A 56,258-nucleotide genomic window follows, 5' to 3' on the forward strand; every position below is an offset into this window, starting at 1 on the left:
GCATTTCGCCTTCTTTAAGCCTTTTCACCTAAGCCAAGTGTGAGGGAGGAATGAAACTTCCGTCATGCTGGCAATGTGCTTTTTTTCTGAGCAACAGGTAGGTGCAGCATCACCCGTAACCCCGGATGACCATTCGCCAGCTCCATAGTGCCGCCGTGCAGGTGCACAACAGCCTGAACCAAAGACAGGCCCAAGCCTGCCCCCGGCGTATTACGAGCAGCCTCAGCCCGAAAAAAGCGTTCCGAGGCCCGCATCATATCCTGCTCCTCCATTCCTGGTCCCTGATCGGCCACCGAAATCGCAACGCTGTCATTCTGCATGGCGGCGGACAGGGTGATGGTTGAGTTGGCCGGAGCAAACTTGATCGCATTATCCAGCAAGTTGGCGACCGCCTGCTGTAAAAGATGCGGATCGCCGTTTACGGGACCAATCTGGCCTAGCTTCAGGTCCAGCATCAGACCAGCCTCCTCCATGGAGGCCTCATAAAGCTCGGTCAGACCTTCGAGAAGAGGGCCGATGTCCAACACCGTGAAGGCAGCACGCCGCGCGCCCGCCTCAAGCTGGGCAATTCGGAGCAATGCCTCGAAAATGAAGGTCACGCGATCCAGATCCAGCACAGCGCGGTCAATCGCCGCGCGGAGTTCGTCTTCAGACGTCGCAGTCAGGCTCGCATCTTCCAGCCGGGCACGGGCACGGGTGATGGGAGTGCGCAGATCATGCGCAATGGCATTCGACACCTGTCGCACACCGTCCATAAGACGATTGATACGCTCCAGCATGGTGTTGACCGTCTGCGCCACAAGATCGGTTTCATTCCCCGTCAGAGGAATACGACGGCTCAGGTCACCCTGCGCCACGGCGGAGGTTGTGCGGGCAATCGAATGGACCACCTGTCGGAAAATCCGGCGGATGGCCAATGTTCCGCCTGCCGCCAGCAGAGACACCATGACCCACGCCCAGATGAGCGTATCGGTCAGAACATGCCGGACAACCTGACGCCCCCGAACGTCCCGGCCAACAATCAGGCGGAACCCTTCTGAAAGCGGGTAAGCATGCATTTTGGCCTGTGTGCGAAAGCCATCCCGCCGGATGGAGAGTTCGTAAAACTCGTCCATCTGCGTGATGACGACCGGCCATCCGGGGAGGTTACCGGCATATTTCCGGCCGTCCGGGCCGACCAGAAGATAGAGTTCGTCATCCTCGACGTTCTGATCCAGCCGATCCTGAATAGCGAGGGCCAGAGCAGCAGGGCCACCATGAACCCAGCGTTGGGCCAGATCATGCGCGTCAACCTGAACGGCGGCCTCGACCTGCCGATCAAGCTGGCCAGTCGTGTTCCACCAGATGAAAGACAGGAACACACCGGCCGAGATGATAAACACCAGCCCGTAAGCGAGCGCAAAGTTCAGCCCAGCAGACCGGATCGGCCAGCGTAAACGCTTTCCCAGCCGCTTGAGCCCACGCCAAATGTTCACGGATCAGTCCGCGCGCAGGATGTAGCCGGCGTTCCGGATCGTATGAATGAGGGGAGTCGCAAACGGCTTGTCCACCTTCTGGCGAAGGCGGGACACATGCACGTCGATCACATTCGTCTGTGGGTCGAAGTGATAATCCCACACGCGCTCCAGCAGCATGGTACGGGTCACGACCTGTCCCGCATGGCGGATCAGGAATTCCAGCAGACGAAATTCGCGGGGTTGAAGATCAATCTTTTCATTGCCACGCTTCACCGTCCGGGACAGCAGATCCATTTCCAGATCACCGACCGTCAGACGCGTCTGGGGAGCAGATTCCGGGCGCCCACGCCGACCAAGAGCTTCCACGCGAGCCAGCAGTTCGGAGAACGCGAACGGCTTCGTCATGTAATCGTCGCCGCCAGCCTTCAGGCCGGCAACACGTTCATCGACATCCGCGAGAGCCGAGAGAAGCAGAACAGGCGTGGCGTTCTGCTGGCCGCGCAGCGTTTCCAGAATACGCAGACCATCAATGCCGCCCGGCAACATGCGATCCAGGATGACAACGTCGTAATTCTCGCTAACCGCCAGAAACAGACCGTCCTTACCGTTATCCGCTTCATCAACGACATGCCCGGCCTCGCGCAACCCCTTGAGAACAAAGGCGCGGACTGTGGAATCGTCCTCGACAAGCAGGATACGCATGGATGTTACTCTCTTCTTTCCGGACAACTGAACGCAGCGTCAGACCTACAGAATACCGGCTTGTTTGCGTGGGTCAAAGTGAAGCGTTGTTCAGTTATCCGCATTCTTCGGGCGCGGGCCGATATGAACAGGAAGTGTCAGATCCTTATCTCCACGACGGACCCCAAAATTCAGCACCATGCCCGGCTTGGCAGCCGCTATGCTGCGCAGCAGCATTCGGGCGCTGATCACGGGCGTTCCATCCACCTGACGGACGATATCGCCACGGCGCAGGCCACTTTTCTGGGCTGGCCCACCGTTATCGACACCCGCGATGCCGACATCGGTATCACTGTCATCAAGCGTGATCCCAAGCCAGCCATGTTCGGCGTGACCCGTGGCTTCGATTTCCGCAACAATGGGCGCCACGATTTCGGACGGGATGCCGAAACCAATCCCCACCGAGCCACCCGCAGGCGTCACGATCGCCGCATTCACGGCCACGACCTGTCCACGCATATTGAAAGCTGGCCCCCCGGAATTGCCCGGATTGATCGGCGCATCGAGCTGGATGAAATCATCCAGGGAACCAATCCCGAGATCACGCCCGACGGCTGAAACGATACCAGCCGTAACGGAAGATCCGAAACCGAACGGATTACCCGCTACGAGAATCCAGTCTCCGATATCCGTCTGTCGGCTGTCACCCCACGTGACGTGCGGAAGAGGCTCAGGGCTATCGACCTTGATGACGGCAATATCCGTCAGCGGGTCAGCCCCCAGAAGCCGGGCTGGCATTTCGTGGCCATTGGAGAGGGACACGACCACCTTGTCAGCGCCGCCAACAACGTGACGGTTCGTGACAATGATGCCGGTCGCATCCACAATAAAGCCAGACCCCGCGCCAACCATTTCATCCTGCTGGCGCTTCATGCGATCATGATAACGCTTTTCCAGCGGTGTTCCCTTGATTTGCGGGGGAACGTGGTCGTGGCCGTCAGGGCTGTTCTGGGTAATAGCAATATTGACGACAGCCGGAATGACCTGTCGGACGAGCGGCGCAAAACTCAGGGGGCCGTATTTGACCAGAAGTGGTGGAAGAGCGGGCGCTGCTGCGGGGACCGGGGGCTGCGTCGGGATACCGTGTGCATCCGTGCTTTCACCGGCCAAAGAACCGCCAGAAACAACGGGTGGCAGCGATTTGGCCACGGGCGGCTGAACCGTTGCAGAAGAGACCTGTGATGAGGGTGAAGAAGTCCGTGAGCTGCTGTCATGCGCGCGCCATGCGAGCATGACCCCCACTGTCACGACAGTCGCTGTCCCTGCCCCGATTACTGCGGCCTGAAGAGAGCGATTCATAGGAAACAGGTCACGAACATCGTCATATTTCAGCTGCTAACACAAAATAGCCGAAGCTCCTAAAAGAAGCGCTACACGGGCGTTTTTTGAACGTCCAAGCATTGCGTCTATATGCTACATAATAAAATTTTTGGAAATCAAACAATTCTATGATTTCTATTTTTCGACTTTTTAAACTCACCTATCTTTCAGGCAGTTCTTCTCCTCCCTGAAAGATAATCCAATGTTCGCTTCCCTTCTTCCCCGTGATGCCCTCCTCCTTGCTGGCCGCCTTCTGATGGCCATCCTGTTCCTTGTCATGGGATGGGGAAAGCTGACCGACTTTCAGGCTGCAGTAGGCTATATGGTGCAGACAGGTGCGCCCGTACCGACCCTTTCTGCCGCTCTGGCCATCATCGTCGAACTGGGTGCCGGACTAGCGTTGGTGACCGGTTTTCTGATTGAGCCCGTGGCCATCATTCTCGCCCTGTATACGATTATTACAGGGCTGATCGGCCATCATTTCTGGACCATGTCTGGAATGCTCCGCTACGACATGATGATCCATTTCTACAAGAACATCAGCATTGCCGGTGGCCTTTTCATCCTTGCCTCTGCCGGAGCTGGGCGCTTCGCCCTTCGACTACGCTGAGCGCTTGCGGCAGACAGGTCATTCCCGGATAGTAACGGTCACTTCAATCCGCAAGGATCCGCCATGAGCCTGTCCCGCCGCTCTCTGCTCGCCCACTCTGCGGGATTAGCATCCCTTGCGGCCTTACCGATACAGGTTCAGGCACAGGCGCCCGGCCGCAAGATCATTCTGGATACCGATCCGGGTGTCGACAATGCCATGGCGCTTCTACTACTCCATGGCACGCCTGGTATTTCAATCGCCGGGATCACCACAGCGGCCGGCAATGGTCTGATCGAAACCACGACACGCAATGCGCTGTATCTGGCAGACAGGTTCGGCATAACCGCTCCTGTCGCAAAAGGTCAGGGAGCGTCTTTGGATGGCGTAATATCCTCACCGCCTGTCACCATTCATGGACGAAACGCACTGGGTGACATCCCTCTTCCCGCAACCCGGAAAAAGCTCGATCCCCGTCCCGCTCATGACCTGATTATCGACCTTGTGCGAGCCAACCCGCACGAGATCACGCTGGTTGCAACGGGACATATGACCAATCTGGCCCTCGCCCTGCGAAAAGCGCCGGAGATTGCCGGGCTGGTTCGGGAGGTCGTGCTAATGGGTGGAGCGTTCGGGTATCATAGCGCGCGCGGAAACGTCACACCCGCTGCGGAGGCTAATTTCCATGGTGATCCCCGTGCAGCAGACGAAATTTGTGCCGCAGGTTGGCCCCTGACGATCGTGGGGCTGGATGTCACGACGCAAACCATCATGACGGATGCGTATTTCGCCGATCTGCGCCAACATGGTAGCAAAGCCGGGCAGTTCCTGTGGGACATTACCCGCGTTTACATGACTTTCCATCACGGTCTCGGCCTGAACGGCATTTACGTCAATGACGCCTCCGCCGCTGCCTACGTCATCGCCCCCGAACTCTTCAAAACCCAGAAAGGAGCTGTCCGGATTGCAACGGAAAGCGTCGCTTTGGGAGAATCCATTCTGAAAGCTGATGGACGCGTCTATCCGCCGGGCGACTGGGATCATCGCCCTTCCGTTCAGGTATGTACGGACGTGAATGCGGAGGGCGTTCGGGCACTTTTCCGCAACGCCACCCTACGACTGGGCTAACGTTTTGGCCTGGGCTTGGGAGGCTCAGCGGTCGCCGGGTCTTCCGGCCAGTCATGCCTAGGGTAACGGCCTCGCATGTCCTTACGCATATCCAACCAGCTTCCTTTCCAGAAGCCTGCCAGATCGGCTGTAATCGCCTGCGGACGACCAGCAGGTGAGAGAAGCGCACATTGAAGCGCGACCTGACCGTCAGCCAGCACAGGCGTAGAGGCTGTTCCATAGAAAGCCTGCGCACGAGCAGAAACTGTTGGAATCGCACCCGTATAATCAATCTCGTGCGTGCTGGCTTTCAGCGTCAAACGTGGCGGTAATTTGCGATCCAACGCCGACAGATCAGCGTAATCCAGTTGCGCACGCAGGATGGACAGAAGATCCAGCGCCTTGACCTGCGTTAAACGGTCACACCCCGCCAGATAGGGTTCGAGCCATTCCAGATTTTGCGCCAGAGCTTCCAAAGACAGGTCCGGCAGATGAGGCGCATAGGCTGTCCGGGCATGAGCGACACGCGCCTGAAACTGTCGGGTCGCGTCGGACCAGTCGAGGGCTCGTGGCAGATCGGACTGGATCTGCTGGAGAAGGAGCGCCTGTGCTTCCTCCGGCGTTACTTCCGTATTGCGGTCTCGCAGAATCAGCGCGCCAAGACGAAGACGGCGCCGGGCGATGATGCGTCCGGAAGCACCATCCAGACTGGTCTCCACCTGTTCGGTGGTCCGGTCCAGCAGCATTTGGGGCAGGTTTTCCGCATCCAGAGGCGCGGCAAGAGTGATTTCCGTGGACGTCCGGGTATGAAAGGCCGCAGCAGCCAGCAGCTTTTCCCGTGCCAGACCATCATTAGCCGAGACGCGCGCACTTCCTCCGCCTGCAAGACGAAAGCGCCCCAATTCGCCAGCCGCCTGCGCCACCCGGTCTGGAAAACCGGCCGCCAGAAGTGGTCCGGCATGTGCAGGCATTGGGCTAAGAGGAAGATCCTTGCCACCCATCCGGCGCAGGAAGCGCTTGGCAGATTGGCGCATGTGAAACAGGCTGGCCCGGTCGGCACGAGGGTCATCGCGTTCGAAAAGAGCCAGACGCGTGCGAATATCCGCTCCTGCTGATGCGCCTGCGGACGTATTCGGTCTTGGACGAAGAGGATCGCGCTCTTCCAGAAGGGCTGCAAGACAAGCCGCTGTAACGCGTTCGGGAATGGTCTTTGCCGCACAGAGCATCGCGGCCAAACGCGGATGAGTTCCCAATCCCGCCATCCGTTTCCCGAGCGGTGTGATGTGCCCCGCTGCGTCGATGGCACCAAGGTCACGGAGCAATTCGCGGCCTCCTTTCAGAACCCCGGCAGGCGGCGCATCCAGTAGAGGCAGATCATCGAGAGACGTGCCCATGACGTCCTGCCAGGCGGCAGTCACAAGAGCAAAATCCGTCAGGTCTGCGACAAGAATTTCAGGCGCATCCTGTGGACGAAGCGCACGCTGCGTGGCTTCAGACCAGAGACGAATTGCGATACCGGGAGACTGTCGCCCAGCGCGCCCGGCCCGCTGGGTTGCTGTCGCACGGGAGATCTTCAGCGTTTCCAGCCGGGACAGACCCGTATTCGGGTCCAGACGGGGCGCCCGTCGAAGGCCACCATCCACGACAATCCTGACGCCTGAAACCGTCACGGATGTTTCTGCAATGGACGTTGCCAGCACGACACGACGGACGACGGACGGTGCAATCGCACGATCCTGATCTTCCATTGTCTGTTCACCATGAAGCGGGAAAACAGGCACGGACTCCCCAAGCAGTGCCTGCGTCCGGCGAATTTCACCAACACCTGGCAGGAAGGCGAGAATATCGCCATCTTCTTCCGACCATGCCTGTCGGATGGCTCGAGCACAGGCCTCCGGCAGATCTCGTGGATGCGGGATGTCACGGGTGTGTCGGACATCAATCGGGTACTGTCGCCCTTCACTCTCGATGAGAGGCGCATTCATAAGCGTTGTGAAAGCGCGACCGTCTGGCGTTGCAGACATCGCCAGAATACGTAAATCGGGCCGCAGTTCTCGCTGAAGATCCAGACAAAAAGCCAGCGCGGCATCCAGATCCAGCGACCGTTCATGAACTTCATCGAACAGGACAGCACCAACGCCATCAAGTGTCGGGTCTGCCAGAAGGCGGCGAACGAGCAGCCCTTCCGTCACGACTTCGATGCGCGTGCGACTGGAAACAGCAGAATCCGTACGGGTTCGAAAGCCAACGGTCTCGCCGGGACGCTCGCCAAGTGTGCTGGCCATCCGGGATGCGGCACCACGCACGGCAACACGGCGCGGTTCGACAAGAATGATTTTCTGCCCGGCAAGCCATGGCACATCGAGCAACGCCAATGGGGTCAAAGTCGTCTTACCGGCGCCCGGAGGAGCCACCAGAACAGCATTGGGCTGTTGTTCAAGTACGCCCAGAAGCTCTGGAAGAATAGCCGTGACCGGGAGGTCCGGAGAAAGAAACGCGCTCAGGACGGAACTCCCGTGGAAAACAGAGGAAAAGGCAGAAACCGGTTATTTCAACGCAAAGCCCATCCGGTTCAGAACGTCCTTCATGACGTGCCGTCCACTCAGCCCGCGATAGCTGTCCACGCGAGCCGCAACAGTCCCGGACCATGCACGGGATGGAAGACCCTGCTCCTGCTGGTAAGCGTCGGCCACGCGGTCATAGGCGGCGATGCCTTCTGGTTCCTGCGTCGCATCATACCGTTCCCGATGAACGACCACATCCTGACCGAGACGGGGCTTGTACCCGTTCTGATAGGCCGGATCGGGGCGACCAACACACAGGCCGACAACCGCAACGGTTTTGGGAGGAAGGTTGAGCAGCTTGGCAACATCTTCCGGGTGGTTCCGCAGACCGCCAATATAAACAGTGCCAAGGCCCATGGACTCAAAGGCCGTCACGGCATTCTGGGCGGCGATGCCGACATCCAGCGTGCTCATGAGGAAAACTTCCTCATAATCCAGCGCTTCGCTGCCCTTTCCAGCACGCTCTGCAATCCGCTCCAAACGGGCCAGATCGACGATCCAAGCCAGAAACAGAGGTGCGACTTCAATGTGCTTCTGGTTACCGCAGAGTTCGGCAAGCTTCGCGCGCGTCTCGGGATTTTCAACCGCGACAACAGACCAGACCTGAAGGTTGCTGGACGTTGCCGCCGAAGAGGCCGCCGCGATTCCGGCTTCCAGTGTTCCGGAAGGCAACGCATCCGGAAGATAGGCCCGAACCGAATGGTGCTTCAGAAGGGTTTCAAGAACCGGATTGTCCGGCAGGTCTTTCGGGGCGTCAGTGCGATAGCGGGTCTGCCACAGGGAAGAAATGCCGGACATGCGTGTTCCTCAGTCTTCGTAAGTGATGAGTGCGTTCAGCGGAACGTCCAGTTTGTCACGTCCCTTAAGACCTGCAAGTTCGATCAGCACGCTGGCGCCAACAACTTCTGCGCCAGCCTTGCGCAGCAGATCGATCGAGGCTGCAAGAGTGCCGCCCGTAGCCAGAAGATCATCGAGAACGACAATGCGCTGGCCTGGCTTGATGGCGTCTGCCTGAATGTGCAGTTCGTCTTCGCCGTATTCGAGACCGTATTTCAGGGAAATCGTCTTGCCCGGCAGCTTGCCCGGCTTGCGCAGCATGGTGAAACCACAACCAAGACGCTGTGCCAGCGGAGCAGCCGTCAGGAAGCCGCGGCTTTCGATTCCGGCCAGAAGATCCGGCTGCCATGCAGAAATGATACGGGCCAGACGGCCTGTAGCAACCTGCCAAGCTTCGGCGGAACGGATCAGCGTGGAGATGTCGTAGAACAGGATCCCCGGCTTCGGGAAATCCGGAACCTCACTGATATAGTCCTTGAGGTTGAGCGGCTGGGGTTCCTTGAACGACATGGCGGCACTGCTTTCTTCTGGGCATGACAAACAGCGCGCCATGTAGGGGACTCTTCCCCTTCAACTCAAGCCCGGATTGCATTCCGGGCCTGATCGATGGCCTCCAGAAGGGCGTTTCTGCGAAACGGCTTTGGCAAAACAGCCACGCTTTCGCCCATTAACTGACCTTCCTCGAAGTCTCCCGACATGAGAACGACAGCCAGCAAGGCGTTCTGCTCCCGCAGTTTCCGGGCGAGCAATAGCCCGTTGAGAATGCCGGGCAGATTGTAATCCGTGACCAGAAGATCGGCTGATCCGCCCCACGCCAAGGCAGCTTCCGCGTCCTCAACCTGATGAACGTCCCAGCCTTCACGCTGCAGAACCGTTTTCACCACCAGGGCAACGGCAACATCATCTTCAACCAGTAGAACCTGCATCGCTTTCAACTCCGCTCAAGACGCCGAAGGGGGAAGCTTTGGCCTCAACAGGGCAAAGAACGTTGCCGCACAGAAGGCAAAGACCAGAAAGCCTGCAAACGGAACAGCCGTCCCTGCAGGCATTAGCCCAAACAGCGCACTGGCAACTGCCCCGAACAGGTACTGCATTGTTCCTGCCAGTGCAGAAGCCGAACCTGCACGTTCGGACTGTTCGGACAGAATGCCAACCATGGAATTGGGTCCAATGATGCCTGTTGGCGCCATTGTGATGATCAGAGCAATGATGAGCGGCCATAGAAAGAACGATCGAAGCTGACCACCAGATGTCAGATCCACCGCGGAAATCACGGCCAACGCCAGAAACAGGACACTTCCTGTCAAGCTGATCCCCAAGGCACTGAAAAGCATGTGAGAGGTACTGACCTTCCCCACGACCAGACCGTTGATAGCAGAGGCGCCGATCATGCAGACGGCAAACAGCCCGAACAGCATGCCGTAATGAAACGGTGACATACCAAAGCGCTCTTCAAACAGGGCGGGCGCCCCGGTCAGATACGTGAAGGTCACGAAACCCAGAAAGCTCCAGACCAGCCCGTTCGTAATGAAACTGCGAGTCCGCAGAATGTAGATATACCGCTCGATGATGGAGAGCGGCATCATGTCGCGCCGGTCCTGCTTGGCGAGCGTCTCCGGGAAGACGGTCAGAAGCATGACGGTACAGACGGCACCATAAAGCGCAGTCGCCCAGAAAATGGATCGCCAGTCCACGAACTTCAGCGCGAATCCCCCCAGCATCGGGGCCAGAATCGGCACAACACCCTGCACCACGATCAGGCGGGACATCAGCTTTGATGCCGTATCGCCTTCCGTCAGATCCCGAAGGCAGGCATTGGGGACCACCAGCCCGGCAGACGCCATCAGCGCGGAGAAGACGCGCCAGATGCACATCACCGTCATGTTCGGAGCCAGCGCACAGCCAACCTCGCCGATCGTATATCCGATCATGCCAATCAGAAGCGGCATCCGACGACCAAAGCGGTCCGAAATCGGGCCAATACTGATCTGACCGATAGCCAGACCGATGACCCAGGCCGCCATCGTGATACTGCCCGACCCTGGAGCGGCGTGAAGCTGGCGTTCCATCTCGGGAAGGGCTGGCAGGTAAATATCCGTCGAGACCGGGCCGACCGCCGTAAAGATGCCCAGCATAAGCGGCAGCCATCCTGGGATGGTGTCTCCACGCCGGAACGCCATGCTCTGTTCTGTCATTCGTTTCTGCCTGTGAAAAAGCAATGGTCAGAAGAAAGGAGAGAGTGTCCGTTCCTCGCGAACGGAATGAACTGTTGATCGTTCAGAATTCTTTGGGTTCTGAACGTTTATTCATCTGCCTGACGCAGTAGCATGGCTCCCAGAACGCCAGAAACCACAAACAGTCCGCCCGCAAGGCCAAGCTGGACTACATGACCAATCCGGGTTCCCGCCCCGACCAGAACGAACACGAGGTTCTGGGGCAGCCCCCCGAGAAGGGTTGCAAATGCGAAGGCCGTGACTGGAAGTTCAAAAAGTCCCGCCGCCATAGACACCAGCAATGCAGAGCCAACAGGCATGAGCCGCAACGTCAGGACTGCGCGGAACGGTTTGTGATGAAGAATTCTGGCCAGCGCTGCATAATTCTTTTGCAGCCGGTCATGCAACCTCTGCCGGAATTTTATGGGAGCCAAAGCCCGCGCCCAGCCATAAGCCGCGATAGCCCCCAGCATATAGGCCAGAGAGCAAAGCCCCAGACCGCCCCAAACGCCGAACGCCAGACCTGCCGCAATGCAAAGAGCCTGCCTCGGCAAACCACAGGCGGAATAGGGCACGGCCAGCAGCAAGAACCAGAACGACGCATACGGCGTCTCGTGCCAGTGGGGCGCGTTCTCCAGAAGATGATGGATAACTGGCAGACGCTGCAACAGGGCCACGAATACCAGCATGGCTCCGATTGTCAGGGCAGCGCGCCAGGGCACGAGATCACGGAACGTCCGGCGCAGTTCTGGATCGGGAGGGGAAGAGATCGGGCTACCCATTTCAGCCGGATACCAGCGGAAACAGCTCACGGCTATGGCGATGCCGGTATTTGAAAACGAATCTCTTGTAGATATATCTTAAGATACTATATCGTACGACATATCGAATGAAGGAAAATAGAATGTTTAGAAATGACACTCATCGCGCAGAGCGCGGTTTCTCAAGATTCTCCCGTGGTTTTGGCTTCGGTGGACACAAGCATCGCAGGGACGGAAAAGTCCGTGGCGAAACAACAGGACATGACGAAGAAAAAATGCGCGATCGCCCGGAGTCCGGTGAAGAACGCTTCCGCTGGGGACACGAAGGCCGACGCTTTGGCGGCCGGGGTGGTGAAAGTCGGGGCGGCCGTGGCTTTTTCGGCGGCCGCGGACCCCGTGGCGGTGCGGGCCGTTTTGGCGGTGGCTTTGGTGACGACGCTTTTGGTCGCGGTCGCAAGCTGACAGCGGAAGAGCTTCAGATTGTCATTGAAGCCCTCCTGCACGACCAACCTGCCCATGGCTACGAACTGATTCGGCGCCTCGAAGAGCACTCAGGCGGCTTTTACAAGCCAAGCCCCGGCGTCATTTACCCCTCCCTCACCTATCTGGAGGAAGCTGGCCTGACAGCCGTTACGCAGGAGGGCAATCGCAAGCTCTACAGTCTGACGGATGAAGGCCGCACGCATTACGAAGCCAATCGGGAACAGGCGACTCGCATTCTCGAAATTCTGGCGCGGATCGGTGCGCGAATGTCGGAAGTGCGGGACGCATTCAGTGGTGTGAATGACCTCGATCCGAGTCTGGGTCAGGATTTCCATGAAGCGCGTCTGGCTCTGAAAATGGCTCTGAAGTCCCGCCGTGGGGCGAATGCGGACGAACTGCGCCGCGTCGTGGGGATCCTGCGTCGGGCTGCAGACGAAATCAGCGGTAAAGCCAACGAAGAAAAGCCTTCAGAAGACTGAAGCCCTTCGTCTGCCAGACGACATGTCTTAAAGGGGTGATCATGATTGTTCAGGACCACCCCTATTTCTGCAACATGCCGGACGACATGCAGTACTACCGGCCGGATGTCTTCCCGCCCGGCTTTATTGAAAAATCCATGGTGTTTGCGTTACCGGACCGGCTGAAGAAATTCCGACGCAATCTCTGGCACGTCCGGCGCAACCCCGGAGAAGATGCGGTCTACATGCCGCTCTTCAGAGTGGACTGCATTCTCAAAACAGAGCCGCCGCCTTTAGGCTTTCAAGGTCCGTTGGACGTGTATCCGTTCTACACACGCACCACGAAAACCCGCAGCCGTGAACTGGATTATTATGTCCTGTTCATTTTCCGCGAAAAACTCTCGTTTATGCGGTGTCAGGAACTGGTCGAAAAAGGTTGAACTTTTCCACTCTTGAAGGATGTGGGCGGGCGGCTCATTGATGACGCGCGCCCACTGGCGCTTCATTCTTTTGGAAACGGATCCAGACTCATGCCCAAATCCCTGTACGCCACGATGAAAGCCCTTCCCGGCTGCCGTGAGAAAGTCCGTGACCTTCTCGTCGGTCTGGCTGCGGACGTCCGGGCAGAGCCGGGATGCGAGCGATTTGTCGTTCACACACTGGCAGACGATCCGGACTTCTTTCACGTCGAAGAAACCTACCGCGACGAAGACGCTTTCAAGGCCCATATGGGGACCGAGCACGGCCGCGTCTTCAATCAGGCCATCAAGACGCTGGTTGAAGGCGGCGGCTCGACGGTCGTGTTCCTTGAGACCGTGATCTGAAAGCAGTTTTCAGATCAGGCCCTTCGCGCGGATCAGCGCGAAGGCTGCCAGGGACACCATGCATTTCAGTTCGCCACGGGCGATCAGGGCTTCGAACTCCGCCAGTGTCATATCCTGCGTCGTGATGTCCTGCTCGGTCTCTTCAAGCTCGGTCTCCCCACGGGTAAGATTGCGCGCCAGAAAGACGTGCCCTTTCTGGTTGGAATACCCCGCGCCCTGATACATCGTGCCCGCGTGGATCATCTCGCCAGCACGCAGGCCGGTTTCTTCCCGGAGTTCTCCCAGAGCCAGTTCTACAGGATCGACGTTCTCTTTCGTCTCCCACATGCCCATGGGGAGTTCGAGCAAACGCTCTCCAACCGGATAGCGGAACTGCTGGATCAGCGTCACGCGGCCATCAGCGTGCATGGGCAGAATCACAACGAACTCTCCCCGCTCAACAATGCCGTAAAGGCCCTTTTTGCCGCTGGGGTGAATGATGATGTCTTCACGCACAGCCGTCCATGGATTGCTGTAGGCAAGACGGGTCGAAACGGTCTGGAATCCGGCGGCGGTACGGGCGTCTTCAATGCTCATGAGGCTGATCCGATCTTGTTTCGTTCCTGGTGATCGGCGACACTATAAGGATGGAGTCCCGCCGGATCGTGCATATCGACATGGACGCTTTTTACGCGTCTGTCGAACAGCGAGATAACCCGTCCTTACGAGGTCGCCCCCTTGCGGTCGGCCGCGGAGAGGCACGCGGTGTTGTCGCGGCTGCCAGCTACGAGGCGCGCCCTTTTGGCGTGCGCTCAGCCATGCCGTCGCTGAAAGCCAAGCGACTCTGCCCCGACCTTGTCTTCGTGCCCGGACGTTTTGATGTATACCGCGCCGTCTCCGCACAGATTCATGACATCTTCGCGCGCTATACGCCCCTGATCCAGCCGCTGTCCCTGGATGAAGCCTATCTGGATTTGACAGATTATCTTGGTGCCTATGGTTCAGCGACGCTGGTGGCCGAAAGAATCCGGGCAGACATCCGCAAGGAAACCGGACTGACGGCTTCGGCAGGCGTGTCCTATAATCGATTTTTGGCCAAACTGGCCTCCGACTACCGAAAACCTGATGGGCTCTTTGTTATTACGCCGGGCATGGGGCCAGATTTTGTAGCGGGGCTGACGGTCGACCAGTTTCATGGAATCGGGCCGGCCACAGCGCAAAAAATGCGAGCATTGGGGATTGAAACCGGTGCCGACCTTCGGAAGTTAGATCTTCCGGCCCTGATGCGGCACTTCGGCAAATCTGCGCCATTCTATTATGGTATTTCCCGGGGCATCGACGAGCGACCCGTCGTCGTAAACCGTGAGCGCAAATCGCTTGGAACGGAACAGACCTATCTGACTGATCTGCAAAAGAAAGACGAAGCCGAATCAGCTCTGGGTCTGATCGCTACAAAACTCTGGCTTCAGGTTCAGCGAAAGCAACTCACGGGTCGGACCGTCACCCTGAAGGTCAAATACGCCAATTTTCGGCAGATTACCCGTGCACGAACCCTTCCCGCTCCCATAACGTCCGAAGCATGTCTGAGCGAAACCGGGCACTCCCTGTTTGCACCGCTTTTTCCTCTTCAGACAGGCGTCCGGCTATTGGGGCTCACTCTTTCCAGCCTTTCTGGCTCGGCGGCCACGGGGAGCACGCCTGCTCCACAAATGCAGCTTCTGTTTGACCATCCCTCAGAGGAACCTCCTAAAAATCCCGAGACTTTTCGCTCACTTTCCTTGTTTTGAACGTTGTTACGCCGAAGTCAGGGGCAAAATGCGCCTGCTGGCTGTTCTGACAGGAGTTGAAAATTCATGGTTCCGTTCCGTTTGCCTGCTCTCCTCTCCGCTGGCGCTCTGGCCACCGTTGCGGCTTTGTCTTTAGGGGGATGTGCCTCTGGCACTTCGGCAGCTCAAAACCCGGAAACCCAGGCCGCCGCAACTGCTGCTGCTACGGCGGCGGCCCAGACCACCGCGTCGCGACTGACAGACGGCCTCACAGGTGCGCTGGGTCTGCCTAACCTGTCTTCAACCTCGTCCAGCAATCTTGCCGGTGTTCTGAATTACTGCGTCACGAACAACCTGACATCTGACGGTGCTGCCTCGGGCCTTTTATCCACGGTCAGCCAGCAGCCGGGCGTAACGAACAGTTCTGCCTATAGCGCAGGCCAACAGGGTATCCTTCAGGCAATCAGCAACCAGACCAATACCTCGCAGCAGTACTCTCTGTCGTCTCTTGCCGAACCCCTTCGTCAGAAAGTCTGTTCTGCGGTTTCCAGCCGTCTGCAAAGCATGCTTTAAGGCGCGCATCCTGCGGGCACAGAGGCTCGCAGGATCACATAATGTTGTTTTTTGGACCTGAGGGGTCCATTCACCGTGACGAATGGTCCAGACTGTCTTATGTCTGAAATGACGTAACCATTTGGTTACTTAATAGAATAGGAGATTGAAGACATGACTGCGGAAGAAACGCCGGTGAGTTCACCGACGAAGCGAGTTCTTACCGTCGTCCTCTTCAACCTTCTGGTCTACATCGTCATCGGGCTTCCCAATGCCGTTCTGACGATCTTCGTCCATCATACCCTTGGCTACAGTACAGCAATCGCGGGTATGGCGTTTTCCCTGCAATATCTGGCGACGTTTGCCGCCCGCCCCTCTGCCGGACGGCTGGTGGATAATATCGGCCCCAAACCGGTTGTTCTTGGCGGTCTGATCACCTGTTTCGTTTCCGGTTTGCTCATGTTTGGAGCGGGATGGGCAAGAGAGATTCCAGCCCTGTCTCTCGGTATCCTCCTTCTCAGCCGCCTGTTTCTCGGCTGGGCCGAAAGCTGGGCCGCGACTGGCGTGATTGTCTGGAATATCCGCCGGGTCGGGGCTGAAAATACAGCCATTGCCATCTCCTGGAACGGAATTTGTTCCTACGGTGGCATTGCCCTTGGCGCACCGATTGGCGCCAAGCTATCGCTGTTACCGACCCCTTATGGCGGGATTGTCTCGGTTGGCATTTTGTCTGCCATTCTACCGCTCATCGGTCTGGCATTAATTGGCTTCTATAAAGGCGTGAAGCCAGTTGCCACGAATGACAAGCCTCTTCCCTTCAGTCATGCACTTCGACTGGTTCTGCCACATGGTATGGCCCTCGCAGCGGGATCTATCGGATTCGGGGCCATTTCCTCTTTCCTCGCGCTTTATTATGCAGTTCTTCACTGGGAAGGTGCAGCAACGGCCCTGTCCGTCTTCGGCATCGTCTTCGTCGTCATCCGATTCTTCTTTGCCTCCCAGATTGCCCGACGCGGTGGTGTGTTTGTCGCGATTGTCTCGCTGTTGATCGAGGCGGCGGGACTGGCCTGTCTGGCCATTTTCCCGTCTCAGGGAGCAGCGCTTATCGGCGCTGCACTGACGGGTGCCGGCTTCTCGCTGCTCTTTCCGGCGCTGGGTGTTCTGGCCGTTAACAGCGCAGGACCGCAGAACCGGGGAGCCGCTCTGGGGGCCTATTCGATCTTCATTGATCTGGCGATTGCGTGTTCAGGTCTTGTGCTCGGGCAAGTCATCGAGTTTGCTGGCTACAAGACCATGTTCGGCACGACTGCGGTGTGTTGTCTGGTCGGTGTGCTCATCAGCCGTTCGCTCGGGCGAAAGCCTGCCGTCTGAGCGTTCTGTCCGCTTGTCTACAGGATCTGCCTTTCATGACCATCCGTTCCTGCGCTGTTTTCTGCGGCTCCCGCTTTGGCAACTCCCCTGTTTATGCTGAAGGTGCATCCGAACTCGGGAAAGCGTTGGCTCAGAATGGAATCAAACTGATTTACGGCGGCGGTCATGTCGGTCTTATGGGAACGGTCGCGGATGCGGCGCTGACTGCGGGCGGCGAAGTCATCGGTGTTATTCCCGGCTTCCTGCACGACCGGGAAGTGATGCATAAGGGCGTCACAGCGCTTGAAGTGACCCCAAACATGCACAGCCGCAAAGCCCGCATGTTCGAGTTGTCTGACGCGTATGCCATCATTCCAGGCGGATTCGGCACGTTCGATGAACTGATGGAAATCCTGACCTGGAAACAGCTCGGCCTGCATCAGGACCCGATCTACATCGTCAATATCGGCGGCTGGGCGAAGTCCCTGGTCCGCACCCTGACCGATGCCGTCGAACAGGGGTTTGCCTCCGCGAACACGCTTTCCCTTTTCACCGTTGTGGAAGACGTTTCCGAACTGATGAGCCATCTGCGCGAAAACGTCCCCGCTTGAAAGATCAGACTGTCAGCGTCTTTTCGAGGGCGCTGACAATCTTTTCCAGCAAAATACGGTCTGCGTCCTGAAAGCGGTTCTTGATCGGGCTGTCGATATCCAGAACTCCAATAAGTGCACCCTCCTTCAAAACCGGAATGACGATTTCGGATTCTGAAGCCGCGTCGCAGGCGATATGGCCGGGAAACGCATGAACGTCTGGAACGACAAGCGTGGTCTTCTGTGCGGCGACCGTCCCGCAGACGCCTTTTCCCAACGGGATACGCGTGCAGGCCAGCCGTCCCTGAAAAGGACCGAGCACAAGCTGGTCTTCCTTCCACAGATAGAAGCCGGACCAGTTGATGTCCGGCAGCGCTTCGAACAACAAAGCCGCGATATTGGCCATGTTGGCAATCATGTCCGGTTCCGAAGATACGACAGATTCCACTGTTGGCAGAAGATCTTCCGTGGTCAGACGATGGATGGGCGCACTCACACTAATCTCTCCTGAAAAAGGGGATTGGACCATAGAGCCGTTGCGCTGATCAGTCATGATGGTCACACTCGGAAAAGCGCATCAGAATTCAGGAGAAGACCATGACCAGACGCCTCTATGGAATTTCGCTCTCCGGTCATGTGCATCGTGTCAGACTCTTTCTGTCGATCCTGAAACTGGACTACACGTTCGTTGAAGCCAGCATGCAGTCTCCGGAAGTTCTCCGCCTCAATCCGCTTGGACAAATTCCTGTTTTTGAAGATGGAGAGATCATCCTTACGGATAGCAACGCTATTCTTGTCTATCTGGCGAAGACCTATGCGCCTGGCAGTCACTGGCTTCCGGAAGACCCGCTGGGTGCCGCTCATGTCCAGAAATGGTTCTCGATCGCCGCTGGCGAACTGCGCTACGGCCCGGCAATGGCAAGAGCAGCAACGATCTGGAAACGCCCTGAAGAGATTGGTCCGGCTCAGACCAAGGCTGAGAAGCTCCTTCCTTTCATGGAAGGAGAACTCACCAGGCATTCTTATCTGGCAGGGAATCAACCAACACTCGCCGATCTGGCCTGTTATGCTTACACGGCCCGCGCGCCTGAGGGAGGGATTTCTCTCCAGCCTTATCCAAATATCCGCAAATGGCTTGACGGTGTGGAAGCGCTTCCGGGATTCGTTTCGATGCCGCATGTATCAGAGGCACCATTTGAGTAGTATTGGTTTTCAGATTGCTCTCTCGACATGGAGAGAATTATTAGAAAAAATTCATATTCAATAAAAAGAGTTTCCTCATCACTTCATCTTCTTAAAAGGGATGGGCCTTTCGTTCGGAAGAACCATCATGAAACTGACTTCGGAAACTCTGGCTCATCTTCCAGAGACCATTCTTACCTCCCCTTATGATCGCCAGAAGGTGACTGCGGGGATTGCGCACCTCAGTGTCGGCAATTTCCATCGCGCGCATCAGGCTGTCTATACAGATCGCGCATTGGCTCTTCCCGGTCAGGAAAACTGGGGCATCGTCGGCATTGGTCTGATGGACGTGCCCTCCGAGGTGCAGAAAGCCGAAGCTCTACAAGCTCAAAGCGGACTTTATACGCTCCGTGAATGTCCGGCAGGCCGACCGGACGTGGTGCGGGTCGTGAAGTCGCTTGTGGAATATATTCACGCCCCCGCAGATCGTGCCGCAGCGCTGAAGCGCCTGACCGATCCCGCCATCCGCATCGTCACCATGACGATCACGGAAGGCGGTTACTACATGGATGAGGCCGGTCATTTCATGACCGATCATCCCGCCATCGCCGCTGATCTCAAGCGCGATGTGCCGGAAAGTGTCTTCGGTCTTCTGACAGAGGCTCTACGCCTCCGCCGCGAAGCGGGTGTGAATGCGTTCACGATCCTGTCCTGTGACAATGTTCCGTCCAACGGTGAAATCGCCCGTCGCGCCGTTCTGTCTTTTGCCCGGCTGAAAGACGACGAACTGGCAGACTGGATTTCCCGGAATGTCGCGTTCCCGTCCTGCATGGTGGACCGCATCACACCGGCTGTCGGTCCGGCAGACATCGAGCGCCTTAATCGGGAAAGCGGTATTGAAGACCGTGCCCCTCTCTTCTGCGAAGACTTCATCCAGTGGGTCGTGGAAGACAAGTTCCCCGAGGGCCGGCCGGCATGGGAAAATGTTGGCGTCCTTTTCACGGACAACGTCGAGCCTTACGAGCAGGTTAAGCTCCGGATGCTCAACGCATCCCATTCCATGCTGGCCCTCCCGGCCGTACTGATGGGATATCGCTTCGTCAGTGAAGCCATGGAGGACGAAAATCTCTTCCGCCTGTTGCAGCAGTTTCTTGGTTTTGATTCCGAGCCACAACTCAACGCACCTCCAGGAATGAGCCTGCCGGAATATGGCGCTCTACTGCTCCAACGTTTCCGCAACAAGGCCGTTAGCGACCAGCTTCTGCGGATTGCCTCGGACAGCACATCAAAGCTGCCGGTCTTTGTGCGCCCGACAGCAGAAACAGTCGTGCAGGACAATGGCGATATGCGCCGCATTGCCTTCCTGCTGGCCTGCTACTGCACTTACCTCGGTGGCTTTGATGACAAGGGAACGGAGTTCCCGGTTACGGAGCCGCGTCTCAGCAAGGAAGACCGTGCGCTGGCTGGCTCTTCAGACCCTGCCAAGGCACTTGATATGAGCGTCTTCGCTGGCTGGGGTCTGACTGATAATCCTGAGTTCGTACGTCTTTTTGTTGAAATGCGCATCAGCCTTCAGGATCGTCGAACCGCAGAGACGCTGGTAGACGTTATTTCTCCACGCTGAGCAGACCATGACCTGCTGTCTGACCACGGGGCCGCAGGTCATGATTTTCCAAGTTATTTTCCGAGCCAGGATTGCCGCATGATTATCAAAACTGACGAAACAGTCGATCTTCAGACGCCAACTGGTTCTATGCGGGTTCATGTGTTCCGCCCCGTTCAGGAAGAGCGCTTCCCGGCTGTCATCCTGTATTCGGAAATTTATCAGGTCACCGCACCCATTGAACGGCTGGGCGCAATGATCGCGGGTCAGGGTTATATCGTTGCCATTCCTGAAGTTTATCATGAGTATGAACCCGCTGGGACGGCCCTTGCCTATGACAAGGAAGGGACAGACCGAGGCAATGACCTGAAATATACCAAGCCGGTTTCTGCTTTCGATAGCGACACAGCAGCAATCATTGCATGGTTACAGAACAATCCCCTGTGCACCGGGTCCATCGGGGCTTTCGGAGTCTGTCTTGGGGGCCATCTGGCGTATCGTGCAGCGCTGCATCCTGACGTACGCGCTACGGCCTGCTTCTACGCGACAGACCTGCACTCTGCGACGCTTGGCGCCGGAAAGTCCGATGATTCTCTGGCTCGCGCCGCGGACATCAAGGGTGAACTGATGATGGTCTGGGGGCAATCTGACCCTCATGTTCCTTATGCAGGCCGACGCATAATCCGAGACCGGCTGGAAGAAGTTGGGGCAGACCTAGAATGGCATGAAGTCAACGGACAGCATGCCTTCCTGCGGGACGGCGCTCCCCGTTTTGACGCTGCCCTGTTTTTGCAGGCCATGAACTGGACAAATGCCCTGTTTCAGCGGGCTCTGACACGCGGATAAAACGGAAAAAGGGGGCGTCCGCTTTCGGAAGCCCCCTTTTCTTAGAACTCTTCGTAAACTGCCGGGTCCTGATTCTTCAGACGTCCGTCCGGACGGGCGAGTGTGGCAATGATTGCCATATCCTCGTCCGTTAAAGTGAAGTCAAAAATCGACATGTTTTCGATCTGCCGCTCAGGCGTTGCAGACTTTGGGATCGGCACCGACCCAAGCTGATGATGCCAGCGCAGGATGACCTGACCGACACCCTTTCCAACCCTCTTCGCAATCTTTTCCAAAAGTGGATTGGTCAGCAGATCACTGGCTCGTCCCAAAGGGCTCCAGGCCTGCGTCAGGATCCCATGATCCTGGTTCCATTTCCGCATTTCATCCTGCGGGAAATACGGATGAAGTTCGATCTGGTTGATGGAAGGCAATACACCCGTTTCGGCTTCAAGCCGTTCCAGATGCTCTGGTAGGAAGTTGCACACGGCAATAGAGCGGATCTGACCACGCTTTTTGGCCTCAATCAGGGCTTTCCACGCTTCCACATATTTGCCCTGCTTCGGGTTTGGCCAGTGGATGTAATACAGGTCGTAATAGTCGAGTTGCGCGCGATACAGGGACTCTTCGATGGTCGCCAAGGCCTCGTCATACGCATGGTGTCGACCGGGTAGCTTTGAGGCGATCCGCAGATCCTTGCGATCCCGCCCACTATCCCGTGCAGCACGACCGACAGCGCCTTCGTTTTCATAGTTGAACGCACTGTCAAGCGCGTCATAGCCAACGCTCAGGGCACTTTTCATCGCCTCAACACCAGCTGCACCATTCAGCTTGTATGTTCCAAACGTGATGGCCGGAAACGTCGTGCCGTCGTTCAGGGTAAGCGTCGGGATTGTCACGTTTCATTCCTTTTGAGACGCCACATTCCGAGCCGGGACACTTTCCACCAGGGGTGCCTTTACCTTTGGCCGTCGTCGAATGTGGGATGAATAACGATCTGGTTACAGATACTACGCATGACCAGCGGAAAGCGTTTCATCATGAAAGGTGTTTGCTACGCTACGAAACCACGTCGAACACAAAAAAAGGCCGCTCCCAATCAGGAACGGCCTTCTTTCAAAACCATGCAGACAAAGTGTTAGTCCGAAACACGTTCGATATCGGCACCACAGGCAGCAAGCTTTCGATCCACACCTTCATAGCCACGATCCAAATGATAGATACGGCTGAGTTGGGTTTCCCCTTCTGCTGCCAGACCTGCGAGGATCAGGGAGAAAGACGCTCGCAGATCGGTTGCCATGACCGGCGCACCTGACAGCTTTTCCACACCACGAATGATGGCTGAACGGCCATGCGGATTGATCCGCGCACCCATACGGTTCAGCTCAGGAACGTGCATGAAGCGGTTCTCGAAGATCGTTTCCGTAATCATGGACGCGCCTTCAGCCACAGACAGCATGGCCATGAACTGGGCCTGCATATCCGTCGGGAAGCCAGGATACGGCTCGGTCATGATATCCACGCCCTGAAGACGGCCCGTGCGACGTACCCGCAGACCGCGCTCCTCTTCCGTCACGTCCACGCCAGTTTCTTCCAGCGTGCGGATAACAGCACCAAGATCATCGGCACGGCCACCAACGAGCAGCAGATCGCCTCCCGTGATGCCTGCAGCACAGGCATAGGTGCCGCACTCGATACGGTCTGGCATGACGGCATAGTTCGCACCGTGAAGCGCTTCAACACCTTCAATGATCAGCGTGCCGGACCCGGAGCCCGTGATCTTTGCCCCCATCGCGTTCAGGCAGTTCACCAGATCGGTAATTTCCGGTTCCCGCGCAGCGTTCACGATCTCTGTGCGGCCCTTGGCCAGCGTGGAAGCCATGAGCAGGTTTTCTGTCGCACCCACACTGGCAAACGGCAGAACAATCCGGTCGCCTTTGAGACCGTTCGGAGCACTGGCATTGATATAGCCGTTCTCCAGACGAATCTCGGCACCCAGCGTCTCAAGCCCCTTGAGATGCATGTCCACAGGGCGCGTTCCGATGGCGCAACCGCCCGGCAGGGACACCTTGGCTTCACGCGCACGGGCCAGCAGCGGACCAAGCACGAGAATGGAGGCCCGCATCTTGGAGACAACGTCATAAGGCGCTTCGACAGATGCGATTTCGCCGCCGATGGAGAGCGTACGGGGCCCGGCGTCGTCAACGGCAATGCCCAGACGCGTCAGCAGGTCGCGCATCGTCTTGATGTCGGCAATCTGCGGCACGTTGGACAGCACGAGACGCTCGGCCGTCAGCAGGCCAGCAACCATGAGTTTCAGGCCGGAGTTCTTTGCACCGCCGATCTCGATTTCGCCGACAAGGCGACGACCGCCGCGAATGATGAAACGATCCATGACTATGCGCTCCTTACAGGCGAGGCGTCGTTACGCCGGACTGGCGCATGTATTTACCGGCACGATCCGCGTAGCTGACTTCACAGGGGCTTGCGCCCTGGAAGAACAGAAACTGGCAGATGCCTTCATTAGCGTAGATGCGGGCTGGCAGCGGCGTAGTGTTGCTGATCTCGATGGTGACCTGCCCCTCCCACTCCGGCTCCAGCGGCGTGACGTTTACGATGATGCCGCAGCGGGCATAGGTGGACTTGCCGAGGCAGACAACCAGCGTGTCCCGCGGGATGCGAAAGTATTCCACCGTATGTGCGAGCGCAAAACTGTTCGGGGGAATCGTGATGTCTCCCGTCCGCGTTACGAAACTGTTCGCTGCAAAATTCTTCGGGTCCACGATGGCGCTGTCGACATCGGTGAAGATTTTAAAGTCTTCAGCAACGCGCGCATCATACCCATAGGAGGACAAACCATAGGAAATGACACCTTCCCGTTTCTGGTTCTCCACAAACGGTTCGATCATGCCGTGCTCTTTGGCCATCTGGCGGATCCAGGTATCAGGCATGATCGGCATGGACGCATTCACTCCTACGCGTGGGGACCGGTCTGCTCTAGCGATAGCAGCCCGATCACGCAATGTGTCGGTTCAGCCATTTTCCGTGAGGTGCTGTTGCTTTCTGACAAGCCAGCGCGGCCTCATTTCACTGGCGAGAACACCACACACGATAAGAGCCGCCCCCAGAAGTGTAGTACCGGGCAGATGATCCCCTGCAATCCAGCCAACAAGACCGCCCCAGACAGGCTCACCAGCATAGATGATTGCTGCTTTTGAGGGCGGAACAGATTTCTGCGCCCAGTTCATGACAAGCTGCACCAGAGCACTCAGACTCCCCAGAACTGCGGCACACACAACCCAGATCCACGAGAAAGCGGGAACATGCTCTCCCATGACCGGCATGAGCAGCAGAGCAAACAGCCCTCCCCCCACAAGCTGGCAGACCGTGATTCGCCGACTGTCCACGCCTTGGGCAAACAGACTGATCAGGACAATTTCCAGGGCGATGGCACAGGCAGCCAGCACGGTCAGGAGATCACCATGTGTAAAAGTCAGACTCAGAGCCGCAGGGCCAGCCAAAGCGACAAGCCCTCCGAAAGCCAGAATGATGCCCAGCCAGCTCATGATGTGAGGCGGTTTACGCAGAAGCACCCACTGGAAGAGCGGCACCAGAGGCACATACAACGCCGTAATAAAGGCAGAACGGCTGCTGCTGAGATGTTGAAGACCAGCACTCTGGAGCACATAACCGATTGAAAGTGCGATCCCGATGACAAGCCCCGAACGGACCTCCTTTCGGGTCAGACCAGCCATCTTCTTTCCTGCCAGACACGCCACCATCGCAGCAGCCATCAGGAAGCGCACCCCCACAAAAAACAGCGGTCCGCTATGCTGCATCGCCAGATGAAGCACAAGGAACGTTCCACCCCAAAGGGCTGTGACACCCGTCAGAGCCAGTTCCTGCGGGGTTGGGGTCGGCAAACGGCGTGTCACTCTGGTTTCAGCTTTCTGAAGGCGTCGGTGGCGTTTCCGGGCGGAGACGCTGTTGCTGTTTGCGACGCAGCAGGTTGGCGCGCAGGGCTTTTGCCTCTCGTTCCGCACGGGCATCCCGGGCGGCCTTGGCTTTGTCTGTCAGGTGAACGGGTTGTTTGTCGGTTTCAGGGCTGTCAGGTGTCATGTGTTTGTCCATCGAAAGACGCTCGAAGGTGCGTTCCAAGCAACTCGTCATATACACCGAGCGTCGCAGACTGCATCTGCTGGATCGTATAATTCTGCAAAGCATGCTGTCGGGCATTCTCTGCAAGGTAAGCCCGTGTCTCATCGTCCATCGACAACGTGGCAGCGAGTGCTTCTGCAAGGGCTTGAGGGATGTTCGGCGGTACCACAAGACCGGTCTGACCGGGAAGAACCGTTTCCATCATAGCCCCCTGCGCCGTTCCGATCACAGGCTTTCCCATCATCTGTGCTTCGACCAAAGTGCGCCCAAAGGGTTCTGGCCGCAAGGAAGGCGCGACCACAACCGTTGCCAGCGCACAGGCTGCGGGCATGTCCTGACAGGTTCCGACAAACCGGACATGCTCTTCCAGTCCGAGTGCCTTCACACGGTTTCCAAGGGAGTGTGCAAATTTTCGATCCGTCTCCGGTCCGGCCAGAACACAGATCCAGGGTTCAGGCACCATCTGCTTTAGAAGAGCCAGTGCCTCGACCAGAACACGCTGCCCCTTCCACGCCGTCAGACGGGCAGGCATCAGAATGACATGTGCGCCATAGGGGATGGTCCAGGCTTCAGCGAGTTTCTGAATTCGCTCTCCTGAAATGGCAGCCGGGTCAAAAAGAAGTGGATCGGCGCCGCGCGGAATAGTCCGAAGGCGATCTGCTTCAACGCCGTACTGCCCAGACAGACGCCCCGCAATATACTGCGAGATTGCAATCACTCTTGTGCCGCGTGCCAATACTGAATTGTAGAGTTTTTTGCCCCACCATCCAGCCTCGTGAACGCCATGCCATGTTGTCACGAAAGGGATCTTCTCCCGGCGACAGGCAAGCCATGCCGACCATGACGGAATCCGAGATCGGGCATGCACCAGATCGACCTTCTGCTCCCGGATCAGTTTCTGAAGATCACGGGCTCGCCGGCGAACCGCGAATGGCGACTTCGATTTAAGATCCAGCGGTACATGCATGGTGCCTGCATGGCGAAGCTGCACCAGGAGAGGGCCTGTTTTTGAAGCAACGATGGCTTTTCCGCCTGCCTGCGTAATCGCTGCGGCAATTTCAATCGCCCCCCGTTCCAAGCCACCCGTGGTGAGAGCTGGCAAAACTTGCAGAATAACGGGAGAGCGGATCGTCATGATGGGGCGGAAAACCATTCTGAACGTGAGACGCAGACGAAGCCCTCATGTCAGACCGCCACCCAGGGAAAACAGCCAGAAACGACAAAAGGAGACTTCCCTGCATGGCTAGCACGAAAGTCTCCTTCTGACGATGGAGTGTGGCGGATGTGCACAACACATCTGCCACAGGGTCATGTTACTGTTTTACGGCATCCGGCAGCGCGTAAACCACGAGCTGGTCAGAAACCGGTGTCATCATGAAGTGGTGTCCACCAGCCATGATGGCAACATACTGATGCCCGTTGGCTTCATACGTCATCGGGTTGGCCTGACCACCACCTGGCAGAACGGCACTCCACACGACCTTGCCAGTGTGTTCGTCGATCGCACGGATCTGATTATCCGTTGCTGCAGCGATGAACACCAGGCCGCCAGCCGTCACGACCGAACCACCATTGTTCGGTGTACCGATTTCCCATGGCAGACCCGTCGGCAGACCCCAAGGACCGTTAGCACGAGCCGTACCAAGCGGATGCTGCCAGAGCACCTTCTGACCGTGCTTCATATCGATAGCTGTGATCATGCCGTAGGGCGGACGGTTGCACATCATGCCCGTATACTGATCCCAGAACGGCGTCACGACGATACCGTAAGGCGTTCCGTCCATGGCACCGTTACCTTCGGCACCGCCGCCACCCGGCTTGAAGTTGGGGTCGTCGATCGGCATCAGGCCGAGTTTGTCAGCCTTCTTGCGGTCCACGAGCTGGTCATACATCGGGGTGATGTTCCAGTTCGCGATCAGAATGCCCGACTGCGGATCATAGGACATGGAGCCCCAGTCACTGCCACCGTTGTAACCCGGATATTCGATCCATGGCTTGTCGATGCTTGGCGGCGTGAACTCACCCACATAATTCGCACGACGGAACTTGATGCGGCAGTAGAGCTGGTCGATGGGGGACATACCCCACATGTCCGTCTCTTTCAGGTCCGGTACGCGAAGTGCTGGCATCCCAACGGACCAGGGCTGCGTTGGTGTGCGCGGATCACCCGGAATAACGCCGGGAGACGGAGCTGGACGTTCTTCAACGGGCAGGATCGGCTTGCCGGTCCGGCGATCAAGAACGAAGGTCTGGCCACGCTTCGTCGGCATGATGAGAGCAGGAACCTGCTGACCATCCGGGCCGGGCATATCCATCAGGGTTGCCTGAGAACCAATATCGTAGTCCCAGACGTCCTTATGGGCTGTCTGGAAGACCCACTTCTCTTCACCCGTCTTGACGTCGATCGCCACGACTGCGGAAGAAACGCGGTTCTCGTTGTCACTCCGCAGGGCGCTATAATAGTCAGCCGCAGAGTTACCCGTTGGAACGTAAACGAGACCCAAGGCATTGTCGCCTGTGAGAGCAGCCCAGGAGTTTGGCGTTCCACGGCTATAGTGGCGGTTACCAGTCGGCTGGCTATGATCGGTCGGGTTATTGACGTCCCAAGCCCAGACGAATTTTCCGCTTTCAGCATCGTAACCACGGATCACGCCAGACGGCGCCCAGCGACGCTGACCATCCAGCACTTCGTGGTTCACAACAGCAACACCGTTGATGATCGGAGGAGGAGCCGTCATGGAGACGAAACCCGGTACGGATTCGCCCAGCCCCTGCATCAGGTTGACCTGACCGTTATGCCCGAAGTTGGGGCAGAAATCGCCGGTCTCCGCATCCACCGCAATCAGACGCATATCCAGCGTGCCTTCGATGAGGCGATTGTGACAGGGCTGCCCTTCTGGCACGACGGAAGACGTAAAGTATGTCACCCCCTTACAGGCGGCCGTATAGGGAATGGAGTGGTATTTGACATCCACGTTCCGACGCCAGATCTCCTTACCCGTCGCAGGATCGAGTTTCATGATGTCATTCATGGCTGAACACATGTAGAGGCCGTCACCAACCTTGATCGGTGTAGTTTCAGCTGCCCATTTGTTCACCTGTCCAGGACGCGGATAGCTTCCGGTGTGGTAGGTGAAGGCAACCTTCAGCTTGCCTGCATTTTCAGGTGTGATTTCTGAAAGCGGGGAATAACGCGTCTGGTTATCATCACGCCCATAGGCCACCCAGTCTTCACGTGCCGGATTGGCGCTCTGCTGCGGAGCCATGGCCGGAATCTGAGACGGATCAATCGACTCAATGTCCGGCAGGTTGGCAGCGTTTACGCCCGGAGCCTGCGGTGCATAGGGCGACGGCCCAGAGAAGTAGCCCTGTTCCTTGGGAGAGGCTTCAGTCGGTTCATTTGCATTACCCGGCCCAGGAACGGACGAGGATGGTTCTCCGCCTGACCCTGCGGGAGCGAACTGAGCGTGAGCAGCGAGTGGTGCACAGGCGAGAGCGAGGCCAGCGGCTGTTGCGAGAAGGTGAGACCGGCGCATCAGACGGCTCCTCTGAGAGTACGACGGCTTTCCATGCGACGCAGGACCGGAATGGTCAGCGCGACGAGAATACCGAGGATGGTCGGGCCGAAAGCGCGGGGCAGAAGGTCAACGGGGCTGAACCCGACTTCCCACAGAGACCAGACCCATGTGTAAGCCAGCGCTCCCAGATACAGGAAAGCGCCAAGCGTGCGGCCCATGAGCATGAAGACGCCGCTGGCAATCAGAATGATGCCACAGAGGGCGTAGTAGGTTGAGCCGCCCAGCATTGCGAGGTCAGCGCCTGCAATGAGGAAGAACAGACCCACGAGAAGAATGACGACCCCCAGAAGCAGCGTCAGCCACTCCGTCAGAGTCCTGTTACCTTGAATATTTGGCATAACCAAATGCCTCCCAGACTGAATACTGGGGACGGTAAATCCATAATCAGTTCAGGTCCACCGAACTTCTTTTTGAATGATCCTAACAAAGCCGTGTTTTTGGTAACAAAAAAGTGTTGGAACCATTATAGAGATAGAATGACTTGTACATTTATCCAGCTGGAATAGTCACGACTGCACCACCGGTATGATTTGTTGCAGCCAATGCACTTAAAACCTGCACCATTGTAAAAGCCAGCTTACTCTGGAAGTCCTTTTCATCAATCCAGAACCACATATTATTATATTCAACGGCCGCATAACGCCGTTCAGGCGCTTTATGACTTGAGTGAATGACCACTTCCGGGCGATTTTCGATACCAACCTGACCAATTGTCGGTGGGGTACGACCCACTTTGATATCTTCTTCAGGAACTTCGACTTCGTAAGCCAACTGAGTGAGCATCGCGAGCATGGAACGCGTCAGAATAGCTATCTGCCCTGGATGCTTCGGATATGGTCCATAAACGATCTCCGCTTCCTCCGCGTGAGGATCGAGATGCAGAAGTCTGCGGACTTCAGCCTGAATGGCCAGCAGATTGCTGTCAGACGTTGAAGACAGGACCAGATAGGAATGCTCCTGCCCATTGGGAATGTCCGACTTGGATCCGTTTTTCTTTGTCGAATCATCCGAGGAAGAAGGTGGTGGCGCGTCCGTCGTGATGCGGATGGTCATAGCCCCGGCAATCTGGAGCTGCCGAAGATCATGCAACAACAGATAGAAACGGACAGAGCCTCCTCCGGCTCCAATTCCACGGACATTGGATAACCCGTCAATCGACTGCGCCGTCAGGCGTAGCAACGTATCAATCGGGAGACCACCCAAACTGAGCGGCATGATTACAAGCGGCGAAATCGGACGGACAATATTTTCCGCGTATTGCTGGCCCGTCACAGGCTGATAGGTGAAAGTCGGGCTCTCGCCCGCCGTCATCGTGCCTGTGCCAAAAAGGTAATTGCCAACCGCTGTGGCGGGATAGGCGTAGAACCCACCACTTACACTTTTAGAGACACTGTAACCGGCAATAACCTGTGTCGTATCAAGGAATGTTGGTGGGTCAGCATAGCGAAGCCGAACAATGTTCAGAAGCATCTCATGCTTCTGGGAATCCCCGAGCGCACGCGAATATTCAAGTTCGTCCCGCTGAAGCCTCGACGGCCCAATCGGTCCGCAGGCAGAAAGACAGGTAAGTGCGGCCAGGATCATGGCGCGGGATGTCAGATGAATGTGCATGTCTCTGAGCAAACTGAACCATTCCGACCGCAAGCGGAAGCCACATCCGACAAGGGAAAGCGCTCAACGCATATTTTTCACAAAAGATGTTGCTCCCAAGGCCTTGAAACACTTTGCTGCCCTGCCTAGATTTGACCGTGGAAACACGGACCTGTGAGGGTTCGGATTTGACGTCACAAGGGTTCGCCCCGGTGCCTGACTAGGGCCGAGGTAAACCGCTGAAAGGACAAAAAGTACATGAGCAAAGTCATCGGTATTGACCTCGGCACGACCAACTCCTGCGTTGCAGTGCGTGAAGGTGACGAAACCCGCGTTATCGAAAACAGCGAAGGCGCACGCACGACGCCGTCCATGGTCGCTTTCACCGAAAATGGTGAGCGTCTCGTCGGACAGGCCGCGAAGCGTCAGGCTGTTACAAACCCAACCAACACCCTCTATGCCGTCAAGCGTCTGATCGGTCGCCGTTACGACGACCCAACCGTGACGAAGGACAAGGGCATGGTCCCTTATGAGATCGTCAAGGGTGACAACGGCGACGCATGGGTTCGTGCCCGCGGCGAAGATTACGCACCTTCCCAGATCGCTGCTTTCGTTCTCGGCAAGATGAAGGAAACGGCTGAGGCTTACCTCGGCGAGACCGTTACACAGGCTGTCATTACGGTCCCAGCCTACTTCAACGATGCACAGCGCCAGGCAACACGTGATGCTGGCAAGATTGCTGGCCTCGAAGTCCTGCGTATCATCAACGAGCCGACCGCTGCCGCTCTGGCCTATGGCCTTGGCAAGCGCGATTCCGGCACGGTGGCTGTGTATGACCTTGGTGGTGGTACGTTCGACGTTTCCATCCTCGAAATTTCTGACGGCGTGATCGAAGTGAAGTCCACGAACGGTGATACGTTCCTGGGTGGTGAAGACTTTGATAACCGCGTTATCGATTTCCTGGCTGATGAATTCAAGAAAGATCAGGGCATTGATCTGCGTGGCGACAAGCTTGCCCTGCAGCGCCTGAAGGAAGCTGCTGAAAAGGCCAAGATCGAGCTTTCTTCCTCCAAGGAAACCGAAATCAACCTGCCGTTCATCACGGCTGATGCGTCCGGTCCGAAGCACCTCGTCGTCAAGCTGTCCCGCGCCAAGCTGGAAAGCCTGGTTGACGATCTGGTTCAGCGTACGCTTGGCCCGTGCCGTTCCGCCATCAAGGACGCTGGCGTCTCCACGAGCGAGATTGACGAAGTCATTCTCGTTGGCGGCATGACCCGTATGCCGAAGGTCATTGAGACGGTTAAGGAATTCTTCGGCAAGGATCCGGCTCGCAACGTCAACCCTGACGAAGTGGTCGCTATCGGTGCAGCCGTTCAGGGCGCCGTCCTGAAGGGTGACGTGAAGGACGTTCTACTTCTCGACGTGACGCCGCTGTCGCTGGGTATCGAAACGCTGGGTGGCGTGTTCACCCGTCTGATCGACCGCAACACGACGATCCCGACCAAGAAGAGCCAGACCTTCTCCACGGCTGAAGACAACCAGAACGCCGTGACCATCAAGGTCTATCAGGGCGAACGTGAGATGGCAGCCGATAACAAGCTGCTTGGCAACTTCGACCTGCAGGGCATTGCTCCAGCCCCGCGTGGCGTTCCGCAGATCGAAGTCACGTTCGACATCGATGCCAACGGTATCGTCAACGTGTCCGCAAAGGACAAGGCGACGAACAAGGAACAGCAGATCAAGATCCAGGCTTCTGGCGGTCTGTCCGACGGTGACATCGATCGTATGGTTAAGGAAGCTGAAGCCAACGCTTCTGCCGACAAGGCCAAGCGTGAATTGGTCGAGCTGCGCAACAGCACCGAGAGCATGATTCACCAGACCGAGAAGTCTCTTACGGAAGGTGGCGACAAGGTTCCGGCGGCTGACAAGGCGGAAGCTGAATCTGCAATCGCAGCAGCCCGTGAAGCTCTGGGCGGCGACAATGCCGAGACGCTGAAGAGCGCCAGCGAGCGTCTGACGCAGGTGGCCATGAAGGTTGGTCAGGCCATGTATCAGGCAGAGCAGGCCCAGCAGGGTGGCGAAGCTGCCGGTGCAGAAGCCAAGGACGACAACGTTGTTGACGCCGACTTCGAAGACGTCGACGACAGCAAGAAGCACTGATCGGGTGACTTCCCCAGGTGGGGCTTCCCGCCCCGCCTGACCTGTTTTCCGAAGGGCGCCCGTTCCCGCAAGGGGGTGGGCGCCATTCTTGTTTCCGGCCCTCAGACAAGGACCGATCATGGCCACGAAGATCGACTACTACGAAAGTCTTGAAGTTTCGCGCACGGCGTCTGGGGAAGAGCTGAAGAAAGCCTTCCGCAAGCAGGCCATGCGCTACCACCCGGACCGTAACCCGGGCGATGAGACCGCTGAACTGAAGTTCAAGGAAATCAACGAAGCTTACGAAGTCCTGAAAGACGACCAGAAGCGCGCAGCCTATGACCAGTACGGTCATGCCGCTTTTGATGGCGGTATGGGCGGAATGGGTGGCGGCGGCTTCGGTGGCTTTGGTGCTGGCGGCCTGGGCGACATCTTCGATCAGATGTTCGGCGACATGATGGGTGGTCGTCGTGGCGGTGGACGTCGCACAGGCGCTGACGTTCAGGTTGAAGTCGACATCACCCTGACCGAAGCCTTTTCAGGTGTAACGAAAGAGGTTGAAGTCCGCACGCGCGTCGCCTGTGAGTCCTGCCATGGGTCGGGCTCAGCAGATGCGAGCGGTGGCAGCACAACCTGCGCAACCTGTCATGGTGCAGGCAAGGTCCGGGCCCAACAGGGCTTCTTCCTTGTTGAACGGCCCTGCCCGACCTGTAACGGCTCTGGCCGCACGGTTCGCAACCCCTGCAAGTCCTGTCAGGGTTCTGGCACACAGGCCAAGACCGAAACACTCAAGATCGAGATTCCGGCAGGCGTTGAAGACGGAACCCGCATCCGCATGGCGGGTCGCGGCGAGGCTGGAGGCGAAGGCGTACAGCCGGGTGACCTGTATGTGCACGTCGCAGTTCTGTCACATGAAATCTTCCAACGCGATGGTGCCAATATCTATTGCCGCGTTCCGCTACGTATGACACAGGCAGCACTGGGCACAGAAGTGGAAGTCCCCGTCATTGATGGCAGCCGCAGCCGTGTCCGTATTCCGGCTGGAACACAGACGGGCGAAACCTTCCGCCTTCGTGGCAAAGGCTTCTCTGTGCTGCGGTCTTCAGCACGTGGCGACATGTACATTCAGGTCTCGGTGGAAACGCCACATCACCTGACCAAGCGCCAGCGTGAACTTCTTGAAGAATTCGAGAAGGAAGCTGGTGATGACCACACCAAGGCAAGCCCTGAAAACAGCGGGTTCTTCGCCAAGGTTCGGGACTTCTTCGAAGGTCGCTGAATACGGAATACCCCTCCCGAAACGGAGGGGTTTTTTTTATGGTCATTCGTGATCGTTGTCTTCCATTAAAAAACTAACGGTCACTCTAAAGAGATGAAATAATACTGGACCAGTTTCAGACTAAACGCAGCGTCAAATTTAATCCGAAAGTGACGTCAACTGGTCCAGAATATCCTGATCACGAATACGATTATCTTTTAGAAGCATCGTGATTCTATTAATAATTAAAGCTAACTGATCGTCATCATGCAGGGGTACATATTCAGAACTTTCATCATATGAAAATTTCCCAATATCGGACCGTAGGACAAGATGACGATTATAAGGAATAACCATTACATCACCGGTTCCAATATTAATTTTATAATTATGCCGAACGCCGTTTATAAATACATAATTTCCGTCAACACTAATCGCGTCCCCAGCTTTAAACGACGGCAATAAAGAGACAATTGCCTCACGGCGACTTTGAGCGAGACCGCCGAAGTGTGACTCATTTGATATGGAGATGTTCGCCAGACCCGACTGGCGGCGCCATACCCCGAGATCAGGAATGGACGAGATCGTTTCCGGGTCAAAGGAAATATTGCTCGCAGCCGTGCTGACCATCAGATCAACATCACGCATGATCTCGGAAAACACGACTTGAGAGATATCGCCAAGACGAAGCGGCGTTTTCATCTCAGTCAGTTTACGACCTCCGTCATAGAGCCAGTTTCCTTGATCTTTCAGGACGCAAAACCTGACCCTGTCAGTGATGACGTGAGTAAAAGTCCCGGCACCATGTTCAAGATCGTTTATCCCTACACCTCCGGTTCTTATTTCAGCATAAATACCATGCGCAGGGAGCCCGAACGTCCAGGGAGCACTTTCGGACGATGGTATATGAGGAGAGAGGTTGCGGATACGCCATCCTCTTTTGCGCCCAATTTCAACCACCTGAGGCTGATTTAAAATTCGGCCAGCATAGCGATAGGATGCGGGAGAGCTTTCACGCTCTGCCTGAGTAAGTGTGTATGTTTCCCGCCAGGCTTGCCGAATTGGCTGGCTGATTTTCAATCGTTCCAGAGTTGCTCTCCAACGTGCAACAATGGATTTTCCGTCAGCATCTTTTCCTTCACTGTGAAGAGGATGCCACAGACTCAGGAGTACTCCGGCTTTAAGGGGAAGATGCTTATTTCCGTCGGGGTCATACACTTCCCCATTTCTCCCAAACAGGCAGGTGAAAACCGTCCCATCTGGTTCAGCAACAAGCCATATCTGGCGCCGTGCAAGCCACCCGAGAACAGGATGAGAAAGCCAGCGCTCCTGAAACACGGAGTAAAGCCAGGTTTGCCCCGTCAGCCATGATCGCTCCAACCTCAGGCGATGAGTGGACATATCGGCTGTCAGCATTTTTGCGTCTGCTCTTGCCGCGCGAAGAATCGCTTCAACTCCCGGGGCTTTACGCACTTTTTCAGAAAGCTTGCTTAATTGTTTTCCCTCTGCGTCCTCATAGCGGATCACGCCCTGACCTGAGCCTGTTATGCTCAAAACCAGTCTGATACCGTCTGACAAATCACCTACGCGGCAAAAATGTTCGTTTAACCCGTATTGCGGCGCAACCAGTTCCTCTGCCTCAACTGTCGTTAGCCCGGACGCAGATGCCGCATGCGCAAGTGCGGCATCCAACTGAACTAACATCGTAGAGTGGCGAACTTTCGAGCGCAGTCTCGCAAGTCCACGAATGGCATCAGGCGTTGCGATCTCTCCTACTGCCGCCACAAGGCGGTTAAACTGCGAAACGTCCTCTTTTTTCAGAGCTTGCGTACACAGAGACAATAACCACGGAACATCGGATGAATCCTTCGCCGCAGCAATCATACAGAGACACCCTGGAAAGATGGATGCTGAGACCTCAGGATTTGAAAAAAGGCTCCCGCACTCCGATCGTTTCGGAAGTGCCCCTTTCGTTGCAGGAAATTTCGTCCGTAAGGCGTAATGCTTTCCAAACGTCATGATACCGATATCCTGCGGCCGAGCATGACGAAAAGTATAAAGACCGGGGTTTTGTATTATTGCCTCAGCAAGCCTGAAGACCGAGCCAGCTTTTGGAAAAACCCAGTTGATCAAGCGTACAAAGCGCGGGAAAATCGCCGCGCGATAAAGTGGTGGCACACAAGTCAGATCATAATAAATATGATGAATTTCAGAAAACCTGCCATATTCCTGCAAGAAACATCTTGCAAAATCGAGATCTTGATGTCCGTCCGTTTCACTCAATCGGGCCGAAAACCGTGACAATGTTTTCTTTGAGGGTCTCGGCACATTAGGCACCTGAAAAAGCTCTAATCGGCTATCCATATCGTTGACTGAAGAGGCTCGATCTTCACGAACCATCGCTTCGCGCACCAACCACAGGAGGTGCGGGAAGTCACGACTCATCTCGTCAATATCGCGAACAGCCTGATCAAACCAATGCTCGTCAGGTAAACTATGCCCGGAGCTCCTGAACAAACGCATATAGTTGAGCATTCCCTGCTTTGGCTGATGCGAGGGAGCAATGTCCGACAATTTGTATTTTGCAGGAAATAACCGAGACGTTTCTATTCCAAGCGTATGGCTGATTTCCTGTTTCGCGTATCTCCGGAACCAGTTTGGAGGATGAGGAAGACTCCCAATCCCCAATAGTTCACCCATCATACATGCTGTTAGCGGAACATGATCAATTGTTATATTGTCGAGAAGTGGCTGCTTACTAATTCCGTAATATGCTGCGATTCGTGATTTATGACGAGCAACCCATGCGTCACTTAATTTCCAGAAAATTTGCCCATCAATTTTTTCCATCTCCGCCATCCAGCGGATCAATTGTTTTTCGAGAATCCCGACCTCGGTCAGAACCATCCTTGCAAGTGCAACATCTGTGTCGAGAAGGTAATTTTGGGGCATTGTCTTTCCCGGGCGTAGGTTTCAAATAGTATAAATTTTTGAAAATATTGAGATCTATTTCGATCCAACTCTTTAATTATCCCGCAATGCATATTTATGCATCGCACCGACGACGCCACAATTTATGCGGCGCCTGCCAGAAAACGCTCAACCAAATTCCGGAGCCAAACGCGCCAGACTCTCTGATGTCAGATCCGAAATAGAACTCGCACCCGTAAGGGTCATGGCAACGCGAAGTTCTTTTTCCATGATGTCGAGCAGGTTCTCCACCCCCTTCTGCCCGCCCGCAGCGAGGGCATAGACAAAGGCACGGCCCAGCAGCACGGCATCTGCTCCCATTGCCACCATTCGAGCGATATCAAGGCCGGACCGGACACCGGAATCTGCCAGAATTTTCAGCTCGCCCCTGACGGCTTCTGCAATAGGCGGAAGGGCACGGGCACTAGACAGAACACCGTCAAGCTGACGGCCACCATGATTGGAGACAACGATCCCATCAGCCCCGAACCGTACAGCATCCTTTGCATCTTCCGGGTCGAGAATCCCCTTAATGATCATGGGTCCGTCCCAGTAGTCGCGGATCCATTCCAGATCTTTCCAGCTAATGGACGGATCAAAATTATTGGCGAGCCAGCCAATATAATCTTCCAGTTTGGTCGGATTGCCCCGGTAGCGGGAAATATTACCCAGATCATGCGGTCTGCCTCGCAGGCCAACATCCCAGGCCCAGATGGGATGCGTCATGGCCTGCAGGCAACGCCGGATCGCGGCGTTAGGCCCGGACATTCCTGAGTGCGCGTCGCGGTAACGGGCGCCCGGCGTCGGCATATCGACTGTAAAGACCAGCGTGGTAATACCAGCGGCCTTGGCGCGTTCCAGCGCGTTCTTCATGAAGCCCCGGTCTTTCAGCACGTAGAGCTGGAACCAGATGGGAACAGGACTGCGTCCCTGCACTTCTTCAATCGGGCACACCGAGACGGTCGATAATGTAAATGGAATACCTCTTCGGGCGGCTGCGCGAGCTGCCTGAACCTCACCCCGGCGTGCATACATGCCTGTCAGACCAACGGGAGCCAGAGCCGCAGGAATATTGAGTTTGCGCCCGAACAGTTCTGTCCCTGTGTTAAGCGCAGAGACGTTTTTCAGAATGCGCTGGCGCAAGGCAATATCAGCCAGATCAGAGACATTCCGACGCATCGTCTGTTCAGCGTAAGAACCGCCATCAATGTACTGGAACAGAAAAGGAGGCAGGCGACGCCGGGCTGCTTCTCTATAATCTGTTGCGGAAGAAATAATCATTACCGGCTCCACCATCATTGACTACTCTTGATGACGGGGAGACTGCCAGTCTGTCCGATGCCACCCAAGAGGCGATCCTGCGTTCAGACACTAAGCCGCAAAATGCCATTCGCACAGAGGTGCCATAAAATTTCCACGGTGCTTTCAGGTGTTCAGTTTGCGCAACACCCTTGCGTTACGCTGGAACCCCAGAACAGAGACAGATGCTGTATCAAGAAGAATATTCTCGCCCAGACAGACGTCATTGCTCATCCACATGCTGATGAGGCTGCGTAGGATATGACCATGCGCAAACAACGCAATCGTACCCTGCCGCGTCAGAAGGCGATCAAGCAGACGCCCAACTCTTGTTCGAACCTGTTCCGCAGTCTCTCCGTTCTGGACATCGGATGTCCATAAGGACCAGTCTGGTTCGTCCTTGAGAATGTCAGCGGAGGTTCGTCCCTCATAAATGCCGTAGTCCCATTCCATCAGGTCAGGCTCCATCTGGGCCTGAGTACCAAACCCTGCCAGTTCGCAGGTTTCGCGGGCGCGTTGAAGCGGGCTGCAAAGCACCCGGTCGAATGTCTGATCTGCAAGACGCGATTTCAGGGCGCGTGCCTGTTCCCGACCATTTTCTGTGAGAGGAATATCCGTGCGGCCTGTGTGCTGGCCGCTGATGGTCCAGTCCGTTTCACCGTGCCGGATGAGCCAGAGCGTGGGCGTGTTCATATCCCTTTATCCTTCAGTCTTTTCGAAAAACGAAAAGAGGCCTGTGCTAAGACAGACCTCTCGACTGCTTCAGGTCTTGTTGACCGAAGCATCGTAAATCCGGTCCACCACTTTGCTCAGGATCGCATTGAACTCCTGATCGGACTGGGACACGCGCAGATCATCCACGAGCGCACGGGAGAAACTAGCGATCATGCCGTGATTGGCCTTAAGCTTCTGGCAGGCCTCATCCAGCGGATAACCACCTGACAATGCGACAACACGCTGCATCCGGGGATGCTTCATTATCTCTGCATACAGGTCTGCCTTTTCAGGGATCGTGACCTTCAGCATGACCGGATAATCACCGGGCAGCGCGTCCAGACCGAGGGCCAGTTCCTTGGCAAGAATGGCCTCAGCGTCTGCTTTCTCAGGACTTTTGACCAGAACTTCAGGCTCCATGATGGGAACCAGCCCGTGAGAGGCAACCTGAGCCGCAATGTCGAACTGCTGCTGAACAATCGCCTTGATAGCCTCGGGATTGGCTAATCGGATTACTGAGCGCTCCTTGGTTCCGTACACCCCCAGTTTGGCCGCACGCTCCAGAAGAGCATCCAGACCGGGAATGGGCTTCATCAACTGAGCGCCATCCTTTTCTTCTTCCAGCCCCTTGTCGATCTTGAGGAACGGGACAATGCCACAGTTTTTCCAGAGATAGGTGGGAACAGGGACGTCCCCGACCGTGCCATCCATGGTTTTCTCAAACAGGATTGCGGCCAGAACTTCATGACTCTGAAACGCAGGAGACGTGATGATCCGGACCCGCATTTCGTGCATCAGCCGGAACATGTCTGCATCATTGGAATAGGCATCGGGTTCGATACCATATTGGGCAAGGGCTTTGGGGGTTGATCCGCCACTTTGATCAAGGGCGGCAATAAAACCAGGCTTTTTCGAGACCTGCTCAGCCATTGTTGCATCAGGCATGAACGTCACATCCTTTTCTTCAGTCTGATGACCAGAAGTAACGGCTAACTTTCGCCCGGGATGTCGAACTCTTCCAATCACATTGCACGGATTAGGAGCACGCCATGCACCCATTCAGATGCACAAAAAGTGAAGTCAGCCTTTTTCAGAATTACCCGACAAAGGCTGCGTCAGTTCTGGAAACAACCGCGCCAGATCGGCAGGTCGCAAGAGATCTGCGAGCGTATAGCGATCCAGAACTGCCAGGAATGCACCGAGCGCCTCACCCAGTACGCCGCGCAAATGACAAGATGGAGACAGGATGCAGGCCCGGTTTCCGGCGGCACGCCCTTCGCAATCCACCAGCATCATGTCGTCTTCCGTGAAACGAACAACCTCTCCTATCCCGATTTCCTGTGCCGGACGCCCCAGTGTCAGACCACCGCCACGCCCTCTTGTGGTTGTGATGAATTGCCCCTGTCCCAGACGATGCACGACCTTCACGAGATGGTTTTCTGAAATCCCGTAAGCCTGCGCGATGTCGCGGATGGAGACACGCACGGAAGGTCGTCCACCCAGATAAAGCAGGGTCCGCAGAGCATAGTCAGTGTGAAGGGTGAGGCGCATACGACTCCTCTGGCAGATTGACGAGGCGAAGTCACGCGCCTAAAGATGTATTTGTTATACACCTTTAAGAAGACCTATCATGTCCTCTTCAGACCGCAGCCTTACTCCAGATGTTATCGCCGTCATCAAGGCGACCATTCCTGCACTGGAAGCGCACGGCCTCGACATCACAACCGAGATGTATCGTCGTCTGCTGGCCGACCCTGCCATTGCTGAAATGTTTGACCCGACCCATCAGTCCAAGGGAACGCAGCCTCGCGCTCTGGCCATGGCTGTTCTGGCGTATGCGAAGAACATCGATAATCTTGGCGTTCTGGGTGGCGCGGTAGAACGCATTGCCCAGAAGCATGTCAGTCTGGAAATCCTGCCCGAACATTATCCGCATGTCGCAACGGCGCTTCTTGGAGCGATCCAGCATGTTCTGGGTGAGGCCGCGACACCAGCAATCCTGGATGCCTGGGGTCGGGCATACTGGGCTCTGGCCGATATTTTGATCGGTCGCGAACACCAGCTTTACGATACAAGCGCTCAAGCTGAAGGGGGTTGGACAGGCTGGCGTTCTTTCACGATCGCTCAGGCCCATAGGGAATGTGAGAACGTGACAACGCTCGAACTCAAGCCAGTGGATGGCAAGAGCGTCATTCAGGCTGTTCCTGGCCAGTATCTTGGCGTGGATCTGAATATTCCAAGCCATGGTCAGACACGTCGCAATTACAGCATCACGTCAAAGCCAAGTCACGATGGATACACCATCAGTGTCCGGCATGTGCCAAACGGTATCGTCTCAACATGGCTCAACAGCGCAGACAGTGTGGGGCATGAGGTTCGCCTGTCACCACCGGCGGGCGAGTTCGTTCTCCCGGAGAAGATTGAAACGCCCGTTGCATTCATCTGCGCTGGAATCGGGATCACGCCCATGATCGGCATGATCGAATCTTTGGCAGAAAAATCAGACGCCGTTCCGGTCAGCGTTATTCAGATCGCACATTCTGCGGAAGCCGCTCCTTTTTCCAGTAAACTGCGCGAGCTTGCAGACGCCTCAGAAAACATCAGCCTTTATACTCGCCTGACGTCTGTAGACGGTCGGCCCGATGCGGACTGGATTGCGTCACATCTTCCAGAAAACGCAGCCTACTACCTGTGTGGTCCAACCGGCTTCATGCGCGAGATGGTGCAATCTCTCCCGAAAGCCGGCATTCCAGCCGAACGTCTGCGCTACGAGACATTCGGGCCGGATACCGGCGTAACGGACTAAACTTTAAAGAGCAGCAATGGCGCTCTCTGCTTCCGCAAGGATACGAGGGCGGTCATTGCCACCATTTGTAGCAAGGCCTTCAGCCTCGATGACCTTAATATCCGTAACACCAAGGAAACCAAGAACGGCCTTGATGTAGGTCACCTGATGCTCAAAAACAGCCTGTGGCGTTCCTTCTGAGTAGATGCCGCCACGGGCGCCAGCGATCACGACCGTCTTGCCACCGGCAAGGCCTTCGACGCCATTTGCCCCATAACGGAACGTCTGACCGGCGATTGCAATACGATCGATCCAGGCCTTGAGCTGGCTGGGAATTCCGAAATTGTACATCGGCACACCAAGCACAAGGATGTCGGCTGCCTTGAAATCGGCCAGAGCCTTTGCACCCGCCACGAGCACAGGATTGGACGCGGCATCGGCTGTCAGCTCTTTCCCCAGAAATGACAGTGATTCGCCATCCAGGTGCGGAAGCGGTTCTGCGGCCAGATCAAGGGATGTGACCTCCAGATCCGGATGTTTCTGGCGATAACGCTCAACAATCGCAATGCTGAGCTGACGGGAAGCGGAAAAACCGCCGAGAATGCTGGAGTCGATATGAAGGAGTTTCATCTTTTCTCTTCCGGTTCCTGATCGTAACCAGCACAAGATAAGAAACCTTTCTCACACCTTCGCAAGACGGCACATTCAGGGATCATAGGCACATGGATGTTAGTACCCTTCCTCCCCCCATAACGCACGAGAGCGACACATGCGCCGTTGTCCGCGCTATTTTGGCTCGCGTGGGAGACAAGTGGAGTATCCTGATCGTTCGAATTCTGGGGGACGGCTCCATGCGCTTTAGTGAGCTTCGCCGCTCCATTGAGGGAATTTCACAGCGTATGTTGACTCTGACGCTGCGAAATCTGGAACGGGACGGGTTAGTCAAACGCACAGTGACACCAACAACCCCGCCCCGCGTCGACTACGCCCTGACAGATCTGGGCCGCTCCCTCCAGAGTATTACAGAAGCTTTTGGGCGATGGGCCGTTACCCATCGGGATGAAATCGAGAATGCCCGCCAGCGTTTTGACGCGCGCCAATAATCCCCTAGGTTGCAGCCAACAGTTTCTGACGGTCAGGCACGGATTATGACGATTTCTCCCCGCATCGGTATCGCTGGCATTACAGGCCGGCTGGGCTCACTTTGCGCTGAGGAGGCCGGAACGTCATTGGTCGGGGGACTATCACGTCACGCCGATGAAAGTCGGAACATTACATCCAGTCCGACGCGTCTTGCCGAAGGCTGCGACGTCGTAATCGATGTCAGTCATGGCTCCACGGTTCAGGTCCATGCCAAAGCGTTTACAGACGCAAAATGTCCGTGGGTTCTTGGCACAACAGGGCTTGGCGCTGACGATCAGGCCGCTGTCATGGAGGCTTCAAAGCATATTCCAGTCCTTCAAGCCGCCAATTTCTCCCCCGCCCTGACGCTTTTTCTGGAGCTCGCCAGACAGCTTGGCGCGGGTTTGCCGGGATACGACGCAGAAATTGTCGAAGTTCACCATCGCCAGAAAGTGGATGCCCCATCCGGCACAGCCCTTGCGATTGGCCGGGCTGTCGCGGAAGGACGAAGCATTGCTCTGGAAGATGTCATGCGCCTGGACCAGAACGGCGCCCGCCCGGACGGAGCCATCGGTTTCGCATCCCTGCGCGGCGGCCAGATCGTTGGCGAACACGACCTGATGTTCATGGCGGCAGACGAACAGATCACTCTGTCTCACCGCGCCCTCGATCGCAGGGTCTTTGCCCGCGGAGCCATCATGGCAGCCCAATGGCTCGCACAGCAGCCACCGGGCCTGTACGGCATGGCGGACGTACTTCGTCGAGCAGTTTAACCGCCCGACGAAAAAGAGGTCTATCAGCCTCCAGAAATTTCCAGATTTACACCAGTCATATAGCTGGAATCGTCACCAAGGAGGAACGCGACCACACCGGGGATTTCATTGATATCGCCATATCGACGCATCGGAACGCTCCCGATCATCTGCTTGACGACTTCCTGCGGATTGGTTGAGAAATACTGCGTGTTTGCCTTCGCCTGAAGCTCAACCTGACGATCCCACATGAAGCCCGGCCCCATGTAACCCGGGCTGATTGCATTCACCCGGATATTGTATGGTGCGAGGTCATAAGCAGCGGTTTCGGTCAGGGCAATGATCGCCCCCTTGGAGGCACCATAAGCCGCCATGTTCGGTGGTCCCTTGACGCCCGCCATGCTGGCCGTGTTCACAATGCGTCCGTAGCCATTCTCGATCATGTGCCGCGAGACCGCTTTCAGAACATGGAAAGCGCCCGTGACGTTGATGTTCAGAACCTTCGGAAAATCTTCAGCCGGATAGTCCTGAACCGGAGCAAAAGCGCCCTGATATCCCGCATTGTTAAACAGAAAGTCGATTTTCCCGAAATCGGAGATCACACGGCTGACCACGTCATTGACGGAAGACTCAGACGTCACGTCGCAGACATAAGACTGTACGTTCACACCCTTTTCGCGAACAGCGGCTTCAGCTTTCGCAAGAGCATCCGCATTCATATCCAGCAGGGCAATGTCCGTTCCCATCTCTGCAAGACGCAAAGCGGTTGCAAGGCCGATATTACCTCCGGCTCCCGTCACCAGACATGATTTACCGCTAAAGAAGCTTACAACGTATGCCATGTGTCCCTCGTTGAGATACGGCGTTTTTGACCCGGCTATACATATCTTGAAAAAAAGCGTTCGTCTGCCCCTGTTTCTTCACCATGCCGGATCGTAGATAACGATCTATATTCTTTCTTGTTTCACAATATCTTACACAGGACGTTGAGAGAAAATTCCCTTCACCTTCCCCAAGGCACTTGACCCCTGCGTGCAATTCCGCCAAGCCGTGCCTTCCTGAATGCTGCAGTCCGTCCGTCATGGCGTCTGCGGCCCTTTTCACCACTCATTCCCTGCGAGGTCCCTGAGTGCGCAATCACGGCGATTTCCTGTTCACCTCTGAATCCGTTTCCGAGGGCCATCCCGACAAGGTGGCAGACCGTATCTCCGACACCGTCCTGGACGCTTATCTTGAAGCCGATCCGGAAGCCCGCGTTGCCTGTGAAACGCTGGTCACGACGAACCGTGTCATCCTGGCCGGTGAAGTCCGTGGCCCGAAGGCTGTCGAAGACACGCTGATCGACCGCGCACGCGGGGCCATCAAGGACATTGGCTACGACCAGGAAGGCTTCTCCTGGAAAAATGCCGAGATCACGTCTTACCTGCACGCGCAGTCCGCTGATATCGCCCAAGGCGTGGACAGCGGCAGCGACAAGGACGAAGGCGCTGGCGATCAGGGCATCATGTTCGGCTTCGCAACACGCGAAACCGAAAACCTGATGCCGGCTCCGCTGTTCTACGCCCAGACGATCCTTGAGCGTATCCGCGACTACCGCAAGAACGGCGACGCCCGTGGCGCCGGCCTTCTTCCGGACGCGAAGAGCCAGGTCACGCTGCGTTATGTCGATGGCAAGCCGGTTGGCGTGACGTCTGTCGTGATTTCCACGCAGCACGCTGAAGGCATGAGCCAGAACACGATCCGCGAAACGCTTCGCGGCGTGGTCAATGACGTTCTGCCAAATGGCTGGAGCTGCCCGGAAGACGAGTTCTATGTGAACCCGACCGGCAACTTCGTCATTGGTGGCCCGGATGGTGATGCTGGTCTGACAGGTCGTAAGATCATCGTAGACACATACGGTGGTGCAGCCCCTCATGGTGGTGGCGCATTCTCAGGCAAGGACCCCACGAAGGTTGACCGTTCGGCTGCTTATGCTGCGCGTTACCTTGCCAAGAACGTCGTTGCCGCTGGTCTCGCAGATCGCTGCACAATCCAGCTCAGCTACGCCATCGGCGTCTCCAAGCCGCTTTCGGTCTATGTGGACCTCGACGGCACAGGCAAGGACATCGACGAAGCACGCCTCGGCCTGCTCCTCAATGAAGTTGTGGATCTGTCCCCGCGCGGCATCCGCAAGCATCTGCGCCTGAACCGCCCGATCTATGTTCCGACGTCCGCCTATGGTCACTTCGGCCGCGTGCCGAATGCTGCTCTGGACAACTTCACCTGGGAACAGACGGATCTGGTTGATACCCTCCGTAACGCACTGAACAGGTAAGACCCTGACACAGTCTCTCAAACCCCAGCCGGAGCGGCTTTACGGCCGCCAGCGCGGCCATCCGCTCCGGGCAAGACAGCAGCATCTTCTTGAAAAGACGCTGCCGCGCTTCACTTTTGCGTCCGCAGGGAACCCAACCGCCGGGTTTTCCTCGCCGGTCTCGCGCGTCTTTCTTGAAATCGGATTTGGCGGCGGCGAACATGCTGCTGCCCAGTCTGAAATGAACCCGGATGTCGGGTACATTGCCTCAGAGGTTTTCGAGAACGGCCTGTGCTCCCTGATGTCGCGCCTCGTGCCAGACGGTGAGGAAGATACAGCACCACCACCCGAGCATTTCCGGATCTGGCCAGAAGACGCACGTCTTCTGCTCAAGGATATGCCGGATGGCTGCCTGGACCGCGCCTATCTGATGTTCCCGGACCCATGGCCCAAGTCACGCCATGCAAAGCGTCGCTTCGTGCATCCGGAGAACCTTCGGGAGCTCCATCGGGTTCTCAAGCCGGGTGCCATCTGGCGCGTGGCGAGCGATCACCCTGTCTATCAGGACTGGGTGATCGAAGTGATGGGCAAGCAGGATCTGTTTGATGCCCCCCCTCCGGAGACGGAACGTCCCGAAGGATGGTCCCCAACCCGATATGAGGCAAAAGCCTTCCGGGAAGGCAGACAGCCCTTCTACTGGACCTTTACCCGGCGCCCTTGAGGCGCCGTCCCTTTATCTGACTACAGTGAGTTCCTGACATCATGACCCAGATCGAACGCGAAGAAATGGAATTCGATGTCGTGGTGGTCGGTGGTGGCCCCGCCGGTCTGTCCGCGGCGATCCGCCTCCGACAGATTGCGCCGGACGCGTCGATCTGCCTGATCGAAAAAGGGAGCGAGATCGGTGCACACATCGTCTCTGGTGCCGTCATCGAACCGCGTTCGCTTGAGGAACTCCTGCCAGACTGGCGCTCTCTTGGAGCGCCGCTGAACACGGAAGTCACGGAAGAACGTATGCTGTTCCTGACGGAAAAGCGCGCCATTCAGATTCCGTATCTGGACCGCGTCATGCCCCATATGGCGAACCACGGCAATTATGTGGTGTCCCTCGGGGAAGTCTGTCGCTGGCTGGGTGAACAGGCCGAAGCCCTCGGTGTTGAGATCTATCCCGGCTTTGCAGGCGCTGAACTGTTCATTGAAAACAATCGTGTTGCTGGCGTCATTACGGGCGACATGGGCATCGAGCGTGACGGCACGCATGGCCCCAACTTCACACCCGGCATGATCCTCCGTGCCAAACAGACAATCCTGACCGAAGGCGCACGCGGCTCCCTGAGCGCCCACGCCATGAAGCGTTTTGGCCTACGCAAGGGTGTCGATACCCAGACTTACGGCCTTGGCATCAAGGAAGTCTGGGAGGTCCCGAAGGAAAAGCATCGCCCCGGCCTCGTCCAGCACAGCTTTGGCTGGCCGCTGGATGACCACACCTATGGTGGCGCATGGCTCTACCATTTCGGGGACAATCTGGTCAGCTATGGCTTCGTAACCGGCCTAGACTACAGCAACACCTACCTTTCGCCCTTCGAGGAAATGCAGCGCACGAAGCTGCACCCTGCTTTCCGGGAACACTTCGAGGGTGGCAAACGCCTGATCTACGGCGCCCGCGCGCTCTCTGAAGGCGGCCTTCAGTCCATTCCTCGCCTGACATTCCCCGGCGGCGTTCTGGCGGGTGACTCAGCAGGCTTCCTGAACGTTCCCAAAATCAAGGGAACACATACCGCCATGAAATCCGGCATGTTGGCCGCCGAGGCTGTGGCCGAAGCGCTCCAGACCGAGTGCACGGAAGCCTCCAGCCTGACAGAACGCGTCCGCAATTCCTGGCTCTGGTCCGAACTGCGCGATGTCCGCAATATCCGTCCGGCTTTTGCCAAATGGGGCATGAAGGCTGGTGCGCTTTACGCGGGCATCGACAGCATGATCTTGCGTGGCCGCGCCCCTTGGACACTGCATCATCCGCATGCCGACAATGAGACGCTACGTCCATCAGCACTTTGCGAGCAGATCGATTATCCAAAGCCAGACAACGTCCTGACCTTCGATCGCGTCAGCTCGGTTTTCCTCAGCGCCACCAATCACGAGGAAAACCAGCCTGTCCATCTGAAGCTGCGTAACGAAGCCATTTGGCGCACCGTCAATCATGATGTGTTTGACGCACCAGAGAGCCGTTACTGCCCGGCAGGTGTCTACGAGCAGGAAAAAAGCGGGGAAAATGAGTGGTCCCTGCGCATCAATGCGCAGAACTGTGTCCATTGCAAAACCTGCGATATCAAAGACCCGACGCAGAATATCGAATGGTGTACACCTGAAGGTAGCGGCGGCCCAAACTACCCCGTCGGGATGTAACTCTTTCAAGCACACGGGCCGCTTTCTGACCGGAATGTGACTTTCTGATCCATTTCCGCTACGGTGGCGCCCGTTTTTCCAGCGGCGTCAGCAGCGAAAGATCACGATGAAAATTCTGGTCCCAGTCAAAAGGGTGGTCGATTACAACGTCAAGGTGCGTGTAGCGGCCGATGGTAGTGGTGTCGAAACGCAGGGCCTAAAAATGTCCCTGAATCCGTTCGATGAAATTGCGGTGGAAGAAGCCATCCGCCTGCGCGAAAAAGGCGTGGCAACTGAAGTGGTCGTCGTGACCATTGGTGTCCAGGCGGCGCAGGACATTCTGCGTACCTCAATGGCCATGGGTGCAGACCGGGCCATTTTGGTCAAAACAGACGATACGCTTGAGCCGCGCGCCGTCGCCAATGCGCTGAAAGCCATTGTCGAACGTGAGCAGCCGGGTCTTGTCTGCATGGGCAAGCAGGCCATCGATGACGACATGAACGCAACCGGCCAGATCCTGGCAGCCAAACTTGGCTGGCCACAAGGCACGTTCGCCAGTGCGGTGACCGTTGCGGACGGCCGCATTGAAGTTTCTCGCGAAATCGACGGTGGTACGGAAGTTGTTTCTCTGGCACTTCCCGCCGTGGTGACAGCCGATCTGCGCCTCAACGAGCCGCGCTATGCGTCCCTCCCAAACATCATGAAGGCTCGTAAGAAGCCGCTTGAAACGCTTGAGGCTGCCGATCTCGGCGTTGATCTTGCCTCCCGCCTTACTGTCGTTTCTGTCGCAGAGCCGGCAGAACGCAAGGAAGGTATCAAGCTAGGCAATGCGGCCGAACTGGTCGAAAAGCTCAAGACAGAAGCGAAGGTGATCTGATGACCGCTCTTGTTCTGCTCGAAGTCGAGAATGGCGAAGTCCGTCAGGCATCACGTTCAGCCCTGACAGCCGCCGCACGCTTTGGCGATGTAGACGCCATCGTTTTTGGTGAGGGCGCCAGCGCTGCCGCAGCCCTGCCTGGTGTCAAGCGGGTTCTGTCCGTGCCCGGCCTAGCCACGGATCTGGCCGAACCTGCCGCCGATCTGCTGGCGTCCATCGCAAAGGACTACAGCCACATCGTGGCGTCTGCCTCTGCCAGCGGAAAGAATATTCTGCCGCGTCTGGCGGGCCTGCTTGACGTTCAACCCATCCCGGATGTGGTCGAAATCAAGGATGCCGAAACGTTCGTTCGTCCGATCTACGCAGGCAATGCACTGGCAACCGTCCGGTCTTCAGACGCCATCAAGATTCTGACGGTTCGGGGTTCCAGCTTTGATCCCGCTCCGAAAGACGGCGGCTCCGCTCCGGTTGAGACACTGGACGCACCAGTCAGCGAAAAGTCCGTTTTCGTGAAGGTGGAACTCTCTGCCTCCGATCGCCCGGAACTCGAAGCTGCCCGCGTGGTCATCTCGGGCGGCAAGGGCATGAAAGACGCAGCAAACTTCAAGTTGCTCGAACCCATTGCCGACAAGCTGAACGCCGCTATCGGTGCATCCCGTTCCGCTGTGGACTCCGGCTTTGCCCCGAACGAAATGCAGGTCGGCCAGACCGGCAAGATCGTGGCTCCGGAACTCTACATTGCTGTTGGCCTGTCTGGCGCAATCCAGCATCTGGCCGGCATGAAGGACAGCCGCGTCATTGTAGCCATCAACACGGACCCGGAAGCCCCCATCTTCCGTGTCGCCGATTACGGTATCGTGGGTGACCTGTTCGAGGTCCTTCCCGCACTTGAAAAGGCTCTCTGAGCATTCTCAGCAGGCGATCCATGACGGATTGCCTGCTTTTTTCCTGACACAAAGTGTCCAGAACTTAAGTTGCAGACGCCCTTCCGTGTGACATTCTATTGCACGACGGAGATACCTAATGACCCTGCGACGTACATTCCAAAAAATTTTTCCCGCGCTTCCTTTGCTGCTTGGCGCGTTTTTCATTCACAGCGCATTAGGTGCTGGTTATGTCGTGCCTTCGGCCTCAATGGAGCCAACACTCGAAATCGGCGACGAAATCATCGCTGCCGTACCATCTTATGGATGGGGAACAGCCAATCTTCCTTTCGCAGCGCGACTTTCGGTTCTTCCGCATTTCCGTCTTTTTACCCGCTTGCCGCATCGCGGAGATGTGGTCGTTTTCCGAGCCCCTGCCAACCTGAATGAAACCTGGGTCAAACGTGTCATTGGGCTGCCGGGGGACACGATTGCTCTATCCAACGGTCGTGTCGTTCTAAATGGAAAAACCCTTCCCTGGCACGACAAAGGACAGGGCCAGGCAGAACTCCACCCGGGAATATCTACCCCTGCAAGACGATATGAGGAAACATTCCCCGACGGGTCTCACCACGACATTCTCAAATTAACAACCATAGGAACACTCGACACCGTTCCTATGTTTACGGTTCCAGCAGGCAAGCTCTTCGTGATGGGCGATAACCGTGATGACTCTGCAGACTCAAGAGTCCCCGTCGAAGACGGCGGCGTCGGTCTTTTACCAGTCTGGAACCTTCAAGGAGAAGTAACCACGGTGCTATTTTCATGGCGACACCTCAAAAGATTGCTGCTCCCCGTCTGATTTTCAGACGCGCCCTCTTGCGCATTCTGTAAATCCCCGTTAGGAGAAGCGCCATCGGCACGGAGTGTAGCTCAGCCTGGTAGAGCACTGTGTTCGGGACGCAGGGGCCGGAGGTTCGAATCCTCTCACTCCGACCAGCCGATTTAACGGGAATCAGAAAATCTGATGAGAGCAAAGAAGAAAATGCTCTTCCGTACGCATTCCATATACAACTTTGACCTTACGCTTTCTGCTTCTCAGTACTCATGTAGTCCTACGAATGGACGAACAGGCTGATCGGCTTTGCATAGTTTCAAAACATCCAGCTTTTGAAGCTCCAGAATATGCGCCGCCAACGTCTGCCGAGACATCAGAATTTTCTCCCCTTCGCTTTCACGAATAGTGTCGGACTGGCTCATCAAAGCCCCTGCATATTCAACCTCACGCTGCATTTCTGCATCCGGCAACGCAGAGAGAGGCACAAACTGCACGGGCAAACTCAATTGCTGTGTTTTTGAACGGCTGGCCTCTGCCGTAATGCCCAGAACAGGAACGCTCGTCAGGGCCGAAACAGAAAAAGAACCAGACTGGGTCAGAGTACCATTCAATTGCATGGCTACAGGTCCGGAAACAAGCGCAACAACAGGGTCCACGTTTCGCTGCGCACATTGCAACGCACGAACATTGGCATCAAAATGGGCTGTCTGCGCTTCAGACCAGTTCTGCACATCCGAAGCGCTTACAACACCCGCTTTCGTCAGGTCTTTTTGAACACCAGCCAGTGCAGCGCTAATTGAAGTCTGCGCACCGCTGGTAAAGACACAACCCGACAGCAAAAGCCATACGGGCAAAACATAGAACAACCTCATGCCGCACTCATTTCCGCAACGAGTGCATGAAGATCTTCTGCTTTGGGAGAAACACCGCACACTGTCAGCCAATTCTGCCGACTGACGAGCCCGTAAGCCTCATCGCAGATCCGCAGCAATGTATCCCAGGGCATAAATGTCCGATTGCCCCATGTATTGAAAAATACACCCTCAGCCGTGTAACCCGTCAGTGCGATCGCATGACCGCCTACATAGGCATGATCCTGAATGGCGTCCCAATCCCAATTCGCACCCAATGGAAGATCAAGGAACCCACGAGGCACCTGCACCCCCGCCAGAACGCCTCCAAGATAAGAAATACCCCGCTTGATCCCATTGACGGAATGGGAATCAATAACCCCGTAGGCCGTCAGATAATCTTTGGTCTGACCAGGCCGTACAAAGCCGTTTCTCTTCCAGTATCCCAACTGTTCAAGCAGAACAGTGCCATTATCGTTCTGGCCGGTTACCGGATCAAATCCCGTAACTGCGCCATAATTCTGCAGAACCTGCTCGCTGGACAGAAGAACCAGCCCCTGAGCCGCCTTGGTCCAGGTAGCCGTAAGAGCCGCGTGCGCAGCAAACGCACAGCACCCGAACCGATCATTGCCCCACATTTGATAAGGCACACCTTCAGACCAGTCCTGACTTTCCGGAACCTCTGGAACACGCGCCGCCAGAACGGGCGAAAACCGATAGGTCCGCGCATCATAACGGGGTGGCAGCTTTCCGAGCCTGCGTTCCATCATCAATCAACGCTCCAGAAAAATGAAAAGCCACCCCCACGCAGGGGATGGCTTTCACAATGTCTCAATCCCGATTTTCAGGCAGAACGAACCCTGCCTTTATAAAAATCAGGCGCGAACGTCATAGGCCAGAGAAGTCGGCCAGGCGACCTGCGCAAAAACCTGAGCATAGTCATGAACTTCCGTCAGGAACGTCCGGTCACCATCAAGAACCAGACGCACCGTCGGAGCAAGCGTGCCGCCAATACGATAGGTATCAGGGCTTTCAGCATTCTGGCCAGCCGCCGGAATCGTATCGATAAACGACTGAACGTAGCCCTGCGCATCCACAAAATGCGAATACGTCGAATACGGCTGCGAAGACGGGTTACCAAGTACCAGACCCGAGCTGTTCAAAGGCTTGTAGGGACCAAAAATTCCCTTCTCGGAGACGAAACCATACACACCATCAGGGCCCGTACTTTTGCCCGTATAGGTGGAATGATGGCTGATGGTGAACAGATAGGTCAGACCGTCCTTGAAGACGAAATGCGGACGCTCCGTCTGGTCATTCACGCCCAGAGCCGTCACCAGAGCAGGCATCAGCTCCCAACGGGAATAATCGCCCTTACGCCAGTTGGACACACACCGGGAGAGACCGATTGCCGCAGCACCATATTGCGCACCCGGATCCACCGCATAACCTGGCGGAACATGGCCCATCTCGTCAGAACCGACGACAAACTGCCCCCGCATGCCAGGAACATTGCCTTCGAACAGCGTATAAAGCTCGCCATCGCCCGGATTGATGAACGGCTGCGGGTCACGAAAATCGAAATACGCATCTTCAGAAGCGTTGGCATAATAAACGCCATCCGCCTTGAACATTTCCGTGCTGGCCGAGAAGCCCTCAAACCAGACACCCTTGTCATCAGCATGAATGGTGCCGGAGCAAACAGCCGGAACAGAATTACCATCCGGCGCACCAACGGACGTGTAGAACATGTCGACCTTGTTCTCGCTGCCTTCACGCATCACCAGAGAACCGGACCACTCCCAGGGACGCAGATCAGCAGACGTCTGAAACAGGCGGCCACCCCATGTCCACTCAACACCGTCGGCGCTGTACCAATAGCCGATATAGGCGCGATCATTGCGGGAGTGCCATTCGTCATAAATCTTGGCATTGGTCTTGTCGATTTTGTCCACAGCCAGGGACCAGAGAACAAACCAGCCCTTATACGTCACAGTGCGCATATGCATGTCACGAAGGGTGCCACTGTCCCAGATCATCACATCGTTAGACATGACCGGGAAATTGTAGTCGATTACCGGCATTGTCGTTGTCGGATCGTCCGTACGAACCTTCAGCGCGTCAGCAATCGTCCACCGGGACGAGCGATAGTTCGGAAGCACGCGACGAACAGCCGTGTGCTGATCCAGAATTCGGCTGGAAATAGCATTCATATTTTCATGATCCGTATTGAATAGTGTTTGAAAAATAACCCTGTCAGGCGCCTTGTTGCGGAGCCTTGCCAGGAGAAGGATCAGTTGCTCCCGGAGCAGCGTCTGTTTTCACGCTCTCTCCGTCTTTCGGGACAACGACCTTCTTGCTGACCTGCCGTTCCAGACGGTTGGCAGCCCAGCCAATATTCAGCCCCAGAAGGGCCACCAGACGGTAAATTCCGTTGAATCGTGATGTATTCTGTGGGGGAGGCAAAAAGACCGTAACCAGTTTGCATCCAATAATCAGTAAAGCCACCCACAGCTCATATCGAGCCGGGATGTCGGCGAGCAGACCAGAAAGGTCGAAACCGGAAATATCCACACTCTGAAATCCTGCTTGGCGCACAAAAAAAAGAGGCTGCATCCATCGGGATGAGCCTCTCGTAAAATCTTATTTTCAATATGAATTATCGAACCATCAGCTAAGCGACTTATGGCTCAATGCCACAGTTATATGAAAAATCCGGATGCAGTTCAAGCGTAAAATGTCAGATACGCCCAAGATGAGTTGAAACCTCTCCTGCACACCCCTAATTTCGACATTGGGAAAGTCTCTTTTTTCCCAAAGAGACATCGACGAGAGATCACATCCATCATGACGATCCGTTTAACGCGATCCGCACTGGCTTTTGCAGCCCTGCTAACCGCTACTCCAGCCCTTGCCGAGCCAGGCGGCTGTATCAAATACGGCGCAGCCGGTGCTGTCGGCGGTCACCTTGCCAATCACCATGCCGTTGTCGGTGCCATGGGAGGATGTGCTGCCGGCATGTACCGCCGTCATCTGTATCGCAAGGATCTGCGCGAGAAAGCAGCTCTTTGGGACAAGGAACACCCAGCAGACCCGAATGCCAGCTGGTGGCAGCGTCATCATGATGCAGCATCCACCAAGCAGAAAGCAGAATGGTATGACGCCGAACACCCTGAACCAGGCCCCAATACACCGGCGCCTGCGCCCCAGGCTCAGCCCAACCAACACTTCTGAAAACAGAAACGCCCGGCCTGAAGCCGGGCGTTTTCTCTTCCAAACGCTCTCAATCACCTCTCAGGAAAACTGAAATCCCTTAAGCGCAGACCGGGAAAGACCCTCCAAAAGGTCGATGGCTTCGTCCGTATCGTTCAAACACGGAATCATGGCGAACTCTTCACCGCCAGCATGCATGAATTCCTCACGAAGCTCATTGCCAATTTCGTCGAGTGTCTCAATACAATCCGACATAAAGCCGGGCATAATCACCGCAATCTTGGTGACCCCCTGCTTGGGCAGCGCGGTAACATAAGGTGCCGTATAAGGCTGGATCCACTCCAGCGGCCCAAAGCGAGACTGGAATGTGAGCGGCATCTGCTCATCACTAAATCCCAATGCTTTCCGCAAGGCTACAATCGTACGCTGACACTCTTCCTGATAGGAATCGCCTTTTTCAACGCAGGTTTTCGGCAATCCATGAAAGGAGGCAACAATAGCCTGAGGCTTGAAAGACAAACCCTCCAAAGTCTTACGAACAGACTGTTCCAACGCACGGACAAACAACGGGTGATCCGGAAAAGACGGCATCGTCAGCACAGAAGGCTGACGGCGTAACTTCATAAGTGCACGGAAAAGATGATCGTTCGCTGTCGCAGTCGTCGTCGCTGAATACTGCGGATAAAGCGGAATGCTGATGATCCGGTCACACCCTTTATCCATCAGGCTTTCCACACCCTGTGCCACAGACGGCTGCCCGTAACGCATTCCCCATTCAACAGGCACGCCATCGCTCTCGAGACGCAAAGCCAGCTTCTCAGCCTGTCGCTGGGTATAAACTCGCAATGGCGAAGCATTCTCTTCGCGATCCCAGATGCGTGCATAATTAGCACCACTGGCGAATGGACGTTTTGTAAGGATGATGCCCTGCAAAATGGGCTGCCAGATCAACGGCGGACTTTCAATCACGCGTCGATCAGAAAGAAACTCACTCAGGTAACGACGTACAGCAAAGTAGCCAGTATCGTCAGGTGTCCCGAGATTGAGGAGAAGAACGCCAGTCCGCCCATGAGGAGGAGAAGCATTGCGTGGTTTTTTGAAAAAAAAGGCCATAGTGCCCTTCAGTGTGAAACAGGGCTAGCAACGGCGAAAGAGGAAAAACGTATCAAGTGTAGGGATACGCGTCCCTTTCGGGACGCTATCGTCGGCGCTTTACACGCGCATAGGAGAAGCTTGGTCGCTCAGCCCTTAGGGATGCATTGTAAATAATAACCGCCGTGACGGCACCGATTGATCCGATATACGGCATGAAAGTATTCATCAGAGCCATATTCGCCTCCTTGAACCCTCTGGGAAAGTTTTCCGTGGGCTCAAT

Annotated in this window: 57 protein-coding genes and 1 tRNA gene (1 of these 58 running past the window's edge); 25 read left to right on the forward strand and 33 right to left on the reverse strand. The window is 56.2% G+C overall.

Going from position 1 to position 56,258, the window contains the following annotated elements:
- From GJA01_RS08000 to GJA01_RS08015, 4 genes are all read right to left on the reverse strand, one after another.
- Positions 1-4 carry the 5' end (the start) of a hypothetical protein gene (locus GJA01_RS08000; RefSeq protein WP_062504478.1) on the reverse strand. It extends 353 nt beyond the left edge of the window, so only the first 4 of its 357 coding nucleotides appear in the window; its start codon is at positions 2-4; its stop codon lies off the left edge, out of view.
- A gap of 58 nt (positions 5-62) precedes the next feature.
- Positions 63-1,475 carry a sensor histidine kinase gene (locus tag GJA01_RS08005; protein WP_062504480.1) on the reverse strand — a complete coding sequence of 471 codons (1,413 nt, stop codon included), beginning with the start codon at positions 1,473-1,475 and terminating at the stop codon, positions 63-65.
- 3 nt (positions 1,476-1,478) lie between these two features.
- Positions 1,479-2,159: a winged helix-turn-helix domain-containing protein gene (locus tag GJA01_RS08010; RefSeq protein WP_010503464.1), complete on the reverse strand. Its 681-nt coding sequence runs from the start codon at positions 2,157-2,159 to the stop codon at positions 1,479-1,481.
- A gap of 90 nt (positions 2,160-2,249) precedes the next feature.
- Positions 2,250-3,497 carry a S1C family serine protease gene (locus GJA01_RS08015; RefSeq protein WP_062504482.1) on the reverse strand — a complete coding sequence of 416 codons (1,248 nt, stop codon included), beginning with the start codon at positions 3,495-3,497 and terminating at the stop codon, positions 2,250-2,252.
- A gap of 223 nt (positions 3,498-3,720) precedes the next feature.
- Here GJA01_RS08015 and GJA01_RS08020 point away from each other — a divergent pair, with 223 nt between their 5' ends.
- Both GJA01_RS08020 and GJA01_RS08025 read left to right on the forward strand, forming a co-directional pair.
- Entirely contained in the window at positions 3,721-4,128 is a 408-nt protein-coding gene (locus tag GJA01_RS08020) for a DoxX family protein (protein WP_062504484.1), read from the forward strand.
- Positions 4,129-4,191: 63 nt separating this feature from the next.
- On the forward strand, positions 4,192-5,235 hold the full coding sequence (locus GJA01_RS08025) for a nucleoside hydrolase (protein WP_062504486.1): 1,044 nt from the start codon (positions 4,192-4,194) through the stop codon (positions 5,233-5,235).
- On the opposite strand, the gene hrpB is transcribed toward GJA01_RS08025, so the two are convergent.
- The 6 genes from hrpB to GJA01_RS08055 all read right to left on the reverse strand — a co-directional run bounded on the left by hrpB (position 5,232) and on the right by GJA01_RS08055 (position 11,640).
- On the reverse strand, positions 5,232-7,718 hold the full coding sequence (gene hrpB / locus GJA01_RS08030) for an ATP-dependent helicase HrpB (protein WP_169925630.1): 2,487 nt from the start codon (positions 7,716-7,718) through the stop codon (positions 5,232-5,234). The genes GJA01_RS08025 and hrpB overlap by 4 nt on opposite strands.
- 42 nt (positions 7,719-7,760) lie before the next feature.
- Positions 7,761-8,576 (reverse strand): NADPH-dependent oxidoreductase, encoded by an 816-nt coding sequence (locus GJA01_RS08035; protein ID WP_062504490.1) that lies wholly within the window; start codon positions 8,574-8,576, stop codon positions 7,761-7,763.
- 9 nt (positions 8,577-8,585) lie between these two features.
- Entirely contained in the window at positions 8,586-9,125 is a 540-nt protein-coding gene (locus GJA01_RS08040) for an adenine phosphoribosyltransferase (RefSeq protein WP_023944037.1), read from the reverse strand.
- A gap of 65 nt (positions 9,126-9,190) precedes the next feature.
- Complete coding sequence (locus GJA01_RS08045; RefSeq protein WP_010503456.1) at positions 9,191-9,541, reverse strand: response regulator; 351 nt, start codon at positions 9,539-9,541, stop codon at positions 9,191-9,193.
- A 15-nt stretch (positions 9,542-9,556) separates the two neighbouring features.
- Positions 9,557-10,810, reverse strand: a complete 1,254-nt coding sequence (locus GJA01_RS08050) for a multidrug effflux MFS transporter (RefSeq protein WP_010503454.1) — start codon at positions 10,808-10,810, stop codon at positions 9,557-9,559.
- 107 nt (positions 10,811-10,917) lie between these two features.
- Positions 10,918-11,640, reverse strand: a complete 723-nt coding sequence (locus GJA01_RS08055) for a TVP38/TMEM64 family protein (protein ID WP_253783345.1) — start codon at positions 11,638-11,640, stop codon at positions 10,918-10,920.
- 92 nt (positions 11,641-11,732) lie between these two features.
- Here GJA01_RS08055 and GJA01_RS08060 point away from each other — a divergent pair, with 92 nt between their 5' ends.
- The 3 genes from GJA01_RS08060 (at position 11,733) to GJA01_RS08070 (ending at position 13,354) form a co-directional block, all read left to right on the forward strand.
- Complete coding sequence (locus GJA01_RS08060) at positions 11,733-12,551, forward strand: PadR family transcriptional regulator (RefSeq protein WP_099282331.1); 819 nt, start codon at positions 11,733-11,735, stop codon at positions 12,549-12,551.
- Positions 12,552-12,592: 41 nt separating this feature from the next.
- Positions 12,593-12,970 (forward strand): hypothetical protein, encoded by a 378-nt coding sequence (locus tag GJA01_RS08065; RefSeq protein ID WP_062504492.1) that lies wholly within the window; start codon positions 12,593-12,595, stop codon positions 12,968-12,970.
- A gap of 90 nt (positions 12,971-13,060) precedes the next feature.
- Complete coding sequence (locus GJA01_RS08070; protein WP_062504577.1) at positions 13,061-13,354, forward strand: putative quinol monooxygenase; 294 nt, start codon at positions 13,061-13,063, stop codon at positions 13,352-13,354.
- A 9-nt stretch (positions 13,355-13,363) separates the two neighbouring features.
- On the opposite strand, the gene GJA01_RS08075 is transcribed toward GJA01_RS08070, so the two are convergent.
- Positions 13,364-13,930 (reverse strand): NUDIX domain-containing protein, encoded by a 567-nt coding sequence (locus GJA01_RS08075; protein ID WP_062504495.1) that lies wholly within the window; start codon positions 13,928-13,930, stop codon positions 13,364-13,366.
- Positions 13,931-13,980: 50 nt separating this feature from the next.
- Between GJA01_RS08075 and dinB the strand changes: the two genes are divergently transcribed.
- The 4 genes from dinB to GJA01_RS08095 all read left to right on the forward strand — a co-directional run bounded on the left by dinB (position 13,981) and on the right by GJA01_RS08095 (position 17,612).
- A complete protein-coding gene (dinB, locus tag GJA01_RS08080; RefSeq protein WP_062504497.1) occupies positions 13,981-15,120 on the forward strand; it encodes a DNA polymerase IV in 1,140 nt (379 codons plus the stop codon).
- A gap of 66 nt (positions 15,121-15,186) precedes the next feature.
- Positions 15,187-15,672, forward strand: a complete 486-nt coding sequence (locus GJA01_RS08085) for a DUF2501 domain-containing protein (protein WP_062504499.1) — start codon at positions 15,187-15,189, stop codon at positions 15,670-15,672.
- 153 nt (positions 15,673-15,825) lie between these two features.
- Entirely contained in the window at positions 15,826-17,022 is a 1,197-nt protein-coding gene (locus GJA01_RS08090) for an MFS transporter (protein ID WP_062504501.1), read from the forward strand.
- 35 nt (positions 17,023-17,057) lie between these two features.
- Positions 17,058-17,612 carry an LOG family protein gene (locus GJA01_RS08095; protein WP_010503436.1) on the forward strand — a complete coding sequence of 185 codons (555 nt, stop codon included), beginning with the start codon at positions 17,058-17,060 and terminating at the stop codon, positions 17,610-17,612.
- Between the two features lie 4 nt (positions 17,613-17,616).
- Here GJA01_RS08095 and GJA01_RS08100 read toward each other — a convergent pair whose 3' ends face one another.
- Entirely contained in the window at positions 17,617-18,144 is a 528-nt protein-coding gene (locus GJA01_RS08100) for a GAF domain-containing protein (RefSeq protein WP_062504503.1), read from the reverse strand.
- A 44-nt stretch (positions 18,145-18,188) separates the two neighbouring features.
- On the opposite strand from GJA01_RS08100, the gene GJA01_RS08105 reads away from it, so the two are divergent.
- From GJA01_RS08105 to GJA01_RS08115, 3 genes are all read left to right on the forward strand, one after another.
- Positions 18,189-18,794, forward strand: a complete 606-nt coding sequence (locus GJA01_RS08105) for a glutathione S-transferase family protein (protein WP_062504505.1) — start codon at positions 18,189-18,191, stop codon at positions 18,792-18,794.
- A 127-nt stretch (positions 18,795-18,921) separates the two neighbouring features.
- A complete protein-coding gene (locus GJA01_RS08110) occupies positions 18,922-20,397 on the forward strand; it encodes a mannitol dehydrogenase family protein (RefSeq protein ID WP_172794481.1) in 1,476 nt (491 codons plus the stop codon).
- 78 nt (positions 20,398-20,475) lie between these two features.
- Entirely contained in the window at positions 20,476-21,222 is a 747-nt protein-coding gene (locus GJA01_RS08115; protein WP_062504507.1) for a dienelactone hydrolase family protein, read from the forward strand.
- Between the two features lie 41 nt (positions 21,223-21,263).
- On the opposite strand, the gene GJA01_RS08120 is transcribed toward GJA01_RS08115, so the two are convergent.
- The 9 genes from GJA01_RS08120 to GJA01_RS08155 all read right to left on the reverse strand — a co-directional run bounded on the left by GJA01_RS08120 (position 21,264) and on the right by GJA01_RS08155 (position 30,548).
- Positions 21,264-22,100, reverse strand: a complete 837-nt coding sequence (locus tag GJA01_RS08120) for an aldo/keto reductase (RefSeq protein ID WP_062504508.1) — start codon at positions 22,098-22,100, stop codon at positions 21,264-21,266.
- A gap of 239 nt (positions 22,101-22,339) precedes the next feature.
- Entirely contained in the window at positions 22,340-23,596 is a 1,257-nt protein-coding gene (gene murA, locus GJA01_RS08125; RefSeq protein WP_061929753.1) for a UDP-N-acetylglucosamine 1-carboxyvinyltransferase, read from the reverse strand.
- 13 nt (positions 23,597-23,609) lie between these two features.
- Entirely contained in the window at positions 23,610-24,161 is a 552-nt protein-coding gene (gene dcd, locus GJA01_RS08130) for a dCTP deaminase (protein ID WP_007281748.1), read from the reverse strand.
- A 72-nt stretch (positions 24,162-24,233) separates the two neighbouring features.
- Positions 24,234-25,136: a DMT family transporter gene (locus GJA01_RS08135; protein WP_062504511.1), complete on the reverse strand. Its 903-nt coding sequence runs from the start codon at positions 25,134-25,136 to the stop codon at positions 24,234-24,236.
- Between the two features lie 7 nt (positions 25,137-25,143).
- On the reverse strand, positions 25,144-25,320 hold the full coding sequence (locus GJA01_RS15245) for a hypothetical protein (protein ID WP_167347208.1): 177 nt from the start codon (positions 25,318-25,320) through the stop codon (positions 25,144-25,146).
- Complete coding sequence (locus GJA01_RS08140; RefSeq protein WP_062504513.1) at positions 25,310-26,512, reverse strand: glycosyltransferase family 4 protein; 1,203 nt, start codon at positions 26,510-26,512, stop codon at positions 25,310-25,312. The genes GJA01_RS15245 and GJA01_RS08140 overlap by 11 nt, the downstream gene beginning before the upstream one ends.
- A gap of 160 nt (positions 26,513-26,672) precedes the next feature.
- Positions 26,673-28,895 (reverse strand): pyrroloquinoline quinone-dependent dehydrogenase, encoded by a 2,223-nt coding sequence (locus tag GJA01_RS08145; protein WP_062504515.1) that lies wholly within the window; start codon positions 28,893-28,895, stop codon positions 26,673-26,675.
- Positions 28,895-29,275, reverse strand: coding sequence for a hypothetical protein (locus tag GJA01_RS08150; RefSeq protein WP_010503424.1), 381 nt, complete (start codon positions 29,273-29,275; stop codon positions 28,895-28,897). Before GJA01_RS08150 ends, GJA01_RS08145 begins: the two co-directional genes overlap by 1 nt.
- Before the next feature lie 151 nt (positions 29,276-29,426).
- Positions 29,427-30,548 carry a hypothetical protein gene (locus GJA01_RS08155; protein ID WP_172794482.1) on the reverse strand — a complete coding sequence of 374 codons (1,122 nt, stop codon included), beginning with the start codon at positions 30,546-30,548 and terminating at the stop codon, positions 29,427-29,429.
- A 237-nt stretch (positions 30,549-30,785) separates the two neighbouring features.
- On the opposite strand from GJA01_RS08155, the gene dnaK reads away from it, so the two are divergent.
- Both dnaK and dnaJ read left to right on the forward strand, forming a co-directional pair.
- The gene (gene dnaK / locus GJA01_RS08160) at positions 30,786-32,687 is read left to right on the forward strand and encodes a molecular chaperone DnaK (protein WP_061929764.1); all 1,902 of its coding nucleotides are present in this window, start codon (positions 30,786-30,788) and stop codon (positions 32,685-32,687) included.
- Positions 32,688-32,805: 118 nt separating this feature from the next.
- On the forward strand, positions 32,806-33,945 hold the full coding sequence (dnaJ, locus tag GJA01_RS08165) for a molecular chaperone DnaJ (protein WP_010503420.1): 1,140 nt from the start codon (positions 32,806-32,808) through the stop codon (positions 33,943-33,945).
- A 138-nt stretch (positions 33,946-34,083) separates the two neighbouring features.
- Here dnaJ and GJA01_RS08170 read toward each other — a convergent pair whose 3' ends face one another.
- The 5 genes from GJA01_RS08170 to GJA01_RS08190 all read right to left on the reverse strand — a co-directional run bounded on the left by GJA01_RS08170 (position 34,084) and on the right by GJA01_RS08190 (position 40,458).
- Positions 34,084-36,876, reverse strand: a complete 2,793-nt coding sequence (locus GJA01_RS08170; RefSeq protein WP_062504517.1) for a DUF4132 domain-containing protein — start codon at positions 36,874-36,876, stop codon at positions 34,084-34,086.
- Positions 36,877-37,023: 147 nt separating this feature from the next.
- Complete coding sequence (gene lldD / locus GJA01_RS08175; RefSeq protein WP_062504582.1) at positions 37,024-38,175, reverse strand: FMN-dependent L-lactate dehydrogenase LldD; 1,152 nt, start codon at positions 38,173-38,175, stop codon at positions 37,024-37,026.
- A 144-nt stretch (positions 38,176-38,319) separates the two neighbouring features.
- Positions 38,320-38,886 (reverse strand): histidine phosphatase family protein, encoded by a 567-nt coding sequence (locus GJA01_RS08180; protein ID WP_062504519.1) that lies wholly within the window; start codon positions 38,884-38,886, stop codon positions 38,320-38,322.
- A gap of 69 nt (positions 38,887-38,955) precedes the next feature.
- Positions 38,956-39,852: a fructose bisphosphate aldolase gene (locus GJA01_RS08185; RefSeq protein WP_062504521.1), complete on the reverse strand. Its 897-nt coding sequence runs from the start codon at positions 39,850-39,852 to the stop codon at positions 38,956-38,958.
- A gap of 135 nt (positions 39,853-39,987) precedes the next feature.
- Complete coding sequence (locus tag GJA01_RS08190; protein ID WP_010503415.1) at positions 39,988-40,458, reverse strand: Rrf2 family transcriptional regulator; 471 nt, start codon at positions 40,456-40,458, stop codon at positions 39,988-39,990.
- A 79-nt stretch (positions 40,459-40,537) separates the two neighbouring features.
- On the opposite strand from GJA01_RS08190, the gene hmpA reads away from it, so the two are divergent.
- Positions 40,538-41,713, forward strand: a complete 1,176-nt coding sequence (hmpA, locus tag GJA01_RS08195; RefSeq protein WP_062504523.1) for an NO-inducible flavohemoprotein — start codon at positions 40,538-40,540, stop codon at positions 41,711-41,713.
- A gap of 3 nt (positions 41,714-41,716) precedes the next feature.
- Here the strand turns inward: hmpA and GJA01_RS08200 are convergent, their stop codons facing one another.
- Positions 41,717-42,322 carry an FMN-dependent NADH-azoreductase gene (locus GJA01_RS08200; protein ID WP_062504525.1) on the reverse strand — a complete coding sequence of 202 codons (606 nt, stop codon included), beginning with the start codon at positions 42,320-42,322 and terminating at the stop codon, positions 41,717-41,719.
- 92 nt (positions 42,323-42,414) lie between these two features.
- Here GJA01_RS08200 and GJA01_RS08205 point away from each other — a divergent pair, with 92 nt between their 5' ends.
- Positions 42,415-42,795 carry a winged helix-turn-helix transcriptional regulator gene (locus GJA01_RS08205; protein ID WP_023944099.1) on the forward strand — a complete coding sequence of 127 codons (381 nt, stop codon included), beginning with the start codon at positions 42,415-42,417 and terminating at the stop codon, positions 42,793-42,795.
- A 45-nt stretch (positions 42,796-42,840) separates the two neighbouring features.
- Entirely contained in the window at positions 42,841-43,587 is a 747-nt protein-coding gene (dapB, locus tag GJA01_RS08210) for a 4-hydroxy-tetrahydrodipicolinate reductase (RefSeq protein WP_172794483.1), read from the forward strand.
- Positions 43,588-43,610: 23 nt separating this feature from the next.
- Here dapB and GJA01_RS08215 read toward each other — a convergent pair whose 3' ends face one another.
- Positions 43,611-44,408, reverse strand: a complete 798-nt coding sequence (locus GJA01_RS08215) for an SDR family NAD(P)-dependent oxidoreductase (RefSeq protein WP_062504529.1) — start codon at positions 44,406-44,408, stop codon at positions 43,611-43,613.
- A 287-nt stretch (positions 44,409-44,695) separates the two neighbouring features.
- Between GJA01_RS08215 and metK the strand changes: the two genes are divergently transcribed.
- From metK to GJA01_RS08250, 7 genes are all read left to right on the forward strand, one after another.
- Positions 44,696-45,880, forward strand: coding sequence for a methionine adenosyltransferase (gene metK, locus GJA01_RS08220; protein ID WP_062504531.1), 1,185 nt, complete (start codon positions 44,696-44,698; stop codon positions 45,878-45,880).
- Between the two features lie 4 nt (positions 45,881-45,884).
- On the forward strand, positions 45,885-46,580 hold the full coding sequence (gene trmB / locus GJA01_RS08225) for a tRNA (guanine(46)-N(7))-methyltransferase TrmB (RefSeq protein WP_082204547.1): 696 nt from the start codon (positions 45,885-45,887) through the stop codon (positions 46,578-46,580).
- Positions 46,581-46,621: 41 nt separating this feature from the next.
- Positions 46,622-48,262, forward strand: a complete 1,641-nt coding sequence (locus tag GJA01_RS08230) for an electron transfer flavoprotein-ubiquinone oxidoreductase (protein ID WP_062504533.1) — start codon at positions 46,622-46,624, stop codon at positions 48,260-48,262.
- Positions 48,263-48,368: 106 nt separating this feature from the next.
- Positions 48,369-49,118: an electron transfer flavoprotein subunit beta/FixA family protein gene (locus GJA01_RS08235; protein ID WP_062025556.1), complete on the forward strand. Its 750-nt coding sequence runs from the start codon at positions 48,369-48,371 to the stop codon at positions 49,116-49,118.
- The gene (locus tag GJA01_RS08240; RefSeq protein ID WP_062025554.1) at positions 49,118-50,023 is read left to right on the forward strand and encodes an electron transfer flavoprotein subunit alpha/FixB family protein; all 906 of its coding nucleotides are present in this window, start codon (positions 49,118-49,120) and stop codon (positions 50,021-50,023) included. Before GJA01_RS08235 ends, GJA01_RS08240 begins: the two co-directional genes overlap by 1 nt.
- A 118-nt stretch (positions 50,024-50,141) precedes the next feature.
- Positions 50,142-50,843 (forward strand): signal peptidase I, encoded by a 702-nt coding sequence (gene lepB, locus GJA01_RS08245; RefSeq protein WP_062504535.1) that lies wholly within the window; start codon positions 50,142-50,144, stop codon positions 50,841-50,843.
- Between the two features lie 60 nt (positions 50,844-50,903).
- Positions 50,904-50,980 (forward strand) — tRNA-Pro (locus tag GJA01_RS08250).
- A 99-nt stretch (positions 50,981-51,079) separates the two neighbouring features.
- On the opposite strand, the gene GJA01_RS08255 is transcribed toward GJA01_RS08250, so the two are convergent.
- From GJA01_RS08255 to GJA01_RS08270, 4 genes are all read right to left on the reverse strand, one after another.
- Positions 51,080-51,691 (reverse strand): hypothetical protein, encoded by a 612-nt coding sequence (locus GJA01_RS08255; protein ID WP_062504537.1) that lies wholly within the window; start codon positions 51,689-51,691, stop codon positions 51,080-51,082.
- Positions 51,688-52,440, reverse strand: a complete 753-nt coding sequence (locus GJA01_RS08260; protein WP_062018371.1) for a C1 family peptidase — start codon at positions 52,438-52,440, stop codon at positions 51,688-51,690. The genes GJA01_RS08255 and GJA01_RS08260 overlap by 4 nt, the downstream gene beginning before the upstream one ends.
- A 105-nt stretch (positions 52,441-52,545) precedes the next feature.
- On the reverse strand, positions 52,546-53,883 hold the full coding sequence (locus tag GJA01_RS08265) for a glycoside hydrolase family 68 protein (RefSeq protein ID WP_062504539.1): 1,338 nt from the start codon (positions 53,881-53,883) through the stop codon (positions 52,546-52,548).
- Between the two features lie 43 nt (positions 53,884-53,926).
- Positions 53,927-54,286, reverse strand: a complete 360-nt coding sequence (locus tag GJA01_RS08270; RefSeq protein ID WP_062504541.1) for a hypothetical protein — start codon at positions 54,284-54,286, stop codon at positions 53,927-53,929.
- 231 nt (positions 54,287-54,517) lie between these two features.
- On the opposite strand from GJA01_RS08270, the gene GJA01_RS08275 reads away from it, so the two are divergent.
- Complete coding sequence (locus tag GJA01_RS08275) at positions 54,518-54,904, forward strand: hypothetical protein (protein WP_062018376.1); 387 nt, start codon at positions 54,518-54,520, stop codon at positions 54,902-54,904.
- 60 nt (positions 54,905-54,964) lie between these two features.
- On the opposite strand, the gene hemH is transcribed toward GJA01_RS08275, so the two are convergent.
- Entirely contained in the window at positions 54,965-55,996 is a 1,032-nt protein-coding gene (gene hemH, locus GJA01_RS08280; protein WP_062504543.1) for a ferrochelatase, read from the reverse strand.
- Positions 55,997-56,258: the final 262 nt, after the last annotated feature.

The sequence above is a fragment of the Gluconobacter japonicus genome (assembly GCF_002723975.1).
GTDB lineage: Bacteria > Pseudomonadota > Alphaproteobacteria > Acetobacterales > Acetobacteraceae > Gluconobacter > Gluconobacter japonicus.

Excerpts from the sequence above, each read along its gene's own strand:
- GJA01_RS08025 (WP_062504486.1), top strand. The coding sequence starts at position 4,192 with ATGAGCCTGTCCCGCCGCTCTCTGCTCGCCCACTCTGCGGGATTAGCA.
- GJA01_RS08170 (WP_062504517.1), bottom strand. The coding sequence starts at position 36,876 with ATGCCCCAAAATTACCTTCTCGACACAGATGTTGCACTTGCAAGGATG.
- hmpA (WP_062504523.1), top strand. The coding sequence starts at position 40,538 with ATGTCCTCTTCAGACCGCAGCCTTACTCCAGATGTTATCGCCGTCATC.
- GJA01_RS08180 (WP_062504519.1), bottom strand. The coding sequence starts at position 38,886 with ATGAACACGCCCACGCTCTGGCTCATCCGGCACGGTGAAACGGACTGG.
- GJA01_RS08240 (WP_062025554.1), top strand. The coding sequence starts at position 49,118 with ATGACCGCTCTTGTTCTGCTCGAAGTCGAGAATGGCGAAGTCCGTCAG.
- GJA01_RS08065 (WP_062504492.1), top strand. The coding sequence starts at position 12,593 with ATGATTGTTCAGGACCACCCCTATTTCTGCAACATGCCGGACGACATG.
- dnaK (WP_061929764.1), top strand. The coding sequence starts at position 30,786 with ATGAGCAAAGTCATCGGTATTGACCTCGGCACGACCAACTCCTGCGTT.
- GJA01_RS08145 (WP_062504515.1), bottom strand. The coding sequence starts at position 28,895 with ATGCGCCGGTCTCACCTTCTCGCAACAGCCGCTGGCCTCGCTCTCGCC.
- GJA01_RS08140 (WP_062504513.1), bottom strand. The coding sequence starts at position 26,512 with ATGGTTTTCCGCCCCATCATGACGATCCGCTCTCCCGTTATTCTGCAA.
- dinB (WP_062504497.1), top strand. The coding sequence starts at position 13,981 with ATGGAGTCCCGCCGGATCGTGCATATCGACATGGACGCTTTTTACGCG.
- GJA01_RS08020 (WP_062504484.1), top strand. The coding sequence starts at position 3,721 with ATGTTCGCTTCCCTTCTTCCCCGTGATGCCCTCCTCCTTGCTGGCCGC.
- GJA01_RS08060 (WP_099282331.1), top strand. The coding sequence starts at position 11,733 with ATGTTTAGAAATGACACTCATCGCGCAGAGCGCGGTTTCTCAAGATTC.
- GJA01_RS08185 (WP_062504521.1), bottom strand. The coding sequence starts at position 39,852 with ATGCCTGATGCAACAATGGCTGAGCAGGTCTCGAAAAAGCCTGGTTTT.
- GJA01_RS08265 (WP_062504539.1), bottom strand. The coding sequence starts at position 53,883 with ATGAATGCTATTTCCAGCCGAATTCTGGATCAGCACACGGCTGTTCGT.
- murA (WP_061929753.1), bottom strand. The coding sequence starts at position 23,596 with ATGGATCGTTTCATCATTCGCGGCGGTCGTCGCCTTGTCGGCGAAATC.
- GJA01_RS08085 (WP_062504499.1), top strand. The coding sequence starts at position 15,187 with ATGGTTCCGTTCCGTTTGCCTGCTCTCCTCTCCGCTGGCGCTCTGGCC.
- GJA01_RS08215 (WP_062504529.1), bottom strand. The coding sequence starts at position 44,408 with ATGGCATACGTTGTAAGCTTCTTTAGCGGTAAATCATGTCTGGTGACG.
- hemH (WP_062504543.1), bottom strand. The coding sequence starts at position 55,996 with ATGGCCTTTTTTTTCAAAAAACCACGCAATGCTTCTCCTCCTCATGGG.
- GJA01_RS08200 (WP_062504525.1), bottom strand. The coding sequence starts at position 42,322 with ATGAAACTCCTTCATATCGACTCCAGCATTCTCGGCGGTTTTTCCGCT.
- GJA01_RS08090 (WP_062504501.1), top strand. The coding sequence starts at position 15,826 with ATGACTGCGGAAGAAACGCCGGTGAGTTCACCGACGAAGCGAGTTCTT.
- GJA01_RS08040 (WP_023944037.1), bottom strand. The coding sequence starts at position 9,125 with ATGTCGTTCAAGGAACCCCAGCCGCTCAACCTCAAGGACTATATCAGT.
- GJA01_RS08070 (WP_062504577.1), top strand. The coding sequence starts at position 13,061 with ATGCCCAAATCCCTGTACGCCACGATGAAAGCCCTTCCCGGCTGCCGT.
- GJA01_RS08035 (WP_062504490.1), bottom strand. The coding sequence starts at position 8,576 with ATGTCCGGCATTTCTTCCCTGTGGCAGACCCGCTATCGCACTGACGCC.
- GJA01_RS08235 (WP_062025556.1), top strand. The coding sequence starts at position 48,369 with ATGAAAATTCTGGTCCCAGTCAAAAGGGTGGTCGATTACAACGTCAAG.
- dcd (WP_007281748.1), bottom strand. The coding sequence starts at position 24,161 with ATGCCGATCATGCCTGATACCTGGATCCGCCAGATGGCCAAAGAGCAC.
- lepB (WP_062504535.1), top strand. The coding sequence starts at position 50,142 with ATGACCCTGCGACGTACATTCCAAAAAATTTTTCCCGCGCTTCCTTTG.
- dapB (WP_172794483.1), top strand. The coding sequence starts at position 42,841 with ATGACGATTTCTCCCCGCATCGGTATCGCTGGCATTACAGGCCGGCTG.
- GJA01_RS08230 (WP_062504533.1), top strand. The coding sequence starts at position 46,622 with ATGACCCAGATCGAACGCGAAGAAATGGAATTCGATGTCGTGGTGGTC.
- GJA01_RS08100 (WP_062504503.1), bottom strand. The coding sequence starts at position 18,144 with ATGACTGATCAGCGCAACGGCTCTATGGTCCAATCCCCTTTTTCAGGA.
- GJA01_RS08050 (WP_010503454.1), bottom strand. The coding sequence starts at position 10,810 with ATGACAGAACAGAGCATGGCGTTCCGGCGTGGAGACACCATCCCAGGA.
- lldD (WP_062504582.1), bottom strand. The coding sequence starts at position 38,175 with ATGATTATTTCTTCCGCAACAGATTATAGAGAAGCAGCCCGGCGTCGC.
- GJA01_RS08105 (WP_062504505.1), top strand. The coding sequence starts at position 18,189 with ATGACCAGACGCCTCTATGGAATTTCGCTCTCCGGTCATGTGCATCGT.
- GJA01_RS15245 (WP_167347208.1), bottom strand. The coding sequence starts at position 25,320 with ATGACACCTGACAGCCCTGAAACCGACAAACAACCCGTTCACCTGACA.
- GJA01_RS08110 (WP_172794481.1), top strand. The coding sequence starts at position 18,922 with ATGAAACTGACTTCGGAAACTCTGGCTCATCTTCCAGAGACCATTCTT.
- GJA01_RS08150 (WP_010503424.1), bottom strand. The coding sequence starts at position 29,275 with ATGCCAAATATTCAAGGTAACAGGACTCTGACGGAGTGGCTGACGCTG.
- GJA01_RS08270 (WP_062504541.1), bottom strand. The coding sequence starts at position 54,286 with ATGCAGCCTCTTTTTTTTGTGCGCCAAGCAGGATTTCAGAGTGTGGAT.
- dnaJ (WP_010503420.1), top strand. The coding sequence starts at position 32,806 with ATGGCCACGAAGATCGACTACTACGAAAGTCTTGAAGTTTCGCGCACG.
- GJA01_RS08155 (WP_172794482.1), bottom strand. The coding sequence starts at position 30,548 with ATGCACATTCATCTGACATCCCGCGCCATGATCCTGGCCGCACTTACC.
- GJA01_RS08010 (WP_010503464.1), bottom strand. The coding sequence starts at position 2,159 with ATGCGTATCCTGCTTGTCGAGGACGATTCCACAGTCCGCGCCTTTGTT.
- GJA01_RS08015 (WP_062504482.1), bottom strand. The coding sequence starts at position 3,497 with ATGAATCGCTCTCTTCAGGCCGCAGTAATCGGGGCAGGGACAGCGACT.
- GJA01_RS08075 (WP_062504495.1), bottom strand. The coding sequence starts at position 13,930 with ATGAGCATTGAAGACGCCCGTACCGCCGCCGGATTCCAGACCGTTTCG.
- GJA01_RS08205 (WP_023944099.1), top strand. The coding sequence starts at position 42,415 with ATGGATGTTAGTACCCTTCCTCCCCCCATAACGCACGAGAGCGACACA.
- GJA01_RS08190 (WP_010503415.1), bottom strand. The coding sequence starts at position 40,458 with ATGCGCCTCACCCTTCACACTGACTATGCTCTGCGGACCCTGCTTTAT.
- GJA01_RS08095 (WP_010503436.1), top strand. The coding sequence starts at position 17,058 with ATGACCATCCGTTCCTGCGCTGTTTTCTGCGGCTCCCGCTTTGGCAAC.
- GJA01_RS08275 (WP_062018376.1), top strand. The coding sequence starts at position 54,518 with ATGACGATCCGTTTAACGCGATCCGCACTGGCTTTTGCAGCCCTGCTA.
- GJA01_RS08045 (WP_010503456.1), bottom strand. The coding sequence starts at position 9,541 with ATGCAGGTTCTACTGGTTGAAGATGATGTTGCCGTTGCCCTGGTGGTG.
- GJA01_RS08260 (WP_062018371.1), bottom strand. The coding sequence starts at position 52,440 with ATGATGGAACGCAGGCTCGGAAAGCTGCCACCCCGTTATGATGCGCGG.
- GJA01_RS08255 (WP_062504537.1), bottom strand. The coding sequence starts at position 51,691 with ATGAGGTTGTTCTATGTTTTGCCCGTATGGCTTTTGCTGTCGGGTTGT.
- GJA01_RS08115 (WP_062504507.1), top strand. The coding sequence starts at position 20,476 with ATGATTATCAAAACTGACGAAACAGTCGATCTTCAGACGCCAACTGGT.